This is a genomic window from Blautia acetica, from assembly GCF_038739805.1.
GTDB lineage: Bacteria > Bacillota > Clostridia > Lachnospirales > Lachnospiraceae > Blautia.
In genome coordinates, this window is sequence record NZ_JBBEWO010000008.1 from 1 (window position 1) to 57,671 (window position 57,671).

50 protein-coding genes, 6 tRNA genes and 1 rRNA gene (1 of these 57 running past the window's edge) are annotated in these 57,671 nt (G+C 43.4%); 54 read left to right on the forward strand and 3 right to left on the reverse strand.

Annotated elements, in window-relative coordinates; all coding sequences use genetic code 11:
• The 10 genes from WBS51_RS07095 to WBS51_RS07140 all read left to right on the forward strand — a co-directional run.
• Positions 1 to 120, forward strand: a 23S ribosomal RNA gene (locus tag WBS51_RS07095); the annotation flags it as partial.
• Between the two features lie 87 nt (positions 121 to 207).
• Positions 208 to 280: transfer RNA gene (locus WBS51_RS07100), tRNA-Asn, on the forward strand.
• 13 nt (positions 281 to 293) lie between these two features.
• Positions 294 to 365, forward strand: a tRNA-Glu gene (locus WBS51_RS07105).
• A gap of 27 nt (positions 366 to 392) precedes the next feature.
• Positions 393 to 465: transfer RNA gene (locus tag WBS51_RS07110), tRNA-Thr, on the forward strand.
• Positions 466 to 469: 4 nt separating this feature from the next.
• Positions 470 to 543 (forward strand) — tRNA-Ile (locus WBS51_RS07115).
• 34 nt (positions 544 to 577) lie between these two features.
• Positions 578 to 651: transfer RNA gene (locus WBS51_RS07120), tRNA-Asp, on the forward strand.
• Positions 652 to 679: 28 nt separating this feature from the next.
• Positions 680 to 766 (forward strand) — tRNA-Leu (locus WBS51_RS07125).
• 73 nt (positions 767 to 839) lie between these two features.
• On the forward strand, positions 840 to 1,055 hold the full coding sequence (locus WBS51_RS07130; RefSeq protein ID WP_291681628.1) for an acyltransferase family protein: 216 nt from the start codon (positions 840 to 842) through the stop codon (positions 1,053 to 1,055).
• The gene (locus tag WBS51_RS07135) at positions 1,024 to 1,776 is read left to right on the forward strand and encodes an acyltransferase family protein (protein ID WP_291681626.1); all 753 of its coding nucleotides are present in this window, start codon (positions 1,024 to 1,026) and stop codon (positions 1,774 to 1,776) included. Before WBS51_RS07130 ends, WBS51_RS07135 begins: the two co-directional genes overlap by 32 nt.
• Before the next feature lie 432 nt (positions 1,777 to 2,208).
• A complete protein-coding gene (locus WBS51_RS07140) occupies positions 2,209 to 2,670 on the forward strand; it encodes an SGNH/GDSL hydrolase family protein (RefSeq protein WP_342694059.1) in 462 nt (153 codons plus the stop codon).
• A gap of 71 nt (positions 2,671 to 2,741) precedes the next feature.
• Here WBS51_RS07140 and WBS51_RS07145 read toward each other — a convergent pair whose 3' ends face one another.
• Positions 2,742 to 3,530: a sulfite exporter TauE/SafE family protein gene (locus WBS51_RS07145; RefSeq protein WP_173747988.1), complete on the reverse strand. Its 789-nt coding sequence runs from the start codon at positions 3,528 to 3,530 to the stop codon at positions 2,742 to 2,744.
• Between the two features lie 118 nt (positions 3,531 to 3,648).
• On the opposite strand from WBS51_RS07145, the gene WBS51_RS07150 reads away from it, so the two are divergent.
• The 10 genes from WBS51_RS07150 to hflX all read left to right on the forward strand — a co-directional run bounded on the left by WBS51_RS07150 (position 3,649) and on the right by hflX (position 14,403).
• Positions 3,649 to 4,527: a LysR family transcriptional regulator gene (locus WBS51_RS07150; protein ID WP_173747985.1), complete on the forward strand. Its 879-nt coding sequence runs from the start codon at positions 3,649 to 3,651 to the stop codon at positions 4,525 to 4,527.
• Positions 4,528 to 4,781: 254 nt separating this feature from the next.
• Positions 4,782 to 6,203 carry a transcription termination factor Rho gene (gene rho, locus WBS51_RS07155; protein WP_173747983.1) on the forward strand — a complete coding sequence of 474 codons (1,422 nt, stop codon included), beginning with the start codon at positions 4,782 to 4,784 and terminating at the stop codon, positions 6,201 to 6,203.
• Positions 6,204 to 6,321: 118 nt separating this feature from the next.
• A complete protein-coding gene (gene rpmE / locus WBS51_RS07160) occupies positions 6,322 to 6,525 on the forward strand; it encodes a 50S ribosomal protein L31 (RefSeq protein ID WP_003022634.1) in 204 nt (67 codons plus the stop codon).
• 57 nt (positions 6,526 to 6,582) lie between these two features.
• Complete coding sequence (locus WBS51_RS07165) at positions 6,583 to 7,560, forward strand: DUF1385 domain-containing protein (protein ID WP_291681617.1); 978 nt, start codon at positions 6,583 to 6,585, stop codon at positions 7,558 to 7,560.
• 1 nt (position 7,561) lies between these two features.
• The gene (prmC, locus tag WBS51_RS07170) at positions 7,562 to 8,419 is read left to right on the forward strand and encodes a peptide chain release factor N(5)-glutamine methyltransferase (RefSeq protein WP_291681615.1); all 858 of its coding nucleotides are present in this window, start codon (positions 7,562 to 7,564) and stop codon (positions 8,417 to 8,419) included.
• On the forward strand, positions 8,412 to 9,482 hold the full coding sequence (gene prfA, locus WBS51_RS07175) for a peptide chain release factor 1 (protein WP_173747977.1): 1,071 nt from the start codon (positions 8,412 to 8,414) through the stop codon (positions 9,480 to 9,482). The genes prmC and prfA overlap by 8 nt, the downstream gene beginning before the upstream one ends.
• A gap of 40 nt (positions 9,483 to 9,522) precedes the next feature.
• Positions 9,523 to 10,446, forward strand: coding sequence for a nucleotidyltransferase family protein (locus WBS51_RS07180; protein WP_173747975.1), 924 nt, complete (start codon positions 9,523 to 9,525; stop codon positions 10,444 to 10,446).
• 74 nt (positions 10,447 to 10,520) lie between these two features.
• On the forward strand, positions 10,521 to 11,867 hold the full coding sequence (gene glmM / locus WBS51_RS07185; RefSeq protein WP_173747973.1) for a phosphoglucosamine mutase: 1,347 nt from the start codon (positions 10,521 to 10,523) through the stop codon (positions 11,865 to 11,867).
• 18 nt (positions 11,868 to 11,885) lie between these two features.
• Positions 11,886 to 12,917, forward strand: coding sequence for a tetratricopeptide repeat protein (locus tag WBS51_RS07190; RefSeq protein WP_291681611.1), 1,032 nt, complete (start codon positions 11,886 to 11,888; stop codon positions 12,915 to 12,917).
• Between the two features lie 235 nt (positions 12,918 to 13,152).
• Positions 13,153 to 14,403 (forward strand): GTPase HflX, encoded by a 1,251-nt coding sequence (gene hflX / locus WBS51_RS07195; RefSeq protein WP_173747971.1) that lies wholly within the window; start codon positions 13,153 to 13,155, stop codon positions 14,401 to 14,403.
• A gap of 91 nt (positions 14,404 to 14,494) precedes the next feature.
• Here the strand turns inward: hflX and WBS51_RS07200 are convergent, their stop codons facing one another.
• A complete protein-coding gene (locus WBS51_RS07200; protein WP_173747969.1) occupies positions 14,495 to 15,721 on the reverse strand; it encodes an argininosuccinate synthase in 1,227 nt (408 codons plus the stop codon).
• Between the two features lie 384 nt (positions 15,722 to 16,105).
• Between WBS51_RS07200 and argC the strand changes: the two genes are divergently transcribed.
• From argC to holA, 11 genes are all read left to right on the forward strand, one after another.
• Positions 16,106 to 17,146 (forward strand): N-acetyl-gamma-glutamyl-phosphate reductase, encoded by a 1,041-nt coding sequence (gene argC, locus WBS51_RS07205; protein ID WP_291681607.1) that lies wholly within the window; start codon positions 16,106 to 16,108, stop codon positions 17,144 to 17,146.
• 37 nt (positions 17,147 to 17,183) lie between these two features.
• Complete coding sequence (gene argJ, locus WBS51_RS07210; protein WP_173747965.1) at positions 17,184 to 18,407, forward strand: bifunctional glutamate N-acetyltransferase/amino-acid acetyltransferase ArgJ; 1,224 nt, start codon at positions 17,184 to 17,186, stop codon at positions 18,405 to 18,407.
• Between the two features lie 40 nt (positions 18,408 to 18,447).
• The gene (argB, locus tag WBS51_RS07215; protein ID WP_173747963.1) at positions 18,448 to 19,341 is read left to right on the forward strand and encodes an acetylglutamate kinase; all 894 of its coding nucleotides are present in this window, start codon (positions 18,448 to 18,450) and stop codon (positions 19,339 to 19,341) included.
• Positions 19,331 to 20,518, forward strand: a complete 1,188-nt coding sequence (locus WBS51_RS07220) for an aspartate aminotransferase family protein (RefSeq protein WP_173748020.1) — start codon at positions 19,331 to 19,333, stop codon at positions 20,516 to 20,518. Before argB ends, WBS51_RS07220 begins: the two co-directional genes overlap by 11 nt.
• Before the next feature lie 71 nt (positions 20,519 to 20,589).
• Entirely contained in the window at positions 20,590 to 21,024 is a 435-nt protein-coding gene (locus WBS51_RS07225; protein WP_173747961.1) for a DMT family transporter, read from the forward strand.
• A gap of 280 nt (positions 21,025 to 21,304) precedes the next feature.
• A complete protein-coding gene (locus tag WBS51_RS07230) occupies positions 21,305 to 21,955 on the forward strand; it encodes a ComEA family DNA-binding protein (RefSeq protein WP_294459679.1) in 651 nt (216 codons plus the stop codon).
• A gap of 10 nt (positions 21,956 to 21,965) precedes the next feature.
• Positions 21,966 to 22,655 carry a response regulator transcription factor gene (locus WBS51_RS07235; protein WP_294459677.1) on the forward strand — a complete coding sequence of 230 codons (690 nt, stop codon included), beginning with the start codon at positions 21,966 to 21,968 and terminating at the stop codon, positions 22,653 to 22,655.
• Positions 22,656 to 22,664: 9 nt separating this feature from the next.
• Positions 22,665 to 24,092: a sensor histidine kinase gene (locus WBS51_RS07240; protein ID WP_294459675.1), complete on the forward strand. Its 1,428-nt coding sequence runs from the start codon at positions 22,665 to 22,667 to the stop codon at positions 24,090 to 24,092.
• Between the two features lie 21 nt (positions 24,093 to 24,113).
• Complete coding sequence (locus tag WBS51_RS07245; RefSeq protein ID WP_226853487.1) at positions 24,114 to 25,055, forward strand: GerMN domain-containing protein; 942 nt, start codon at positions 24,114 to 24,116, stop codon at positions 25,053 to 25,055.
• A complete protein-coding gene (locus WBS51_RS07250) occupies positions 25,048 to 27,270 on the forward strand; it encodes a DNA internalization-related competence protein ComEC/Rec2 (RefSeq protein WP_173747951.1) in 2,223 nt (740 codons plus the stop codon). Before WBS51_RS07245 ends, WBS51_RS07250 begins: the two co-directional genes overlap by 8 nt.
• Before the next feature lie 65 nt (positions 27,271 to 27,335).
• On the forward strand, positions 27,336 to 28,316 hold the full coding sequence (gene holA / locus WBS51_RS07255) for a DNA polymerase III subunit delta (RefSeq protein ID WP_173747949.1): 981 nt from the start codon (positions 27,336 to 27,338) through the stop codon (positions 28,314 to 28,316).
• Between the two features lie 80 nt (positions 28,317 to 28,396).
• Here the strand turns inward: holA and rpsT are convergent, their stop codons facing one another.
• Positions 28,397 to 28,660, reverse strand: coding sequence for a 30S ribosomal protein S20 (rpsT, locus tag WBS51_RS07260; RefSeq protein WP_173747947.1), 264 nt, complete (start codon positions 28,658 to 28,660; stop codon positions 28,397 to 28,399).
• Between the two features lie 226 nt (positions 28,661 to 28,886).
• Between rpsT and gpr the strand changes: the two genes are divergently transcribed.
• The 23 genes from gpr to WBS51_RS07375 form a co-directional block, all read left to right on the forward strand.
• Positions 28,887 to 29,798, forward strand: coding sequence for a GPR endopeptidase (gene gpr, locus WBS51_RS07265; RefSeq protein WP_294459668.1), 912 nt, complete (start codon positions 28,887 to 28,889; stop codon positions 29,796 to 29,798).
• A 40-nt stretch (positions 29,799 to 29,838) separates the two neighbouring features.
• Positions 29,839 to 31,080, forward strand: coding sequence for a stage II sporulation protein P (spoIIP, locus tag WBS51_RS07270; protein WP_294459665.1), 1,242 nt, complete (start codon positions 29,839 to 29,841; stop codon positions 31,078 to 31,080).
• Positions 31,081 to 31,184: 104 nt separating this feature from the next.
• Positions 31,185 to 31,901, forward strand: coding sequence for an IspD/TarI family cytidylyltransferase (locus tag WBS51_RS07275; RefSeq protein WP_173747941.1), 717 nt, complete (start codon positions 31,185 to 31,187; stop codon positions 31,899 to 31,901).
• Positions 31,902 to 31,913: 12 nt separating this feature from the next.
• Positions 31,914 to 32,963 (forward strand): NAD-dependent epimerase/dehydratase family protein, encoded by a 1,050-nt coding sequence (locus WBS51_RS07280; RefSeq protein WP_173747939.1) that lies wholly within the window; start codon positions 31,914 to 31,916, stop codon positions 32,961 to 32,963.
• A 119-nt stretch (positions 32,964 to 33,082) separates the two neighbouring features.
• Positions 33,083 to 33,949 (forward strand): LicD family protein, encoded by an 867-nt coding sequence (locus WBS51_RS07285; RefSeq protein ID WP_173747937.1) that lies wholly within the window; start codon positions 33,083 to 33,085, stop codon positions 33,947 to 33,949.
• Positions 33,946 to 35,211 (forward strand): lipopolysaccharide biosynthesis protein, encoded by a 1,266-nt coding sequence (locus WBS51_RS07290; protein ID WP_173747935.1) that lies wholly within the window; start codon positions 33,946 to 33,948, stop codon positions 35,209 to 35,211. Before WBS51_RS07285 ends, WBS51_RS07290 begins: the two co-directional genes overlap by 4 nt.
• 10 nt (positions 35,212 to 35,221) lie before the next feature.
• Positions 35,222 to 36,376, forward strand: coding sequence for a glycosyltransferase family 4 protein (locus tag WBS51_RS07295; protein ID WP_173747933.1), 1,155 nt, complete (start codon positions 35,222 to 35,224; stop codon positions 36,374 to 36,376).
• Positions 36,373 to 37,077, forward strand: a complete 705-nt coding sequence (locus WBS51_RS07300; protein ID WP_173747931.1) for a glycosyltransferase family 2 protein — start codon at positions 36,373 to 36,375, stop codon at positions 37,075 to 37,077. The genes WBS51_RS07295 and WBS51_RS07300 overlap by 4 nt, the downstream gene beginning before the upstream one ends.
• A complete protein-coding gene (locus WBS51_RS07305; RefSeq protein WP_173747929.1) occupies positions 37,074 to 37,442 on the forward strand; it encodes a DUF2304 domain-containing protein in 369 nt (122 codons plus the stop codon). The genes WBS51_RS07300 and WBS51_RS07305 overlap by 4 nt, the downstream gene beginning before the upstream one ends.
• Positions 37,439 to 39,355, forward strand: coding sequence for a DUF2142 domain-containing protein (locus WBS51_RS07310; RefSeq protein ID WP_173747927.1), 1,917 nt, complete (start codon positions 37,439 to 37,441; stop codon positions 39,353 to 39,355). The genes WBS51_RS07305 and WBS51_RS07310 overlap by 4 nt, the downstream gene beginning before the upstream one ends.
• 28 nt (positions 39,356 to 39,383) lie before the next feature.
• Entirely contained in the window at positions 39,384 to 41,351 is a 1,968-nt protein-coding gene (locus tag WBS51_RS07315) for a DUF7657 domain-containing protein (protein WP_291681491.1), read from the forward strand.
• Positions 41,352 to 41,448: 97 nt separating this feature from the next.
• Positions 41,449 to 43,458 (forward strand): LTA synthase family protein, encoded by a 2,010-nt coding sequence (locus WBS51_RS07320; protein WP_294459650.1) that lies wholly within the window; start codon positions 41,449 to 41,451, stop codon positions 43,456 to 43,458.
• A 64-nt stretch (positions 43,459 to 43,522) separates the two neighbouring features.
• Positions 43,523 to 45,337, forward strand: coding sequence for a translation elongation factor 4 (gene lepA, locus WBS51_RS07325; protein WP_173747921.1), 1,815 nt, complete (start codon positions 43,523 to 43,525; stop codon positions 45,335 to 45,337).
• Between the two features lie 19 nt (positions 45,338 to 45,356).
• A complete protein-coding gene (gene hemW, locus WBS51_RS07330) occupies positions 45,357 to 46,499 on the forward strand; it encodes a radical SAM family heme chaperone HemW (protein WP_291681487.1) in 1,143 nt (380 codons plus the stop codon).
• Positions 46,500 to 46,612: 113 nt separating this feature from the next.
• A complete protein-coding gene (locus WBS51_RS07335) occupies positions 46,613 to 47,032 on the forward strand; it encodes a CBS domain-containing protein (protein WP_173747917.1) in 420 nt (139 codons plus the stop codon).
• Between the two features lie 249 nt (positions 47,033 to 47,281).
• Positions 47,282 to 50,122 (forward strand): excinuclease ABC subunit UvrA, encoded by a 2,841-nt coding sequence (uvrA, locus tag WBS51_RS07340; protein ID WP_294459647.1) that lies wholly within the window; start codon positions 47,282 to 47,284, stop codon positions 50,120 to 50,122.
• Between the two features lie 88 nt (positions 50,123 to 50,210).
• Positions 50,211 to 51,206: a rod shape-determining protein gene (gene mreB, locus WBS51_RS07345; RefSeq protein ID WP_291681484.1), complete on the forward strand. Its 996-nt coding sequence runs from the start codon at positions 50,211 to 50,213 to the stop codon at positions 51,204 to 51,206.
• A gap of 34 nt (positions 51,207 to 51,240) precedes the next feature.
• Positions 51,241 to 53,469 (forward strand): SF1B family DNA helicase RecD2, encoded by a 2,229-nt coding sequence (gene recD2, locus WBS51_RS07350; RefSeq protein WP_173747912.1) that lies wholly within the window; start codon positions 51,241 to 51,243, stop codon positions 53,467 to 53,469.
• On the forward strand, positions 53,466 to 54,179 hold the full coding sequence (locus tag WBS51_RS07355; protein ID WP_226853476.1) for a ComF family protein: 714 nt from the start codon (positions 53,466 to 53,468) through the stop codon (positions 54,177 to 54,179). The genes recD2 and WBS51_RS07355 overlap by 4 nt, the downstream gene beginning before the upstream one ends.
• 91 nt (positions 54,180 to 54,270) lie before the next feature.
• Complete coding sequence (locus tag WBS51_RS07360; RefSeq protein ID WP_173747911.1) at positions 54,271 to 54,702, forward strand: hypothetical protein; 432 nt, start codon at positions 54,271 to 54,273, stop codon at positions 54,700 to 54,702.
• Positions 54,699 to 55,733, forward strand: coding sequence for a hypothetical protein (locus WBS51_RS07365; RefSeq protein WP_294459640.1), 1,035 nt, complete (start codon positions 54,699 to 54,701; stop codon positions 55,731 to 55,733). Before WBS51_RS07360 ends, WBS51_RS07365 begins: the two co-directional genes overlap by 4 nt.
• 69 nt (positions 55,734 to 55,802) lie before the next feature.
• On the forward strand, positions 55,803 to 56,702 hold the full coding sequence (gene cdaA, locus WBS51_RS07370; RefSeq protein WP_173747907.1) for a diadenylate cyclase CdaA: 900 nt from the start codon (positions 55,803 to 55,805) through the stop codon (positions 56,700 to 56,702).
• A protein-coding gene (locus WBS51_RS07375) for a CdaR family protein (RefSeq protein ID WP_302702790.1) crosses the window boundary here: on the forward strand, positions 56,695 to 57,671 show its 5' portion. The gene runs 292 nt beyond the window's last position; 977 of the gene's 1,269 nt are visible here — the first part of the coding sequence; it begins with the start codon at positions 56,695 to 56,697; the stop codon falls past the right edge of the window. Before cdaA ends, WBS51_RS07375 begins: the two co-directional genes overlap by 8 nt.

The following is a 57,671-nucleotide window of genomic DNA, read 5'->3' on the forward strand; positions in this document are numbered from 1 at the left end:
ATGAGATATCCCATTCGGAAGAAGTAAGACCCCTTGAAGACGACGAGGTAGATAGGGCAGAGGTGGAAGTGCAGCAATGTATGGAGCTGACTGCTACTAATCGGTCGAGGGCTTGACCTGAAAGCTTAGGGAACTAAGCGAAACGGTAAGTTGGAATTGGTTTGGTTTTGTGTATGCGGTTTTGAAGGTATAGTGTAAAATGAATATTCCTCCTTAGCTCAGTCGGTAGAGCATGCGGCTGTTAACCGCAGTGTCGTTGGTTCGAGTCCAACAGGGGGAGTTTTTTAATATCTGGCTCCTTGGTCAAGCGGTTAAGACATCGCCCTTTCACGGCGGTAACACGGGTTCGATTCCCGTAGGAGTCATTTAGCTGTTTAGCTTCACAATGAGATGCCGATGTGGCTCAATTGGCAGAGCAGCTGATTTGTAATCAGCAGGTTATCGGTTCGAGTCCGATCATCGGCTTTTTGGACCTTTAGCTCAGTTGGTTAGAGCAACCGGCTCATAACCGGTCGGTCCTGGGTTCGAGTCCCCGAAGGTCCATTCAGTTAAAGGTATCAGATAAAATTACATACATGGCCCAGTGGCTCAGTTGGTTAGAGCGCCGCCCTGTCACGGCGGAGGTCGAGAGTTCGAGTCTCTTCTGGGTCGTTCAAAATGTGAAAGCATTTTGAGAAATGCCGCAGTGGCGGAACAGGCAGACGCACAGGACTTAAAATCCTGCGGGACTTATACTCCCGTACCGGTTCGATTCCGGTCTGCGGCATTAATTAAAAGTTGTAAGATATTGTATATGCAATGTCTTACAACTTTTTTTGCGAAAAAAGGAGTAAATACAAATGAAAAAGGAAAAAGTGAATGATAAGTCACAAAACAGGTATATTGCAGGAATAGATGGACTCAGAGCAATTGCAGTTTTAATGGTATTTGCATATCATTTAAAACTTCCCATAGCAAAGGGGGGCATTATCGGAGTAACTATTTTTTTCGTGATATCAGGCTTTTCTGATTACCCATATTTTATTGACGGAATTAGAGAATACAGATACAGTTAATCTTAAGAATTTTTGGATTCGAAGAATCAGAAGATTATTTCCTGCGATTCTAACAATGGTGACGTGTTTAATATTTGCAAGTGCACTGTTTGACAGGGCTTTATTTACAAAGGCATGTTCTGACTTGCCGTCTACACTTTTGGGATATAATAATTGGTGGCAGATTTATAATCATGTTTCATATTTTGAAAATGCAGGTGCACCGTCACCGCTTACACATTTTTGGTCTTTAGCCATTGAAGCGCAATTTTATCTTGTATATCCTGTTTTATTTAAATGCATTAGTAAGCATAAAAATAGAAAAAAAGTGCTGACTGGCATTACCATAGCAGGTGCAATTGTTTCCTTGTTGTTATTAGGCTTTTTATTTAACCCATCTAAAGATCCGAGCAGATGTTACTACGGAACAGATACTCGAGCTTTTTCTCTCCGTTTTGGTGCCGTGTTGGCCTTACTGGTAGAAAAAAGTCAAATATCAGAAGAAAAATCTAAAGGAATGAGAGATTTTGCAGGTATTCTTTCTGTGCTGGTTCTTATTTATATGATGAGTGCTGTTGATGGATACAGCAGCTTTTTATACAGAGGAGGACAGGGAATGGTTTCCCTGCTGGCTGTCCTGGTAATTTACTCTCTTTTAAATCCCTGCAGTATTTTAAATAAGGTGTTGGGATTTCCAATCTTAAGATGGATTGGTGAGCGTTCTTATGGCATTTTCCGGTGATTTTATTACTTAGCAATGGTAAAAAAAGCAGTTGGTGGTTAATGCTGATTGAGGTTTTATTCACCTTTCTTTTTGCAGCATTATCTTATCATTATATTGAAACCCCTATACGATATGGAACAATCAGAAAGAACATTGCAATTATAAGAAGGAGAGTCAGAACAAAAGGGGAACGTAAAAACCAAGTCAGAGTTTTGAAACGCTGTCTTCTTATTGGTCTGGGTGTGTGTCATAGAAACCGGAATGATACTGTGTATTGCATTTGTACCAAAAGAAAAGGTGCTAAGTCATATTGACAGTTTGGAATCCCAAGCAGAGAAAGCTGAAAAATCCAAGGAAGAACATGCTTCGGTACAGAAAGAAACAAAAGAGCAGAAAGAGGAAACTGTTATATCAGATGAGGAAATTCTGAAAAATTTGAATTTGTTACTGATGGGGGATTCAATTGCAATGGGGGCAACAGATGAATTTTATGAAGTATTCCCCAATAGTATCAGTGATACGGCCGTTAGTCGATATACAACAGAAAGTTTTGATTTGTATGATTCCTATGTAAATGAAAAAGGCTGGAATGGAGATGGTGTTATTTTTGCACTTGGAACGAATGGACTGCTTTACAATTCTCTTGATACATTAAGAGAAAAAATTGGTCCCGAAAGGCCCTTTTTTGTTATTACAGCGAGAGCACCTTATACGAGCTGGGAACAGTCTAATAATGCGGAAATATATGAGTTTGTTAAATCTACGGATTATACCTATCTTATTGACTGGTATAAGGAAAGCGAAGGTCATTCAGAATATTTTGTTGAGGACGAGACGCATTTAACTTCTGAAGGGGCACAGACCTATATAAATTGTATAAAAAAAGCAGTTCTGGAAGTTTTCAAAAAATAGAAATAGGAACTATCACTTTAAATATAGAAACATTTCTGAGTTTTGTTTAAAGTGATAGTTCCTAAAATTTTTTATCCCACAAATTTAATAATATTGTAGATATTGATAAAGATAATTAAAACCATTAATCCGATAAACAATTTGTCCACGGTTTTGTCGTCGATTTTTTTATTGACTTTCCTCCCGCAGGCGCCTCCGGCAATACCGCCGACTACCATGAATACCAGTGTGATAAGCTGGAAATCGGGGACGCTTTTGGTTACCAGCGAAGACAGCAGGCTGGCTATCTGGGAAAAGAAAATAATATACAGGGAGTTTTCTGCTGCAACCTTGGTGGTCATGGAGAAGAAGAAGAACAGGACTACCAGATTGATAGGACCTCCGCCGATTCCTAAGAAGGAGGAAAGTATACCCAGGAAAACACCGATACCGATACAGGCAACAGGATTGCTTATATGGCAGGTTTTGATACGCGCCTTGTAAATGGTGTAAATCAGAGTTCCCAGGGTAACAGCCAACAGACAGGCGGCTTGTACAGCGCCTACTTTGTTTTTGTCAGGACTGAGAGAGGAAATAAGGGAAAACATGGATTTTCCCAGAAGTCCTCCTGCAGCTGCTCCCAATGCAAGGGGCAGACCGGTTTTCTGTTCTACATGAGATTCTCCGCTGCATTTGTTCTTGATAACGGAATATGTAGTCATGGAAAGTACAGTACAGCCGGACAGAAAACTGATGGTAGCCACATCCATAATGCCAAAGGCATCTAACACGGGTTTTATAATTACACCGCCGCCAATACCGCAAATAGCCCCGATAACTGAGGCTGAGAAGCAGATTAGAAAAATTAATAATAGTACCATTACAATACCTCACTTTTATATAGTCATATCTATTCTAGCCTTTTAGTGGATATATAACAATTCTTATGTTATTATAATATATATAATAAAAAACTTATGTATTGTGCGGGAGATAACAATGACACTTAGACATTTGCGTATTTTTTCAGAAGTATGTCGGCAGGAGAGCATTACGCTTGCTGCCGAGAGCATGAATATGGCACAGCCGGCGGTGAGTTATGCCATTCGGGAATTGGAAAGCTATTATGGAACAAAATTGTTTGAACGTATGAATAGAAGGCTGTATATCACGGAGTCAGGGGAACAGCTGCTTTTGTACGCAGATTCCATTCTTTCCCAGTTTGATGAGGCCAGGGATGTGCTGCGGGATGTACACGCAGTCACGCGGGTCCGAATTGGGACGAATGTATCTTTTGGTATCAGTGCATTTCCAAAGATATTTTCAGAATTTTCCCGGAGATATCCTCAGATTCCTCTTTATACCAAGGTAGAGAATTCCCGGCAGATAGAAGAACATCTCATGAGGAATGAACTGGATTTCGGAATTATGGATTATCCGCTCAATCCCCGCTTCTTTGTTTGCAGTCCCATAGGAAAGGACAGTATGACGGCAGTATGTGCACAGGATTATCCTGTAAAAGAGAGTATAACAATGGAAGAGCTGTGTGAACATCCGTTGCTGCTGAGGGAAAAGGGCAGCGGGTCCAGAAATATGGCAGAGGGATTTATGGAAAAGTATAAAAGAAAGCAGAACATTGTTATGGAGAGTATTAGTGTACAGAGTCTGATAGAAGCCTGCAGCAGTAAAATGGGAATTCTGATGATTTCCAGGTCTATTGTAGAACCTTTTATGGAGAACCACAGGTTGAAAGAAATAAAAATTCAGGGGACACAGCCGGCAAGAGAGTATTATTTTGTTCATCACAAAAGTAAATTTTTAACAAGAAGCATGAAAGATTTTCAGGAATATATGACAGCACAGTCGGGGCAGTCATAGGGAAAATGTACAAAAATAAGTAGATGGGGAAAGAAAGCCAACAAATACTTTGCAAAAAAGGAAAAGTGTGTTATGATAAGCTATATATCAAAGATATGCAGTTACAAAGTCAAAAGCAAACACAAATTCATGTCAATTCAGACGGATTTTCCTGTTTAGTGTAAAAGGTAAAATAAGGTTTCATTTATAGTACAATCAGTAAACGATTGATTTTGTTCCAGAATAATAAATTGAATTTCAGAAAGGAATATAAAATGAGAGAAAAGTATGATTCCCTGTCTCTGGGAGCATTAAAAGAAATTGCAAAGGCAAGAGGTTTAAAAGGCATTTCCACGCTGAAAAAAAGTGAACTGGTAGAGCGGATGGTTCAGGAAGACGAAAAGGACAGGAAAGCAGCAGAACAGAAAAAACAGGAGGAAACCGGAGCAGAAACCACAGTAGAGAGAAAGGCGGAGTCCAGAACAGAGGTAAGAGAGGAAAGGAAACCTGCAGTAAGAGAAGATGGACAGGATAATCGAAATAACAGAGCGCCCATGGAGCAGTCTGAACTGGACAGCGGCATTACGGTAAAGGGAATTCTGGAGGTACTGCCGGACGGATACGGATTTATCCGGAGCGACAATTATCTTCCGGGGGATAATGACGTGTATGTTTCCCCGTCCCAGATTCGCAGATTCAATCTGAAAACAGGCGATATTTTAAGAGGAAACACAAGGGTGAAAAGTCAGAACGAGAAGTTTTCCGCTCTTTTGTATGTGACCCACATCAACGGAATTAAGGCAAATGAAATGCAGCGTATGAATTTTGAGGATATGACCCCGATTTTCCCAAATGAGAGGCTGCATCTGGAACGTCCGGGCGGAAGTATGGCTATGCGCATTACAGACCTTGTAAGTCCTATCGGAAAGGGACAGAGGGGAATGATTGTATCTCCGCCCAAAGCAGGTAAGACAACCCTTTTAAAGGACGCGGCAAAATCCATTCTTCGGAACAATCCGGAAATGCACCTGATTATTCTGCTGATTGATGAGCGTCCGGAAGAGGTTACAGATATAAAGGAGGCCATCAAAGGCAAAAACGTGGAAATTATTTATTCTACTTTTGATGAACTGCCGGAGCATCACAAGCGTGTGTCTGAAATGACCATTGAGCGTGCAAAACGTCTGGTAGAACACAAAAAAGACGTTACGATTTTCATCGACAGTATTACAAGACTGGCAAGGGCATATAACCTGACAGTTCCCCCAAGCGGACGTACCCTTTCCGGTGGTCTTGACCCGGCTGCCCTGCATATGCCCAAGCGTTTCTTCGGTGCGGCCAGAAACATGAGAGAGGGCGGAAGTCTGACCATTCTGGCAACTGCACTGGTGGATACAGGAAGCAAGATGGATGACGTTGTGTACGAAGAATTTAAGGGGACCGGTAATATGGAACTGGTGCTGGACAGAAAACTCCAGGAAAAGAGGGTTTTCCCGGCTATCGACATTGCAAAATCCGGAACAAGAAGGGAAGACCTGCTTTTGAACAGGGAAGAACAGGAAGCCGTGGACATTATGCGGAAAGCCTTAAACGGCATGAAGTCAGACGAAGCTACGGAAAATATTCTGAATATGTTTGCCAGAACAAGGGACAATGCAGAATTTGTACAGATGGTGAAAAAGCAGAGGATTCTTTAAAGAAAACCCTAATAAGCCTTGCATTTGGTGTCAGAATATGCTATAATGCAAAAGCTGTTTGAATTTGAAAACGCAATAAAACAATATAAATAATCAAAATATATAAGAGGTGAAAAAAATGAGAGAAGGAATCCATCCAAATTATCAGGAATGTACAGTAACTTGCAACTGTGGAAATACATTTAAGACAGGTTCTACTAAATCTGAACTCCGTGTAGAAGTTTGCTCTAAATGTCATCCTTTCTATACAGGACAGCAGAAAGCTGCACAGGCTCGTGGACGTATTGATAAGTTCAACAAGAAATACGGCATGAATAAATAAGAGGTAGAAGAGGCTGAGGTTTGAGGACTTCGGCCTCTTATTGCGTTTGGAGGAAACATGAAATCATCAAACATTGGCGGACAGGCTGTCATGGAAGGCATTATGATGCGGCACGGAGACGTGTATTCTGTTGCGGTGCGGAAGCCGGATAAAGAGATAGAAGTCAAGATTGAAGACTATAAGAGTATAATAAAAAGCCGGAAAATCCTGAAGCTTCCCATCATACGCGGTGTGTTTAACTTTATAGATTCTCTGGTGGTAGGAACGAAATGTCTTATGTATTCTGCCACTTTTTTTGAAGAAGAGGAAGAATTGGAGAAAAGAAAAGCGCTGACAGGGGAGGAGCGGGAAAAGCAGGAAGCCAAAAAGGAAAAGGAAGACAAGGTGCTGATGACGGCAACGGTTATTTTTTCAGTGGTATTGTCCGTAGGGCTTTTTATGGTGCTTCCTTACCTGCTGGCCAGCCTTTTACACAAGGTAGGAGCCAGTGAACATATGGTGACCGTAGCGGAAGCCATTGTGCGTATTGTACTGTTTCTGGGGTATATGCTGCTGATTTCCAGGATGCAGGATATTCAGAGGGTGTTTATGTATCACGGGGCAGAGCATAAGTGTATCAACTGTGTGGAGCATGGAAAACCGCTGACTGTGGAAAATGTTATGGCAAGTTCCCGTTTCCATAAGAGGTGCGGAACCAGTTTTCTGTTCTTTGTCATTATTATCAGTGTTATTTTCTTTTTAGGATTTTTTGCCATGGTTCCCATAAAGACCATGTGGCTGAGGATTACCGTGCGTATTTTGCTGGTGCCGGTGATTGCAGGGGTTTCTTATGAATTTATTAAGCTGGCGGGAAACAGCGACCATCCGGCGGTGGCATTTCTTTCCAAACCGGGTATGGCCTTGCAGAAGCTGACGACAAAAGAACCGACACCGGATATGGCAGAGGTGGCCATTCAGGCTGTAGAGGCTGTGTTTGACTGGAGAGCGTATCTGAAGGAGAACTTCCCGGACGTACAGACAGGCGGGGAAGATTGATATGGCAGGATATAAGGCATTACTGGAAGATGGAAAGCAGTATTTGAAAGAAAGACAGATAGAAGATGGAAATCTGGACGCATGGCTCTTACTGGAGCATGTGTGCGGTATTTCCAGAAGCTGGTACTTTGTCCACGAAGACGAGGAAGTGCCGAAAGAACAGGCAGAGCAGTATCAAAAGCTGCTTGTACAGCGGGGAGAGAGAATTCCTTTGCAGCAGTTGACTCACGAGGCATATTTTTACGGCATGAAGTTTTATGTGAATGAGCATGTGCTGATTCCCAGACAGGATACGGAGATTCTGATAGAGGAAGTGTTAAAAGAAGCTGGCGGGAAGAAGGGACTGTGCATTCTGGATATGTGTACGGGAAGCGGCTGTATCCTGCTGAGTCTGCTGACCCATCTGAAAGAGGCAGAGGGAACAGGGGCAGATTTGTCAAAGGAAGCCCTGAAAGTGGCTGAAAGAAACGGCAAAGACCTGGGAATATCAGCGCAATGGATAAACAGCGATCTGTTTGAGCTGGTTTCGGGGAAATATGATATTCTGGTGTCGAATCCCCCTTATATCCAGACAGAAGTCATTGAAGGGCTGATGGAAGAAGTGAAATTTCATGAACCCAGAATGGCACTGGACGGCCGGGAGGACGGTCTGTATTTTTACCGCAGAATTACCCGGCAGGCAGGAAATTATTTGAATCCCCAGGGGATTCTGGCCTTTGAAATCGGTTATGACCAGGGGGAAGCTGTGGCGCAGCTGATGAAGGAACAGGGATATACGGAAGTGAAAGTGATACAAGACCTGGCAGGACTTGACCGGGTTGTAATTGGAAAGAAAAATCAGGAGGAAAATCATGTTTGATAAATTAGAGGACATCTTAGTCCGCCTTGAGGAAATATTAAATGAACTGAACGAGCCCACTGTGGCCAATGACGCAGCCAGATTTCAGAAGCTGATGAAGGAGCAGAGTGAACTGCAGCCTATTGCAGACGCATATAATGAATATAAACGCTGCAAGGAGACTGTGGAAGACAGTCTGATGCTTCTGGATGAGGAATCTGACGAAGACATGCGGGAAATGCTGAAAGAAGAACTGTCAGATGCCAAGAAGAGGATTGAGGAACTGGAAAAGGAATTGAAAATTCTTCTTCTGCCAAAAGACCCTAATGATGAGAAGAACGTTATTGTGGAAATTCGTGCAGGTGCAGGCGGAGACGAAGCGGCTCTGTTTGCAGCAGAAATTTACAGAATGTATGTGAAATACGCAGAATCCCAGAATTGGAAGACGGAGATGATGAGTCTCAACGAAAATGGAATCGGCGGATTTAAAGAAGTTACTTTTATGATTAACGGAAAAGGTGCGTATTCCAGACTGAAATACGAAAGTGGTGTACATCGTGTACAGCGTGTTCCGGAAACAGAAAGCGGCGGACGGATTCATACATCCACTATTACGGTAGCCATTATGCCGGAAGCAGAGGAAATTGACTTTGAACTGGACTTAAATGACTGTAAATTTGACGTGTTCCGTGCATCCGGAAACGGTGGACAGTGCGTCAATACTACGGACTCTGCGGTACGTCTGACACATATCCCTACGGGAATCGTGATTTCCTGTCAGGACGAGAAATCTCAGCTTAAGAACAAGGATAAGGCTTTAAAGGTATTGCGTTCCAGGCTGTATGATATGGAACTGCAGAAACGTCATGATGCAGAGGCAGAGGCCAGAAGAAGCCAGGTGGGTACGGGAGACCGTTCCGAAAAAATCAGAACCTACAATTTCCCCCAGGGACGTGTGACAGACCACAGAATTAAGCTGACCCTGCACAGACTGGACAGTATTTTGAACGGGGATTTGGAGGAAATTATTGATTCGCTGATTGCTGCAGATCAAACGGCTCGCTTAAGTGGGCTGGAGCAGTAACAGATAGAGAGAATTTTTCAAAGTAAGGAGAAGTACAATTATGAAGAAAACAGCATTAGTAATTATGGCTGCAGGAATCGGAAGCCGCTTCGGAAAGGGAATTAAACAGCTTGCACAGGTAGGACCAAGCGGAGAAATTATTATGGATTACTCCATTCATGATGCCCTGGAAGCCGGATTCAACAAGGTGGTTTTTATTATCCGCAAGGATATTGAAGAAGAGTTCCGCAGTATTATCGGGAACAGAATCGAGAAAATCACAGAGGTAGAATATGTGTACCAGGATATCAACGATTTGCCGGAAGGCTATACCTGCCCTGCGGACCGTACCAAGCCATGGGGAACCGGACACGCAGTACTGGCAGCCAAAAAGGTCATTACTGAGCCGTTTATTGTTATTAATGCGGATGACTATTACGGAAAAGAAGCGTTTGTGAAAATTCACGACTATCTGGTAGAAGAAAAAACGGCAGCAGAAAAGATGGATATCTGTATGGCAGGCTTTATTCTGGAAAATACCTTAAGTGATAACGGCGGTGTGACAAGAGGGGTCTGCACTTTAGATGAAAACAAAAAACTGGTAGGTATTACAGAAACCTACAATATTCAGAAAACACCGGCAGGTCCTGCGGCTGTAGACGAAGAAACAGGAGCAAAGACACCACTGGATTCCCAGACTCTGGTTTCCATGAATATGTGGGGACTGACACCGGAATTTTTAGAAGTTCTGGAAAAAGGTTTTGTGGACTTTTTAGCAGAAGTGAAACCAGGCGAAATCAAGAAAGAATACTTGCTTCCGGCAGTGGTTGATCAGTTGATTCAGGAAAATAAAGCAGAGGTAGCGGTTCTGAAGACACATGACACCTGGTTTGGCGTAACGTATCAGGAAGACAAAGAAAAAGTAATGGAATCCTTTAAAGAACTGGTGAAAAAAGGGGTATATAAAGAAGAACTCTTTTCATAATCGGAATTTTGTGTTATCTTAGTAAATGACAAAAAGATAAAAAAAATGAATGATTGTGTAAAAAGGAGCGAGTTATGGGTAAATATTTTGGAACGGACGGCTTTCGTGGCGAGGCAAATGTGAATTTGACCGTGGAACATGCTTTTAAAGTGGGAAGATTTCTGGGCTGGTATTTCGGCAAAGAACATAAAGCGCAGATTGTAATCGGAAAAGATACCAGAAGAAGCAGCTATATGTTTGAATACTCTCTGGTGGCCGGATTGACGGCATCAGGGGCAGATGTATACCTTCTTCATGTAACCACAACCCCTAGCGTGTCCTATGTGGTGCGCACGGAGAATTTTGACTGCGGTATTATGATTTCTGCCAGTCACAATCCTTTCTATGACAATGGCATTAAGATTATCAACGGAAACGGACAGAAGATGGACGCCTCTGTGGAAGCCCAGATTGAGGCCTATATTGATGGAGAAATGGAAGAACTGCCTCTGGCAAAAAGGGAGAACATCGGACGCACCGTAGACTTCTCAGCGGGAAGAAACCGTTATATTGGCTATCTGATTTCTATTCCAACCAGAGCGTTTAAAAATATGCGTATTGGTCTGGACTGCTCAAACGGAAGCGCTTCGGCTATTGCCAAAAGTGTGTTTGACGCGCTGGGCGCCAAAACTTATGTAATTCATAACAATCCGAATGGAACCAATATTAATACAAACTGCGGTTCCACACACATCAATGAACTGAAAAAATTTGTAATAGAAAAAGGCCTGGACGTGGGATTTGCCTATGACGGAGATGCAGACCGCTGTATTGCAGTGGACGATAAGGGAGAAGAAGTAAACGGAGATTTGATTCTCTATGTCTGCGGCAAGTATATGAAGGAATGCGGACAGTTAAACAACAATACCATTGTGACAACAGTTATGTCCAATCTGGGTCTGTACAAGGCTTGTGACAGAGAAGGCATCCGCTATGAGAAAACTGCGGTAGGCGACAAGTATGTGTGCGAAAATATGATGGCAAACGGACATTCCATTGGCGGAGAACAGTCCGGGCACATTATCTTTTCCAAACATGCCACAACAGGAGACGGAATCCTGACTTCTCTGAAGCTTATGGAAGTCATTATCGAGAAAAAAGTGCCATTGAGCACACTGACAAGAGAGGTTGTCATTTATCCTCAGGTGCTGAAGAATGTAAGAGTTTATGATAAAAAAACGGCAAGGGAAAATCAGAAGGTGACAGAAGCTGTGGCTGAGGTGGAGAAAGCCCTTGGAGATGAAGGCAGAATTCTGGTAAGGGAAAGCGGCACAGAACCATTGATTCGCGTTATGGTGGAAGCCGCTACCGACGCAGTCTGCAAAGAATATGCAGATAAGGTTGTGGAAGCTATGCGGGCTGAAAATCTCATTGCCGAATAAGGAAACGGGGTTAAACGGGTGAAAAAGAAAATTGTTTTGGCGGCAGTTGTGCTGTGTCTGCTGGCCGGATGTAAAGGCAGTGAACCGACGGAATATGAGACCGGGCTGGAAAATCTGAAAAAACAGGAGTATACTCAGGCTATCGAAAATTTTCAAAATGCCATCTCTGAAGGCGGCCATGGAGTGCAGTCCTGGAGAGGAATCGGCATTGCCTGGACGGAGCAGGGGATTTTTGATAAGGCGCAGGAAGCTTTTACGACTGCTTTGGGATTGACGGAACGTTCGGAAAAAGCCTTAAAGACAGATTTATATTTTTACCTGGCAGATGCCCTGTATCATCAGGGCGAATATCAGAAATGTGTGGAAACCTGTGAGGAACTCTTAAAACTTCAGAAGAAAAAAGACGCTTACTTTTTAAGAGGAAGCGCTTACCTGCACATGGATGAATATAAGAAGGCGCACAGTGATTTTTCCAGAGTGGTGTCGGGTTCAGGTGACTATGAGGACTATCTGGATGTCTATAAGGTTTACAAGTCCTGTGACTTGAATGCAGACGGCAGCGCTTATCTGGAAAGCGCTCTGGAAATTAAGGCGAAATCGGCAGAGGATTTTTATAATGAAGGCAGAGTGTACTATTATCTGGAAGAATATGAGAAAGCCGAGAAAATGCTGAAAAAAGCGTGGAAGGAAGAATATGCGCCTGCATTGGTGTATTTGGGGAAGGTGTATCTGGACGCAGGCGAGCCCCAAAAAGCTTCTGACATATATCAGAAATGTCTGCAGCAGAAGGGACTTGAGGCAGAAGGATATAATGGGCTTGCTTACTGTTCTGTCAAGCAGGAGGATTATACCGGTGCGCTTTCCTACGTAGAGAAGGGCCTGAAAGAAAAGGATAAAGAAGTGCAGCAGGCACTTTTGTTTAATGAGATTGTGATTTATGAAAAGCAGAAAGATTTTGCCACTGCCAAAACAAAAATGCAGGAATATCTGAAACAGTATCCTGCAGATGAAGAAGCAGTGAGAGAAAATTATTTTTTGCAGACAAGATAGAGGGCTGTCGCACTGGCGACAGCCCTTTTGTCAAAGATATAGGTATCAGAACCACGGGTTGGTTTTACTACATTTTCTAAGAGATAATATACTAGAAAAAGTATAGAAAAAACAGTGGAAAGATCATAGATTTTCTGTACGAATTATATAATAATCACAGAAAAGAGGGTGGGGGCTTGCGGGAAAGAAAAGAAGGAAGTATCATAAAGGCAAGAAAACAGGACAGGAGAGTTGTATGGATTTATATGAATTAAAGGAAGAACAGGAACGAGTGATTTTAGTAGGTGTGCAGACCCAGGACGGGGATGACACGGAAGAATCTTTAAAAGAGCTGGAAGAACTGGTAAAAACCGCAGGAGCCGTGACGGTGGGGACAGTGATACAGAGCCGGGAAGCCATTCATCCGGGATATTATGTAGGCACGGGAAAACTGGAAGAAATTCGTATGGCGGCAGACGCTTATGACGCTACAGGCATTGTATGCGATGATGAACTTTCCCCTTCTCAGATGAACAACCTGGAGAGAGAACTGGGACTGAAAATCATGGACAGGACGGTAGTGATTCTGGATATTTTTGCTGCCAGAGCCAATACCAGCGAGGGAAAAATACAGGTGGAACTGGCCCAGCTTCGTTACCGGGCGGCCAGACTTACCGGGATGGGAACTGCCATGTCCAGGCTGGGCGGAGGAATCGGTACCAGAGGTCCGGGAGAGAAAAAGCTGGAAGTGGACAGACGTTTGATTAAGTCTCGCATTTCTCAGCTAAGAAAGGATTTGGAGCAGGTAAAACGGCACCGGGAACTGCTGCGAGAGGGGCGAAAGCGGGAAAATATCCGAACAGCCGCTATTGTAGGGTATACCAACGCAGGAAAGTCTACACTTTTAAATACGCTTACGGACGCCTGTGTATTGGAGGAGGATAAGCTGTTTGCCACTCTGGACCCTACAACCAGAGTGCTGGAACTGCCGGGAAAACAGAAAATTTATCTGACAGATACCGTAGGCTTTATACGGAAACTGCCCCATCATTTAATCGAGGCTTTTAAGAGTACCCTGGAAGAGGCAAAATATGCGGATTTTATTATTCATGTGGTAGATGCTTCCAATCCCCAGATGGAGGAGCAGATGTATGTGGTGTATGAAACTCTTCAGGAACTGGGGGTACAGGATAAGAAGATTGTCACCCTTTTTAACAAACAGGACAGATTGTCGGACGCAGGAATTTTTCGGGACTTTAGGGCAGACTATGTGATTAAGACCGCGGTGAAGACTGGACAGGGGCTGGAGGAATTGAAGGCTGTGCTGGAGAAATTGCTTACCGAAGACCAGATTTATATTGAGCGCGTGCTGGATTACCGGGAAGCGGGACAACTCCAGCTTATACGCAAGTACGGACAACTGATTTCAGAGGAGTACACCGATGAGGGCATTGCGGTGAAGGCCAGAGTGCCCCGGGATATTTATGGAAGAATCGGCGGAAAATAAAGAAGAATAAAAAATCTCCCCACCAGAGGGTGCGTGTTCTGGTGGGGAGATTTTTATGCGGAAAATAAATTTCCTTTATCGAAAGTGAGTCTTATTTCTGGTTTTTTTCAGCTTCTGCCATTTTCATAGCCCGAACCTTTAACGGAAGTCCGAATAAGGTGATGAAGCCGTCGGCATCGTGGTGGTCATATAAATCACCGGTAGTAAAGGAGGCCAGAGATTCGTCGTATAAGCTGTAAGGAGAAGTTGTGCCGGCTTTGATGATGTTGCCTTTATACAGTTTGAACTTTACTTCTCCTGTAACGTATTTCTGTGTGGATTCCACAAAGGCCTGAATGGCTTCACGAAGAGGTGTGAACCATTTTCCTTCATATACAATCTGTGCAAACTGGCTGCCCAGCTTTTTCTTCATTTCCATGGTATCACGGTCCAGAATCAGTTCTTCCAACTGGTCATGGGCTTCCATGAGAATAGTTCCGCCCGGTGTCTCATATACGCCGCGGGATTTCATGCCTACCACACGGTTCTCCACAATATCAATAATACCGATACCGTTTTCTCCGCCTAATTTGTTCAGTTCCGTGATGATTTCAGATACCTTCATGGCTTTGCCGTTTAAAGTTTTCGGAACACCTGCTTCAAATGTCATGGTCACTTCTGTTTCTTTGTCCGGTGCTTTCTGCGGAGTCACACCTAAAACCAGCAAATCATCGTAGTTTGGTTCAGCAGCAGGGTCTTCCAGTTCCAGGCCTTCATGACTGATATGCCATAAGTTTCTGTCACGGCTGTAGCTGTGGCTTGCGTCAAAGGGGAGGTCAATTCCGTGAGCTTTGCAGTAAGCAATTTCGTCTTCACGGGACTGCATGGTCCACACATCAGTCATACGCCATGGGGCAATAATTTTTAAATCAGGTGCCAGAGCCTTAATTCCCAGCTCGAAACGAATCTGGTCATTTCCTTTGCCGGTTGCACCGTGACAGATAGCGGAAGCTCCTTCTTTTCTTGCAATTTCTACCAGACGTTTTGCGATGCCGGGACGAGCCATGGAAGTACCAAGAAGGTATTTGTGCTCATACACAGCGCCGGCCTGTACGCAGGGAACAATGTAGTCATCACAGAATTCATCAACAATATCTTCAATATATAATTTGGAAGCGCCGGAAAGTGCAGCGCGTTCTTCCAGTCCGTCTAATTCTGCGCCCTGACCACAGTCGATACAGCAGCAGATAACCTCGTAATCAAAATTTTCCTTTAACCATGGAATTAACGCGGTAGTGTCCAGTCCGCCGGAATATGCCAGAATTACTTTTTCTTTCATAATAAATATCCTCCTTTATCACAGGTTTGCTATGTGAAATTTTTTTGTTTCGCCTTCGTTGGTATTAATATACAACAAAAATTATAATTATGCAATAGGGAAATGCAAAAAAATAAAAAAATTTACTGGGATGAAAAGATATGCATGGCGGTTATAACAGATATTACTCTGGAATATCCTATTTATATAAGGGGTTTTAAAGAGAAGGGTAATCTGGAAAAAACAGAAAATTTCAGAAAAAACACTTGCATATACAAAAATATGGATGTATAATTATTCAAAAATTTATAAAAATATGCAGGGAGAGAAAGCAGTGCAGTCTTTTCTTGCAGAGCAAAAGAATCAGGAGTATGATGAAAAAAACAGGAAATGAGGGATAAGGCTATGATTAAGGTGGGAATTATCGGTGCAACCGGATATGCGGGACAGGAATTGGTCCGGCTTTTAAAGGGGCATGGAAATGCGGAAATCAAATGGTATGGGTCCAGAAGCTACATTGATAAGAAGTATGCCCAGGTTTACCAGAATATGTTTCAGATTGTAGAGGAAACCTGTCTGGACGACAACATGGAGGAATTGGCAGAGCAGGTAGATGTGATTTTTACAGCAACACCCCAGGGGTTGTGTGCTTCCATGGTCAAGGAAGAAATCCTTTCCAAGGTGAAAATAATTGACCTGAGCGCAGATTTCCGTATAAAAGATGTGTCTGTTTATGAAAAATGGTACGGTTTAGAACACAAATCGCCTCAGTTTCTGCCGGAGGCTGTGTACGGGCTGTGTGAGATGAACCGGGACAAGATAAAAAAGGCGAGGCTGGTGGCAAATCCGGGCTGTTATACCACCTGCAGTATCCTTACCTGTTATCCGCTGGTAAAGGAAGGGCTGATTGATGGAAATACCTTGATTATCGACGCCAAATCCGGTACTTCCGGGGCTGGAAGAGGAGCAAAGCTGGACAATCTGTTCTGTGAAGTCAATGAAAATATGAAGGCTTATGCAGTAGCCAGTCACCGTCACACACCGGAAATCGAAGAACAGCTGGGCTATGCCGCAGGAAAAGAAATTACACTGAACTTTACCCCTCATCTGGTTCCCATGAACCGGGGAATTCTGGTGACAGCCTACGCTTCTCTGACAAAACAGGTATCTTATGAAGAGGTAAAGGCCGTATATGACAAATATTATGAAAAAGAGCAATTTGTCCGTGTGCTGGAAAAAGATGTGACACCCCAGACCCGTTGGGTAGAGGGAAGCAATTACACGGATATAAATTTCAAAATTGACCCGAGAACTAACCGGATTATTCTTATGGGCGCTATTGACAATCTGGTAAAAGGGGCGGCCGGACAGGCTGTGCAGAATATGAATCTGCTGTTTGGAGAAAAAGAAAACAGGGGACTGGAACTGGTTCCCATGTTTCCATAAAGCATTTCAGAAAGAGATAGGATGAGGAGGCAGTAAGATGAAGGTAATAGAGAACGGCATTACAGCCCCAAAGGGGTTTTTGGCAGCAGGCCTTGCGGCGGGAATTAAAAAGGGAAACAAAAAGGATATGGCCATGGTGTATAGTCAGAAACCATGTCAGACCGCCGGAACTTTTACCACCAATGTGGTGAAAGCGGCGCCTGTGAAATGGGACAAACATTTGGTGGATAACGCAGCATATACACAAGCCATTGTGTGCAACAGCGGTATTGCCAATGCCTGTACTGGAACAGAAGGGTACAGTTACTGTCAGGAAACAGCAAAAACGGCGGCAGAAGCGCTGCAGATACCGGAAGAGGCAGTTTTGGTGGCATCTACAGGTGTTATCGGACAGCAGCTTCCCATAGATATCTTAAAAGAAGGGGTAAAAAAGCTGGTTCCGGTGCTTTCTGATTCCAGAGAGGCGGGAATTCTGGCAGCCCAGTCTATTATGACTACGGACACTGTGAGGAAGGAATGTGCTGTAGAAATGGAACTTTCGGGCGCAAAGGTGACCATAGGCGGCATGTGCAAGGGTTCCGGCATGATTCACCCCAATATGTGCACCATGCTGGGCTTTGTCACCACAGACGTGCAGATTACCAAAGAACTTCTGCAGGAAGCCTTGAGTGAAATTGTTCAGGATACCTACAATATGATTTCTGTGGACGGGGATACTTCAACCAATGATACCGTGTTGGTGCTGGCAAACGGCATGGCGGAAAATCCTTTGATTAGCGAGAAAAATCAGGATTATGAAACTTTTAAAGAGGCTCTTTTGTATGTAAATACAAGTCTGGCTAAGCAGATTGCAGCAGACGGGGAAGGGGCTACGGCACTGTTTGAAGTGAAGATTACGGGGGCAGAGACAAAGGAGCAGGCAGTGACATTGGCAAAATCTGTCATAACCTCGAATCTGACAAAAGCGGCTGTTTTCGGCCATGATGCCAACTGGGGCAGAATCCTGTGTGCCATGGGGTATTCCGGGGCACAGTTTGACCCCGACAAAGTGGATTTGTTCTTTGAAAGCGCAGCAGGGAAAATTCAGATTTTAAAGGACGGAGTGGCCGTGGATTACAGTGAGGAGGAAGCTACCAGAATTCTTTCGGAAAAACAGGTGACTGCAGCAGCGGACATCAAGCTGGGAAAGGAATCGGCTGTGGCCTGGGGCTGTGATTTGACTTATGATTATGTGAAAATTAACGCGGATTACAGGTCTTAATGGTTTATGGAATAGAAGAAAAAGAAGGGCAGGGAGAAACATGGTAAAGCAGAAATATCTTGACAAAGCAGAGGTGCTGATTGAGGCGCTTCCCTATATTCAGCGGTTTAACCGGAAAATTATTGTGGTGAAATATGGCGGAAGTGCCATGGTGGACGAGGAATTAAAGAAAAGCGTCATTCAGGATGTGGTACTGTTAAAGCTGGTGGGATTTAAACCCATTATTGTCCACGGCGGCGGAAAGGAAATCAGCAAGTGGGTAAGCAAAGTGGGAAAAGAGCCCAGATTTGTCAACGGGCTGCGGGTAACGGACGAGGAAACCATGGAACTGGCAGAAATGGTGCTGGGAAAAGTAAATAAGGAACTGGTAAGCCTGGTGGAATCCCTGGGGGTTCGGGCTGTGGGACTCAGCGGAAAGGACGGAGGACTTCTGCGGGTAGAGAAGAAGTTCTCCCAGGGGCAGGATATCGGATTTGTGGGAAATGTTACGGATGTAAATCCCCAGATTCTTCTGGACCTTCTGGAAAAAGACTTTCTGCCCATTGTGTGTCCCATTGGTATGGATGATAATTATGCGGCTTACAACATCAATGCCGACGATGCAGCCTGTGCCATTGCAAAGGCCATGCATGCGGAAAAACTGGCATTTCTGACGGATATCGAAGGGGTTTACAAAGACCCGGAAGACCCGGAAAGCCTGATTTCCAAGTTGTTTGTAAAAGAGGCAAAGGAACTGATTTTCAACGGAAATGTGGGCGGCGGTATGATTCCCAAGTTGCAAAACTGTATGGATGCCATTGAGGAAGGCGTTTCCAGAGTGCATATTCTGGACGGCAGGATAAAACATTGTCTGCTTCTGGAAATCTTTACGGATAAGGGAATCGGAACCGCTATTCTGAGAAAGGAGGGCATACAGCATTATGATGTGCAGTAAGGAATATATGGAACTGGCAGAGAACAGTATCCTTCATACTTATAATCGTTTTCCCGTGGTGCTGGAAAAGGGAGAAGGCGTGTATCTTTATGACCTGGACGGAAAGAAGTATCTGGACTTTGGCGCGGGAATTGCGGTTTTTGCCCTGGGGTATGGAAATGAGGAGTACAACGAAGCTTTAAAAATCCAGATTGACAAGCTGATACATACCTCAAATCTCTATTACAATACGCCTATGGCGGAGGCGGCTCACAAACTTTTGAAAGCGTCGGGTATGAGTCGGGTGTTTTTTACCAACAGTGGTACAGAAGCCATAGAAGGGGCTATTAAGGCAGCCAGAAAGTATGCCTGGTTAAAGGATAACAGCACGGACCATGAAATTATCGCCATGCGTCATTCCTTCCACGGCAGAAGTCTGGGGGCTTTGTCTGTTACCGGAAACAGTCATTATCAGGAACCCTTTAAGCCTTTAATCGGAGGGGTGAAATTTGCGGATTTTAATGATTTGGACAGCGTAAAAGCAGCAGTGACAGAGAAAACCTGTGCAATTATCCTGGAAACCGTCCAGGGAGAAGGCGGCATTTATCCCGCAGAGGAAGGCTTTTTAAAGGGTGTGAAAAAACTCTGTGAGGAAAAGGATATTCTGCTGATTTTAGATGAAATTCAGTGCGGCATGGGACGGACGGGCAGCATGTTTGCCTGGCAGGCGTACGGCACAGAGCCGGATATTATGACCTGCGCCAAAGCCCTGGGCTGCGGTGTGCCGGTAGGGGCTTTTGTGCTGGGTGAAAAAGCCGCGGAAAAATCTTTGGAGCCGGGAGACCACGGAACCACTTACGGTGGAAATCCTCTGGCCTGTGCGGCGGTAAGCAAGGTGTTTGATTTATTTGAAAAACAGGATATTCTGCACCATGTACAGGAAATTTCCGGTTATTTGGAGAAAAAGCTGGATGGCCTTGTGGATAAGTATGAATTTTTGAGTGAACGGCGTGGAAAAGGTCTGATGCAGGGACTGGAGGTTGCCGGAAGGCCTGTGGGAGAGATTGTTTCAAAAGCGCTGGAAAATGGTTTGATTGTAATTTCAGCGGGAAATCATGTGCTGCGGTTTGTGCCGCCGCTTATTGTTACCCGGGAACATATTGATGAGATGATAGAAAAGCTGGAAAAGAGTTTTTAAAGATATAGGTATAAAAGTGGTTTCTCTGGAAATTCTATGTAACAGGACAGAAGAAACGGAGGAACACAAGCATGTGGGGCATTTTAGTTGCTTTGCTTTCCGGTGCGCTGATGAGCGTGCAGGGAGTTTTTAATACGGAACTGACCAAACAGACCAGCCTTTGGGTATCCACAGGCTGGGTACAGATTTCAGCCTTTTTAATCTGTGTGTGTGCCTGGCTTTTTACCGGACGGGAGGAAGCGGGTGCACTTTTGCGGGTAGACCACAAATACCTTCTGCTGGGAGGGGTTATCGGCGCTTTTATTACTGTGACGGTGATTCAGAGTATGTCATCTCTTGGGCCTGCCCGGGCGGCTATGCTCATTGTGGTGGCTCAGCTTGCGGTCGCTTATGTGATTGAGCTTCTGGGCCTTTTCGGAGTGGAAAAGGTGGATTTTGAGTGGCGCAGGCTTATCGGCATGGCTGTGGCTATTGTGGGAATCATAATTTTTAAATGGGAAAAATAGACAAAAACAGCCGTGGTTTTGCGGCTGTTTTTTGGATTGCAGGAACAGACGGGAAGTGCTATACTACAGATACATATCAAAATCATGTTCGGCGTTTCAGCCAAAGATTTCCAGATATTTATAAAAGACTGTAAAAGGCAAAAGTGTGTTATTTTACAAAGAAGTTCCGATTTATATATTGTAAAGAGTTTTCAAATTCGTTACAATAGAACTATCTGTACACATGTTTGCATTTTGCAGACGGATTGCGTCAGAAATGCAGAAAGCAGAGGTGTATAGAATGAAGAAAAAGAGCGTACTTTTTGGAATGTTTTTGTTGATATGCTGCCTGTGGATATCTTCCTGCAAGCAGGAAGAGGTTGTGATAGAGCAGCCTTCTCTGGAAAAATCAGAAAAAGAAGAGACGGATAAGGCAGACGGGGAGGGAGAGAAATCTTCACAGGAGAGTGAACCGGAGGCAGAAACTATCTGGGTAGACGTAAGCGGGGCAGTGAACCGTCCCGGTGTTTACGAACTGCAGAAAGAAGCCAGGGTGTTTGAGGCAGTAAAGGCAGCAGGTGGTTTTTCCAAAGAGGCCGATACCGGATGGCTGAATCAGGCGGCTTTGCTGGTTGACGGGGAGAAAATTCAAGTATATACTTTGGAAGAAACCAGTCAGATGAAGGAACAGGGGATTGTACAGGAAAAGCAGCAAAAAGAGACGGCAGATTCTCCGGTGCAGAGTACCGGGGGAAACGGCAGGGTGAATATTAACACGGCTGATGTGACCGGGCTTCAGGAAATTCCGGGTATTGGTCAGGTGAGAGCCCAGGCCATTGCGGACTACAGAGAAGAAAACGGAAAGTTCCAAAGCATTGAGGAAATTCAGGAGGTTCCCGGTATTAAGGGAAAGACTTTTGAAAAGATACAGAACTATATCACAATAGAATAAGGAGAGCGAAATGAGTAAGCGAGTATTGGTAGTAGATGATGAAAAACTGATTGTAAAAGGAATAAGATTCAGCCTGGAGCAGGAAGGCATGGAGGTGGACTGTGCCTATGATGGAGAAGAGGCCCTGGAAAAGGCAAAGATCGGAGATTACGATATGATTCTTCTGGATATTATGCTTCCGAAGCTGACCGGGCTTGAGGTCTGCCAGCAGATTCGTGAATTTTCTTCCGTGCCGATTATTATGCTTACTGCAAAGGGAGAAGATATGGATAAGATTCTGGGGCTGGAGTACGGTGCAGATGATTATATTACAAAGCCTTTTAATATCCTGGAGGTAAAAGCCCGCATTAAAGCCATTATGAGGAGAACCAGAAAGGAAGAAAAGAAAGAAAGTTTCGGCAAAACGCTGGTTAGCGGGGACTTAAAACTGGATTGTGAAGGCAGAAGAGTCTTTATTGCAGGTAGGGAAATCAATCTGACTGCAAAGGAATTTGATGTTCTGGAGCTTTTGGCAAAAAATCCCAATAAGGTATACAGCCGTGAAAATCTGCTGAATCTGGTATGGGGCTATGAGTATCCGGGAGATGTGCGCACCGTGGATGTACATATCCGGCGCCTTAGAGAGAAGATTGAAGCGGTTCCCAGTGACCCGAAATATGTGCATACAAAATGGGGAATCGGATATTATTTTCAGGGATAGGGAAAACAGATGAAAGTAAAGGTGAAACTGACATTTTTTAAAAGTCTCAGATTCCGCATTATGGTTTTGTTGGTGATTATTGGTATTGTGCCCTGCCTGCTCACGGAGATGGTGATTGTACGCAGTTATGAAAGCCGGGCTGTGGAACTGCGGAAAATCAATGTAAAGAACCAGTGCGATATTCTGGGAAATCAGTTGATGGAGGAAGGATATCTGGAACAGCAGCAGTCAGAAACAATCAATAAGGAGCTGTCCCTGGTTTCTACTATCTATAACGGCAGGATTCTGATTATCAATGAGAGCGGAAGGATTGTGAAGGATACCTACGGTATTGATGAAGGAAAATATGTGCTGTCCGAAGAAGTTATTAAGTGCTTTGAAGGAGAAGACACCAGCAGCTATGATAAGAAAAATTCGTATATTGAACAGACCATTCCATTGACGGACCCAAAGAGCAAGCACATTGAAGGTGTAATGCTGGTAAGCACCTCTACCGGAGAGATTGTGGACAGTATTGCGTTTTTGGAGCACAGGGGAAGTCTGCTGATGCTGGCTATTTGTCTGCTTGTGGTGGTACTGGGCTTTGTGTTGTCAAAGGTTCTGGTGAAGCCCTTTGCCAGAGTGGGAAAGGCTATTGAAGAACTGACAGACGGTTATCTGGATGAAGAGATTTCTGTGCCGGATTACACGGAAACACAGATGATAAGCAGTGTGTTTAATAAAATGCTGAAGCGTATGAAGGTATTGGATGATTCCAGGCAGGAGTTTGTAGCCAACGTATCCCATGAACTGAAAACACCTATGACGTCCATTAAAGTGCTGGCTGATTCGCTTGCAGGGCAGGAAAATGTGCCAGTGGAACTGTATCAGGAATTTATGCAGGATATTGCTGTGGAAATTGACAGAGAAAATCAGATTATTACAGACCTGCTGTCTCTGGTGAAAATGGATAAAAAGGCTTCAGAGCTGAATGTTGAGAAGGTGAATATCAATGAAATGATGGAAAACATTCTCAAGAGGCTGAAGCCCATTGCAGACAAGAAAAATGTGGAACTGGTGCTGGAAAGCTATCGTCCTATTGTGGCAGAAATCGACGAGGTGAAGATGAGCCTGGCACTTACTAATCTGGTGGAAAACGGAATTAAATACAACATACAGGACGGCTGGGTACATGTGATTTTGAATGCAGATCACAAATACTTTTATGTATCTGTAGCAGATTCGGGAATCGGAATTCCCCAGGAATCCCTTGACCGTATTTTTGAGCGTTTCTACCGGGTGGATAAGTCTCATTCCAGAGAAATAGGGGGAACGGGACTGGGTCTGGCCATTACAAGAAATGCCATTGTCATGCACCGAGGCGCCATTAAGGTCAAGAGTGAAGAACATAAGGGGACTACTTTTTCTGTAAGGATTCCTCTGAACTATATTGCATAAGGAGGGCATGAAGTGAAAAAAATGATGAAGACTGTTTTGCTTCTTCTGACAGCAGGAATTTTGCTGAATTTGTCCGGATGCAAAGAAGAGGAAAAGCAGGAAAGTAAGACAGAATACCATATGTATTATCTTTCCCTTACGGAAACTGCTTTGGAAGAAACGGACTATGTGCCTTCCCAGCGGACTTCGGAGGCTATGGTAAATGAAATTGTAGGGATGCTGGGAAAAGAGCCAGAGAATGAAGAATATCTTTCTCTGCTGCCCAAAGGAGTAACGATAGAAACCTGTACTTATGAGGGACAGACCGTAACGCTGACCTTTAATGAAGAGTATAAAAAGATGAAAAACACCAGAGAAATTCTGGCGAGAGCAGGAATTGTCAAGGCGCTGACCCAGATTCCCGGAGTCAGTTATGTGGAATTTTATCAGGGGCAAGAGGCTATGACAGACGCAGATGGACAGAATATCGGCAAAATGGACGCCTCCACTTTTGTGGAAAATGAAGGGGAAAATATCAATTCTTATGTACAAAATGATTTAAATCTTTATTTTGCCAGCAAAGACGGAGAAAATCTGGTAAAGGAAAGAGTTTCTGTGTATTATAGCAGCAATGTTCCCATTGAAAGGGAAGTGGTGGAGAGGCTTTTGAAGGGACCGAACAGTTCTGAACTGCAGCCTACACTGTCACCGAATACGAAGATTCTGGGTGTATCCATTGCAGAGGGAATCTGTTATGTAAATCTGGATAAGAGTTTTCTCAGTGATACTATGAATGTACAGGAAAAGCTGCCTATATATTCTATTGTCAATTCCCTTACAGATGCATGTAACCTGCGGGGCGTGCAGATATCTGTGGAAGGAGAAACGAAGGTGACTTTCCGGGAAAGTATGAAGCTGGATGAGATATATCATGCGGATTACAGCCTGATAGACAGTGAAGAGGCAGAAGAAAATCATGAGTAAACGACCTTTATGTGCGGCTGCGGTTTTCTGGGCAGTTCTGTTGTACCTTTTGGGAGGGGCAGGGATAAAATATTTTACCTATGCCCCGCCTGAGCTGCCTTCCGGGGCTTTTGCCGGGAAGGCAGCCGTTACAGGAGAGGTATACAGAGCGGATGTCCATACCCGCAGTACAAGTCTATATTTGAGAAAAGCAAATCTGATTTTAAATTCTAAAAAATATCCCATAGATGGAATTAAAGCAACCGTTACAACGGAACATATGAAAGAAACAGCGAAACCGGGAAGTGAAGTTTTGCTGCAGGGAGAACTACAGGAAATTCCCCTGCCTTCAAATCCAGGGCAGTTTCATGAGCGGGCCTATTATTATCCCAGAAAGATAAAATGGTATCAGAAAGTTTCTTATATACAGGTGATACAGCCGGAGAAAAACAGGTTTTTATGTTTGCAGGAGAAAATCAAACAGAAACTGCAGAATGGAATTTACCATGTAATGACAAAAGAACAGGCGGGTATTATGGAGGCCATGCTTTTAGGAGAGAAGGCGCAGATAGATACAGAACAGCAGTTTTTATTTCAGCTTATGGGGTGTTCTCATATTCTGTCGGTTTCAGGAACCCATCTTTCCGTTATAGGCGGTGTGTTCTTCTGGCTGCTGAGAAAACTCAGAATTCCCTACAAGGCCGCAGGAGGGATTACTGTGGCCGCCATGTTTTTTTACGGCAGTCTTACGGGGAACGGGGCGGCTGTACTGCGGGCTGTCGTGATGTTTGCAGTTTCCATGGGGGCGTTTTGGGTCAGGCGTACTTACGATTTCCTTTCTGCTATGGCGCTGGCCTCTATGCTGCTTCTGGCAGAAAGTCCGCTGTATCTCTATGACAGCAGTTTTCTCCTGTCCTTTGGAGCAATTTTGGGACTGGGGGCGGTATATCCGGTCTTATTTCCCGGAAAAAAAGCGGGGAGAAGAAGAGAAAGCAGGGCAGAAAAGCTGTATCATGGAATTTTAGCGGGAATACAGTCAGGGATATCCGTGTGGCTGGTGCTGCTGCCTGTCACCATGTATTTTTTCTATGAAATTCCATTATGGGGAATTTTTATGAATCTGCTGATTTTACCTACAGCGGGCATTTTACTGGCTTCGGGGATTTTAGGCTGTGTTTTGGGAGTCTGGTTTCCAGTTTTGGGAAAAATTGCAGCCTTTCCCGCAGCAGGAATTTTGGAACTGTATCTGCAGACAGGGAAGATTACAGCCGGACTTCCGGGGGCTTTGTGGATAACCGGCCAGCCAAAGCTGTGGAAATGTGCCCTGTATTATGTTTTACTGGTTCTGGTACTCTGGCTGAGAAAAAGGGGACTTCATTTCAGCTTACTTTTGGCAGGAGCCATGACCGTGTTACTTGTGCGGCTCCCTCAAAATGCAGTAGAGGTGACTTTTTTGGATGTGGGACAGGGAGACTGTGCCTGTATTCAGACGGGCATAAGAAGCGGATATCTGGTGGACGGGGGCAGCAGCAGTGTGTCCGGAGTGGGGAAATACCGGATTCTTCCGTTTCTGAAAGCCTCCGGAATTTCTCGGATAAAGGGTGTTTTTGTTTCCCATATGGATGCGGATCATATAAATGGTATTCAGGAATTATTGGAAACTATAGCAAAAGGCGAAACCATGGTAAGGGTAGAACGGCTCTTTCTGTCTGCATGCAGGGAAACTGAAGAGCAGAGGCTGGAACTGGAAAAATTGGGGAAGGCAGCCGGGTGCGAAATTATTTATGCGGAAAAAGGGACAAAACTGCAGGAGGACAAAATGGAGATGGATTGTCTGTCCCCTTCAGGAGAAAATTGGGAAGAATGGGAAAGCAACGAGGCCTCACAGGTGTGGAAATTTCAAAAAGAGAAGTTTGTACTCCTGTTTACCGGAGATACGCAGGAGAGGGGAGAAGAAAGTCTTTTCAAGGAAACCGGAAACTGCCAGGTGTTAAAAGTGGCTCATCATGGCTCGAAAAATTCCACTCCGGAAGTGTTTTTGCAGGAAGTTCAGCCGGAAATTGCTATTATTTCCTGCGGGGCGGGAAACCGCTATGGACATCCTCATAAGGAATTGGTGGAAAGACTGAAAAGATATACCGGAAAAATTTATAATACGGCAGAGTGCGGTGCTGTGCGTTTGCAGGTGAAAAAGGAGAAAATCAAGATTTCCTGTTACAGAACCGGGGATTCATGATATAATGAGCGTTAGCGAGCGGGAACAATGGGAGTGTCCGTTTGGCGAAAATAGAGGAGAATGTAATGAAAAGTTTACAGGAAGATATCAAAAATCAGGATTTTAAGCATGTGTATTTATTTTGTGGAGAAGAGGATTATCTGAAACAGCAGTATAAGAAAAAGATGCAGCAAGCACTCCTGCCGGATGGAGATACTATGAATTTTGCCTATTTTGAGGGAAGAAAGACGGAACCGGGAGAAGTCATAAGTCTGGCGGACACGATGCCTTTTTTTTCGGACAGGAGGGTGCTTCTTCTGGAAGATACGGGGTTTTTTAAAAATCAGTGCCAGGGCTTGCCAGAGTATCTGGGAGAATTACCGGACTATCTCTGTATGATTTTCGTGGAGAGCGAAGTGGATAAGAGAAGCCGCATGTATAAAGCGGTGAAAAAGCAGGGAAGAGTGGTGGAATTTACCACTCAGGACAGCAATACTCTCATGCGCTGGGTACTGGGAATGATGAAAAAAGAGGGAAAACAGATTACCCAGAGAGATATGGAGTTGTTTCTGCAGAAGACAGGCACGGATATGGGAAATATAGAAAGAGAGTTAGAAAAGTTGCTCTGTTATACCATGGGACGAGATGTGATTACAAAAGCCGACATTGAGGCGGTTTGTACCACACAGATTACCAACCATATTTTTGATATGCTCCGGGCGGTTACGGACAAAAATCAAAAGAAAGCTTTGGATTTATATTATGATTTGCTGGCTTTAAAAGAGCCGCCTATGAGAATTCTCTTTCTTCTGGCCCGGCAATTTAATCTGATTCTGCAGGTGAAAGAACTGGTGAAAGAAGGATATGACCAAGGGCAGATAGGGAAAAAAGCCGGATTGCAGCCTTTCGTAGTACGCAATTATATGACTTATGCGCGAAAATACAGTGAAGAAGATTTGCGAAGTGCAGTGGAGGAATGTGTCAGTACGGAAACAAAGGTTAAGACAGGGTATATGACGGACAGTATGAGCGTGGAACTTTTGCTGGTGAAGTTCAGCAGTAAGTAGAAGCAGAGGAAACAAAAACCGCCTGGCTGATGACGGCCAGCCAGGCGGTAAAATTTCTATTCAAAATCTATCAGCAATAATTATGCAAGTGTGTTTACAGCTTTAGATAAGCGGGAAACTTTTCTTGCAGCTGTATTTTTGTGATAAACACCTTTAGTAGCTGCTTTATCAATAGTAGAAATTGCGTTCTGTAATGCTGCAACTGCTGCTTCTTTATCTTTTGCTTCAATCGCTACTTCTACTTTCTTAATAGAAGTTTTAACAGCTGATTTGATAGATTTGTTTCTCTCAGCTTTTTTTCTGTTTACTAATACTCTTTTCTTTGCAGATTTAATGTTAGCCAAAGCGTACACCTCCAAATATGATTTACTGGTTTATAATTTATCTTTTTATCGGAGAAAGACACGGAACTCTCCGATATAACATGCTTTTTCATTCTAGTTGATTTAGAGAAAAATGTCAATACATAAAATCCTTTAAAATGCAAAAAATATAGGTGTCCTGAGTTTTTTTCGGGAAAACAGAAAAGGACGGCAGAAAGTCTGAAGAAGGGCAGAAAGGAAAAAGAGCATGGCATTGGGAAGAATCCGTACAGATTTGGCACTGGAGGCAAAAGAAAAATTTGAGGAAGAACATGCAGAAGTCAGAGGAGTAGTGGTAAAAGAAGATTACAATGAAGAAAAAGACATAAGGACTACAACGGTCATCATTGAGACGGAGAACGGGGCGAAAACCATGGGAAGACCCCAGGGTGTCTATATTACATTAGAAGCCCCCAATATGTCTGTGCCGGATGAGGATTACCACAGGGAAATTTCAAAAGAACTGGCAGAACATATGAAGGGACTGCTCCCTGAAAAACAGGAACTGAATATTCTGGTGGTGGGGCTGGGAAACAGAGATATTACGCCGGACGCGCTGGGGCCGGATGTGGTATCCAATCTGCATATTACCAGACATATTATCAGGGAATATGGCGTGCAGGGCACAGGGGAGGAGAAACTCCACAGTATCAGCGGTCTGGTTCCGGGAGTCATGGGGCAGACGGGTATGGAAACTCTGGAAATTGTGCGAGGTGTAGCGGAGGAGACAAGACCGGACGTTATTATTGCTATCGACGCTTTGGCGGCCAGAAGCATTAAACGGCTGAACCGAACCATTCAGATAACGGATACAGGAATCAGTCCCGGTTCCGGCGTGGGAAATCACAGAACCGGATTGAATCAGGAGACTTTGGGAATACGCGTAATTGGAATCGGGGTTCCTACGGTAGTGGATGGAGCAACCATTGTCAGGGATTCTATGGCGCATTTGCTGGATACCCTGGAAGAAGCGGAGAAGAAGGAATTTTTGGAGGAAATGATTGCGCCGTCCCTGCACAGTATGTTTATGACCCCGAAAGATGTGGACGAAACCATAAAACGCCTGGCCTTTACTATTTCCGAAGGATTAAATATAGCATTTGCCAAACCCGAGGAATAATTAAAAAGGATTGTCTCATATATAGATATGAGGTGATAGGGTGAAGAAAAGAAAAGCAGAAACGGTGGTGACCGCCGGGATATGGGTGGGAATGGCTGCGCTGGCCGTTTATATTGTTATAAAAGGGCTGGCTTTGGAAAAGAGTACTTTAGAGCATATGCTGTATCAGGTACAGCAGCAGGCAATAGAAATGTATCTTCCAGGCGTGACACGGGAATATGGGGAGACCATGACAGGTTGGCTTTGGGAGAAGATAGAATCCCGGCTGCTGCCAGCCTCGGCAGATATACAGCGGGAAGGGCAGGAAGAGACAGACCAGGCAACAAGTTCTAAGATTATGGAGGAGAACACAGAATTTCTGGAGGCAAAGCTGTTAGAAGAAAATCAGGAAGCAGGGCCTCCGGAATCGGGATATGAAAATACAGGAGGTGTGGATGCCCAGAGCACCCAGGCAGAGCAGGCAAGTACAGCAGGAGGAGTTGCGGAAAATCAGATAAAACAGCCGGTTACAGATATCCCACTGGAAAAATTTCAGGATTTTGAGTTTGTTATGAGTAATTTCTATACAGTGGATAAAACAACCAGTATGAGCAGTGAGCAGTTAGACGCTCCCGCACTGGTACAGATGGATATGCGGATGAAGACAGACAACAGTCAGCCGCAGATATTGATTTACCATAGCCATTCCCAGGAAGAATTTATTGATTCCATTCCGGGAGATGCCTCTACCACCATTGTAGGAGTGGGGGAGTATCTGGCTTCTCTTCTGCGGGATACTTATGGCTATCAGGTTATTCATGTGACAGATACCTTTGATATTGTAGACGGAAAGCTGGACCGTAATCAGGCATATACTTATGCGCAGGAGAGAGTGGAAGCTATTCTGGAGGAAAATCCCAGTGTGGAAGTGGTCATTGACCTGCACAGGGATGGAGTTCCGGATGATAAACGGCTGGTTACGAATATTAATGGAAAAGAAACGGCAAAAATTATGTTTTTTAACGGATTGAGCAGAACGAATCAAAACGGGGAGATTTCTTATCTTCCAAACCCCTACATCAAAGAAAATCTGGCTTTTTCTCTGCAGATGATGTTGGAATCTAAGAAATACTATCCGGATTTGGCCAGAACGATTTATCTGAGAGGATACCGCTACAATCTGCATTTAAGACCGAAAACTCTTTTGGTGGAATGTGGAGCGCAGACCAATACAGTGCAGGAGGAAATGAATGCCATGGAGCCTCTTGCTGATATTTTAAATAAAGTTTTGACAGGAAGTTAAAGGATAGCTTGAAATTCTTTAATTTTTTTCGTACAATGTTATATAAATGTTAAAGAAAGTTTAAATGAATCCTACATGGAGAGGTACAAAGGAAGGAAAGCGAAATGGCAAATGTGGCATTGATTATTGCAGGCGGCTCCGGGGCTCGTATGCACCAGAGTATACCAAAGCAGTTTTTGTCTGTAAATGAACGTCCGGTGATTCTTTATACACTGGAAGCATTTCAGAAACATGCGGATATTGATGCAATTGCGGTAGTGTGTATCAATGGCTGGGAGCAGGTTTTGTGGGCTTATGCAAAGCAGTTTAATATTACAAAGTTAAAATATGTGATACCGGGAGGGGAGAACGGTCAGAGTTCTATCCGAAACGGCGTTTTTGAACTGGAAAAACAGTTCCAAAAAGATGATATTGTACTCATTCACGATTCTATACGTCCTATGGTTTCTGCGGATGTGATTTCAGATTGTATCGTAAAGACAAAACAATATGGCTGTGCCATTGCCACGATTCCCTGTGCGGAGGCTATGCTGCAGACCGAAGACGGCATGTGTTCTACCGGAAGCTATCCCAGGGATAATCTGAAACGGACACAGACACCCCAGGGATTTCCGCTTGGAAAAATTTGTGATTTACACAGAAGAGCCCTGGAAAGGGGGATTACCAATTCGGTAGCATCTTGTACCCTGATGATAGAGATGGGAGAACAGGTGTATTTTTCTCTGGGCTCTGAAAAGAACATTAAACTGACTACCGTGGAGGATTTGGATATTTTCAAAGCACTTCTTCTGGCAAAGAGAGCAGACTGGCTTAAGGATTGAGAGGAGAAGCGGATGAAATTGTATAGCAGCAGGGTGTATACGGAGGATTTGGAAAAAGCAGTTTCCGGTGTCAGAGAAATAGAAAAACTGCGAGGAAAATCTCTATTGATTACAGGAGCCGGCGGACTTATCGGTTCCTATCTGGTGGATATGCTGCTTACGGCTAATCGTATGCAGGATTTGCATGTCACCATATATGCAGTTGGGCGAAGCCGCGAAAGACTGGAAGCCCGTTTTGCAGATGTGAAAACAGAAGCTCTGGTTTATGTAGAGCAGGATGTGGAGAAGCCCATGAAGCAAAAGTTTCCTGTGGATTATTTGATTCATGCAGCCAGCAATGCCTATCCGGCTGCTTTTTTGAAGGATCCGGTGGGAACGGTTATGGGAAATATTGCAGGGACGAAGAATCTTCTGGACTACGGGAAGGAACAGGGGGCAGAGCGCCTTCTGTTTGTGTCTTCCGGAGAAGTGTACGGCCAAGGGGACAGCAGTCTGGAAGCTTATAAAGAAGAATACAGCGGTTATGTGGACAATCTGTCCTGGCGTTCCTGTTATCCGGCAGGTAAGCGGGCGGCAGAGACTTTGTGCTGTGCCTATACTGCCCAGTATGGATTGGAGACGGTTATTGTGCGGCCAAGTCATGTATATGGACCTAATATTACAGAAAGGGACAATCGTGCAACCGTACAGTTTATGGAAAATGCCATGGAAGGAAAGGACATTGTTTTAAACAGCGCTGGCAGTCAAATGCGTTCGTATACTTATGTGGCGGACTGCGGAGCCGCTGTTTTATCTGTCCTGTTGTCTGGAATATGCGGAGCGGCCTACAATATTGCCAACAGGCAGTCCAGACTGACCATTGCGGAATTTGCCCGGAAAACAGCCAGACAGACAGGCCGTCAGGTCATTTTCAAAAATCCCGATGATGTACAGATGGCACAGCGTACGCCCATAACCAGACAGGTGCTGGACAGTACGAAACTGGAAGGTTTGGGCTTTACGCCGGCTTTTGATATTGAAACCGGAATTGCCCACACACTGCAGATAATGAAAGAAATGTGAGTGAAACAGTGCACGAGTTCTGGAAAAACAGAAACTTCTGTGTTATCCTGGACTGTACGCAGCAAAAGAAAAGGGAATTTGTAATACACGTAGATTAGATTTTTTAGAATGGGGAAAATATGTTATATAAAGAATACGAGCCTGAGGTACTGAAAAAACTGCAGCGGGCAGAGGTGGAAATACTGAAAGATTTTGACGCGCTGTGCCAAAAACACAACATTGATTATTTTGTTTGTGGGGGAACGGCTATCGGCGGTGTCCGCCATCAGGGGTTTATTCCCTGGGATGATGACATTGACCTGGGAATGACAAGAGAACATTATGAACATTTTCTGGAAGTAGCAGAACAGGAATACGGAGAACGTTATAAAATTATGAATGCAGATACCAATCCGGATTTTCCCGTGACACTGACGAAATGGTACAGGACCGGTACCGTTTTCAGAAATGAAGAAATGATTGATTTGGGATTGCATATCGGCATTGCCATTGATATTTTCTGCTTTGATAATGTAGCGGATGAACTGCCGAAGTTCCGGCGTCAGGCTATGCGGGCATGGACATGGGGAAAACTGATGGTGCTGCGGCAGGTAGGAGAACCTAATATTTATGTAGAGGGCTGGAAGGCAAAACTTACCCTGCTGGTGGCAAAACTGGCACACTGGGGATTAAAAGCGCTGCATTTTTCTCCGAAGTTTCTCTATGGAAGAGCAATGAAAGCAGCAACACAGTATAAAGATGTACATACGAAAAGGGTAGCATATCTCTTTGACCCCACTCCGTATACCAGCGTCATCGATAAAAGGGACATTTATCCCACAGCAAGACGTAAATTTGAAACTATTGAACTGAATTTTCCATGTCATGTGGAAAAATATCTGGAGAGACGCTACGGTAGCAATTATATGGAACTGCCGCCGGAAGATAAGCGCCATAACCATGCGCCGGAAGAACTGGACTTTGGCAGGGAGTTTGCTGACTTATGATTGAAAAATTTTTTATGCCTTCCAATCACAATATGAAGAAGACGTATATCTGGACGGTTTTGGCAGGTTCGGTATATGCCGGAAGTTCTTTTCTGATGTCCATGTTTACTTCCAAGTATATCGGAGTGGCACAGGCTGGTATACTGGCTTTGGCTCTGACAATCGGAAATCAGCTGGTGACAATCGGACTTTATAATATCCGAACCTTTCAGGTATCGGATGTGACAGAAAAATACACCTTCAGCGATTATTGTGTGTTAAGAGTGCTGACGGTTTCCGCCATGCTCCTGGTGGGGGTGATTTGGGTTTTGAAGGATTCTCATCAGGGCGTGAAGTTGGCAGCCATTGGATTTGCCATTTTATTCAGAGCCATTGAGGCAGTATCGGATTTGCTGGAGGGAAGATATCAGCAGAAAGGAAGATATGATGTAGCCTGTAAGGGCGTATTTGTAAAAGTTTTGTCTTATCTGGCAGCATTTCTAGTTACGCTGTTTCTTACAAAAAATATTGCGGCTGCCCTGGGAGCACTTGCCGTGACTTATCTGATTATGTTGTGCGTCATTGACAGCCGGCTGATTGGCAGATTTGGAGGGATTTCTTTTCAGACCACCTGGATGAGACAGAAGGGACTGCTTTTAGAGGGACTTCCGTTGTTTGTCAATGCCTTTTTAAATGCCTATATTATCAACGCGTCTAAGTATGCTCTGGATAAATATTATGATTCGGAAACTCTTGGGATTTTCAATGTACTGTATATGATGGCGTTTGTAGTGAATATGTTTGCCTCTTTTGTGTTGAAGCCTATTATTTCTGTGCTGGCAGAAAAATATGTGAAAAGAGATATCTCCGGTTTTGTAAAGCTGGTACTCAGACAGGTTGCAGTGATTCTGACAGTGACGCTGGTATGTATCGGAGGCGCCTGGCTCCTGGGAGTGCCGGTATTGGGATTTTTGTTTGGCGTGGATTTGACGCATTATAAAGGGGCACTTTGTGTGGTATTAATCAGCGGCGGCTTTACGGCGCTTTATCAGCTTTTGCAGTATGGAATTATCATTATGCGGCATCAGTACAGTACTTTTGTGTGCTGTGGGCTTACCGTGGTGCTGACCTATGTGCTTACACCGATTTTGACAAAGCGGTATGCAGTCATGGGGGCATCGGCCAGTTATACAATTTCTATAGGATTTATGTCGGCTATGTTTCTGGGATTTTTTGTCTATCATTTGCAGAGAGACAAAAAGAAAATAGAGGACAGAGGATAAGAGGAACATTATGAGACGAATATGTATTTTTGCCTCTCACTATTTTCCCTATCTGGGAGGAATTGAGAGATATACCTATAACCTTTCAAAGGCTCTGATGGCTATGGGAGATGAGGTTTTGATTGTTACAAACAATGATGTAAAGGAAAAGAGTTTTGAAGTTATGGACGGTATCGGTGTTCTGCGTCTGCCCTGCTATAATCTTATGAGCGGCAGATATCCGGTGACAAAGCCGAATAAAGAGTTTTGGGAAGCATGGAAAAAACTGTGGGGAAAAGAATTTGATTTGGTTCTGATAAATGCCCGGTTTTATCCACACACACTTTTAGGAGCCTGGTTTGCTAAAAGGAGAGGTATCCGCTGTTTAATTTTAGACCATGGAACCAGCCACATGACAGTAGGAAAAAAATTTCCTGATTTGGTTTTTGCGGCTGTAGAGCATGTGATAACCTGGGGAGACAGGCGGCTTTGCAGGGAGTATTTCGGCGTTTCAAAAGCCTGTTGCAAATGGCTTCGGCATTTTCATATTCAGGCAGAAGGTGTGCTGTATAATGCGGTAAATGCAGAAAATATTACAAGAATTGCCCAAAATCCTACAGAAGATTTCAGGAAAAAATACGGTCTGGAGGCAGATACGGCTTTGATTGTTTACACGGGACGGCTGCTGAAGGAAAAAGGGATTTTTAAATTGATAAAAGCTGTGGAGCAAATGGAAACTTCCAGGGAGGTCTGTCTTTTTATTGCGGGGGACGGGGAAGAAATGGAAGGGGTAAAAGCCTGTGAAAGCCATAGAATCAAGCCGCTTGGAAGGTTGGATTTTAAAAATATAGCCTCTCTTTTAGGTCAGGCAGAGATTTACTGCCTTCCCACGGAATATCCCGAGGGTTTTCCTACTTCCGTGTTGGAGGCAGCAGCGGCGGGCTGCTATGTGATAACTACCAACCGGGGCGGTTCTGGGGAACTGCTGGTGGACAGAAGCTATGGAACCATTCTGGAACAGGTTACCGTAGAAGGCTTAAAAGAAGAGTTGGAGCGTGTACTGGCAAATGAGGAGGAACGCAAGCGTGCAGCGGCAAAAGCACAGAAAAGAGTACATCAGCTTTTTACCTGGGAGAAGACTGCACATAAGGTTCATCAGCTGGCAGAAGAAGGAGTACTGGAATGAAAAAACGGAAACTGATAATTATTCCTGCTTATAACGAAAGTGCCTGTATAGAAAAAACGGTAAAGGACATTCAGAAGTATGCACCGGAATTTGATTATATTGTAATTAATGACTGTTCTACAGATAATACAAGGGAAATTTGTGAACAGCATGGATTTCACCTGATAAATCTGCCTGTGAATCTGGGAATTGGGGGTGCTGTGCAGACCGGATATCTGTATGGATACAGAAATGGTTATGATATGGCTGTGCAGGTGGATGGAGATGGACAACATAACCCTGCTTTCTTAAATGAAATGGCAGAAACCCTGGAGAAGGAAAAACTGGATATGGTGATTGGCTCCCGGTTTATTGAGAAAAAAGGCTTTCAATCCTCGAGTATGAGAAGAGTAGGGATTCGCTACTTCAGCGCCTTGATTAAAATTTTAACAGGGGTGCGGATTACGGACCCTACTTCAGGACTGCGGCTGGTGAATCGGAAGGTTATGAAAGAATTTGCGCACAATTATCCCAAGGATTATCCGGAGCCGGAAAGTGTTGTTGCGATTCTGGAGAGAAACTGTAAGGTGAAGGAAATCCCTGTGGTTATGCGGAAGCGCATGGGTGGAGTATCGTCTATTTCCATGAAGAAATCTGTGTATTATATGATAAAGGTTTCCCTGGCCATTGCCATTGAGAAAATCAGAGGAGGGAAAGGATGAATATTCGCATTCAGATTTTAATTGTTGTAATTACCCTTCTGGCTATGTTTTATGTGATAAATAAAATCAGAAATAAGGGAATTGAACTGAAATACAGTCTGGTATGGCTGGCTTTGGGGACAGGGATTATTATTTTTACCTGCTTTCCGAAACTTACTACATGGCTGGCCCATGTACTGGGAATCAGCCAGCCGATGAATATGCTGTTCTTTGCAGGATTTTGCTTTATGCTGCCTATTATTTTTTCGCTGTCAGTATCTGTGTCCAGGCTGTCAAACAAGGTGAAGAGACTGACACAGGAGATGGCGCTGCTGGAGGAGCAGAAAAGAAAAGCAGAAGAAGAGAGTGAGGAACTGCAGAAATGAAGAAAAAGAAAAAACAGACAGCGGGGAGAAAGTGGATTCTCCAATTATTCTTGCTCTTAGGAATCAGCCTGCTGGCAGGAGTGCTTTTTGAAGGGCTGTATGAGATGAATACTTACAGGCGCTCTCTGAAAGGCGGACACCAGGCCGAGAAGGAACAGATTGAAAAACAGTATATCAAATTATCCGAACCTGAGGCAGGAGTAAACGAAAATGGAGCGGAAGAAGGCTTCTACAGAATAAAGATTATTTTTCCTGAACGTTATATAAATAAATTTCAGTATTCTTATACCGCAAGAGAGGACTTTGTCCCTATTATAAAAATTCATACAAAGGATATTTATAAAAATTCGGAAGTAAGGGAAATCCGGGATGTATGCAGAAAGAATCTGGAAGAATCCGTGGTGAATCTGAAAGATTATGTTACAGAGATAGAAATAAAAGTACCTCAGGGAGTACGTCTGTATAATTTTACCATAGAAAACAGCTGGAATTGGAACTGGTATAGAACTGCGTATGCGTTTGTTTTTGTTTTACTGGTTCTGTCAGCCTTTTGTTGGAGAAAACAGATTGGAAAGAAGCCGGAATACGGTTTTCTTGTATATGGTATCGGCCTTGGGCTTTTGCTGATAGCCCTGCAGCCGCCGGAGTGTGTAAGCTGGGATGAACATATACATTTTAACAAGACGTTTCATTGGTTTGAAGAGGGACAAGTGCCGCAAAGCGTAGCAGAAGCCTATATCACCCAGTATCCGGAAACCATAGACGGCTCTGCTTTTTTATCAGAAGAGGAAAAGCAGCTGCAGATAGAGTATCTCAATGAGAATACGGATATACAGGCACAGGACTACGAAAAAGCCGCAAATCCTTTAAATGCCATAGGTGAACTTCATATGGCGCTTGCTGTAAAAGCAGCAGAGGCTCTTGGCCTGCCTTTTTATGTGCAGTTTTTGCTGGGTAAGGCCGCAAATCTGCTTCTATATGTGCTGGTAATGTTTTTGGCTATTAAAATTGTACCTGTAGGAAAAATGTTTCTGACGGCAATAGCTCTGATGCCTACAGCGCTTTTGCAGGCGGTTTCCTATACTTATGATGTCTCTGTGATTGCGTTTGTAACACTGGGGTTTGTGCTGATAATAGAGGAATTTTTCTATATAGACAGAAAGCTGACCTGGCAAAAGCAAATTCTGATTGCTTTCGTCTTTATTTTAGGAAGCTGTCCGAAACCAGTCTATATTCCGATTCTAGCGTTGTTGTTGGCATTGCCTGAAGAAAAGTTTCGGACAAAATGGGAAATGGTATTGTGTAAAGGCATTGCAGTGATTATTTGCGTGGCTATGATTATGACACTGTTGCTGCCTGCGGCAAGTGGAAGTGTGGAAGGAGATTCCAGAGGTGGGGCAACCGATGTGGGAAAACAGCTGGCTCTGGTTATGCAGCACCCACTCGGTTATCTGGCCGTGTTCTGGAAAAACTTTTATGGAAGTCTGAATTCCTATATATTCGGAGGTGATGCGGTGGCCAATCTGGCCTATGCAGGCAAGCATCAGCTCCATGCTATGGCAGCAGTATTCTGTTTTGCCGTGGCGTTTACAGAGAAGAAAAAGCGCTTTGTTTTTTCTAAAAAAACCGCTGTTGCATACAGAGTAATTCTGGCTTTTGTGCTGGCTATGATTATAGGTCTGCTCTGGTCTGCGCTCTATGTATCTTTTACACCGGTAGGAAGCACAGAGATTGCCGGCGTGCAGGCAAGGTACTATATTCCGCTGCTCTTTCCACTGTATCTGCTGTTTTATACAGATAAAATGGAAGGGAAATGGAAAGATACATCTTATACAACGGCTGTATTCTGGATCATACTATTTATCGCTCACGGAGCTTTTTATACGCCGTATTTTCTGAAATATTGTCAGTAAGTGAGACGATTCAGCTAAGGAGAAATTTATGGAAAATAGCAAAAAGAGAAGTACAGGAATAGGAGAAATTCTGTATCGCTTTCGATATCTGATTATTGTAGTTGTTTTTGCAGTCAGTGGATTTTTGGAATTAAGCGGTTCTTCCATATCTATGTGGGAGGATTTTATAGGAATACAATCTCAAAGCGGAGACGGAGACTTGTTTGGACAAGCAAGAATGATTCGGAGCGATGAATGGGCTGTGAACACACCTATGGCATTTTCACAGTATTTTGCAAAGGACGGGAGCTTTCCCTACTTTTCAGAGACTCTAAGAGGCGCGAAAACAGACGCGTTTATTGTGTATGGACAACCGGTTCTGAGCTGGGAAGTGATTTTTCGGCCCTTTCAGTGGGGATATCTGCTGTTTGCACCAGCCAGAGGCCTTTCCTTTTTCTGGTGCGGGCGGTTTCTTGCGTTACTTATGATTTCTTTTGAACTTGGTATGTATCTTTTTAACAGAAGAAAATCTTATGCTGTGGCATATTCTGCACTTCTCAGTCTGTCGCCTGTTGTGCAGTGGTGGTTTGCCATTAACGGACTGGTAGAGATGTTGGTGTTTGGGCAGGCAGTTTTGCTGATTGTGTCTGCTTATTTTAACCAGAGGCAGTATTGGAAAAAGATACTTCTGGCTTTGGGACTGGCTTGGTGCGGAGGTTGCTATATTCTGGTATTTTATCCGCCATGGCAGATTCCGCTGGGATATGTATTCCTGTTTTTACTTATAGGAATCACAGCAAAAGAATATAAAAAAGACTTGTGGTGTTGGAAGAAAGATATTCCTGTTATTTTAGGCGCTCTGCTGATTCTGGGAATTGCAATGGGAGCCATTGTCTGCAAATCATGGAATACCATACAGACCGTGATGAATACTGCTTATCCCGGAACAAGGAGTTTTGCGGGAGGAGGAGCACTCAGAAAACTTTTTAACTGGGCACAGGGGATTTTGTATCCTTTTATGGAGCCTGCTTTTGGCGGAACAAATGTGTGTGAAGAGGCCAGTGTGATTTCCTTTTTTCCATTGGGAATCCTTGTGGGATTATGGGTTCTTATAAAGGAAAAGAAAAGGGATGCCATGCTGATTTCTCTTTTGACAGGAACAGTCTTTTTGACTGCTTATTGTGTTTTGCCATGGCCGGAGATTCTGGCAAAAGCAACTCTGCTTAGTAATTGTCAGCCAGACAGAGTTGTTTTGGCAGTGGGCTTTATCAGTCTGATATTGCTTTTGTATGCGTCTGTAATTTCAGAAAAGGCGCCGGGAAAAGCAGCTGTGGGAATTGTTGGAGTTTTCTTTGCCGGAGGAACGATGGTATTTCTATATAAAAGTCTGCCGGAACTGTATGTGGCAAAGAGGCAGGTAGCAGCAGTCTGTGTAATTCTTACAGTTTCCCTAATTCTTGTGGGAATACTGTGGTACAAATGGAAAAGCACAGTTTTTGCCTGGGGCTGTATCGTTCTGGCGGTTTTAAACGGAGCGTTTGTCAATCCTATTCACAAAGGCGTAGATGTTATTTATACCAATCCATTAGTACAGGCAGTTGCTGCCGAGGCAGACAGTGATGATAAACAAGGGCTTTGGATAGTGGAGAATATAGGATTCCCCTGTATTAACATTCCGATTATGACAGGGGCGCCAACCATAAACTGCACCAATACCTATCCGGTACTGGAACGCTGGAAAAAGCTGGATTCGACAGGAATCTATGAGGATACTTACAACAGGTATGTACATATTTTCATGCAGCTGAAAGAAGACGGAGAAACTGTTTTTGAGAATCCCCAGACTGCTCCGGACCATTTAAATATTACATTGCCTGCAAAAGAACTGAAAACTTTGAATGTGAAGCATATTTTAACGAATCGTGATTTAAGCGAATTTGAATCAGACAATGTGAAGTTTAAACTGAAAAATCAGGTGGGGAATTACAGAATTTATGATGTGATAACGCAAGAATGAGGCTTTCGCAGGAAGGGCATGATTCCAAATGTTTTTCCTGCAAAAGCCTCCTTGTGTATAGATACGGAAATTTTGAAATTATGAGGAATTTACAAGCATGAAAAAGATAAATGCAAACACAAAAGTAAGAAATGGAAAAATACTGGAAAGTGGGAAAAGGCTGTATGAATACATGTTTAAGGAAAGTAGCAGGCTGAGGAGTACAGGTACAGCAGCAGCCTTTTTGATGTACATATGTTTCTGGGTGTTCCTGGAGAAGGGACTGAATGCCGAGACGGAAAAACTGCGCGGTTTGTTTTGCCTGGATGGAGTTCTGCTTTTGGGACTTTTGGGAAAAATAAGAGTATCAGATAAGGTGAGAGAATGTCTGTCTGTTGTCTTATTTTTAGCAGCTCCGGCATTTGCTTTGGGTGCCATAGAGACACTGCACGATAATTCCGTGGCACAGATGAAATTTTTATTTGTATTTCTGAATTATTTTTTAATCTTGACAGTTTTTGTGATTTTATATTTTTTCATTAATCGCTTTGCATGGACAATAGCTGTGGGAACCGGAATTTTTACATTTTACGGACTTTTATACAGTTTTGTAAAAGAGTTCCGGGGAAACGGACTTCGGGCTGCAGATGTTTATGCAATTCAGACTGCCGCAAATGTGGCAGGAGGATATACACTGGATTTTACGGAAAAGAGAGTAGCGGTTATTCTTTGGGCAATCCTGCTCATTATTGCAGCCTTTTATCTTTCTTATGAAAATCACAGAAGAGACCGCATAGCAACTGGAGCAGTTAGCCTTTGCTTTGTTCTGGTTTTATCTTTTTTGATATCCAATGAAACTTTTTTGGAAACTTATTCTGTAAAACCTTATTTGTGGGAACTGGAGGCTAGCGAGAAAGACCATGGGGCCTTGTTGGATTTTGCAGCAGGACTTCCTTTTCTGAAAGTGCAGAAGCCTGACGGATATCAGCAGAAAGCGGCTGCGGATTTGGAATTGGAAAAAGGGTCTTTGGGAGGGACGAGTCTAAAAGTGGAAAAAACCGAAAATGTTGAGAATCCCCATATCATTGCTATTATGAATGAATCCTTTTCCGATTTCAGAAAGCTGGGAGCGATACAAACCAGTAGAGAGATTATGCCAAACTGGGATGCAAGGCAGGAAAATGTCATAAAGGGATTTGCCAGCGTACCTGTTTTCGGGGGTTGGACAGCGAACTCGGAATTTGAGTTTTTAACAGGCTTTTCCAATGCGTTTTTTCCAAGCGGAACCATTCCTTATCAGAATTATGTCAAACAGGGAACTCCCAGCCTCAATAGTCAGTTAAAGGATGAGGGTTACACCTCGGTGTTTATACATCCTATGGACAGTAGTGGATGGAATCGGAAAAATGTATATCAGTTTTTGGATTTTGATGCGTCCCTCTATCTAGAGAATATGAAAAATCCGGAAACACTGCGGAATCTGGTTTCTGACAGAGGAGATTACAGCATACTGATAGAAGAATTTGAGAAACGTAAGGAGGAAGGACCGGTCTTTCTTTTCAATGTGACCATGCAGAATCACGGTGGATACACAGGCGCAGGTATGCCGAATCCTATACAGATTACAAGTCCCGGAGAAAATTTTGTATGGGCAGAGGAATATTTAACTCTTATAGAAGAATCTGACAGGGCATTGGAAGAATTGCTACAGTATTTTGAACAGGAGGAAGAACCTGTGGTAGTCTGTATGTTCGGCGACCATTATCCTAAGATAGAGGAAGAGCTGTATGAGGCTTTGTCAGAGACTGCCACAGGAAATCCGGCGGAAAAAACAGCTCTGGAATATCAGGTTCCTTTTATGATTTACGCAAATTATGATATTACAGAGAAAGAATATGAAAATATCAGTCTGAACTATTTGTCCTCTTTGCTATGTGAAGCGGCAGGCATTCCGCTGACAGATTATCAGAAATACCTGGAAAACCTTTACGAAAGCTACCCGATTGTCAATGTTTACGGTGTGAAAAACAGTCAGGGAGAATGGTTCACCTGGGACGAAGCCCTGCAATTTGAAGAAATTCAGGAATATGAGAAAATCCAGTACAGAAATTTGTTTGATAACCACTGAGTATCATGATATACTCAGACTGTATGTTTGAGATATAGGAGAAAAGAGCATAGGAGGAATTTATATGCCATCAATAGACCAGAGCAAAATTCGTAATTTTTGTATTATTGCCCATATTGACCATGGAAAATCTACCCTGGCAGACAGGATTATTGAAAAGACAGGGCTTCTGACAAACCGGGAAATGCAGGCCCAGGTTCTGGACAATATGGATTTGGAGAGAGAAAGAGGAATTACCATTAAGTCCCAGGCTGTGCGTATTGTATACAAAGCCAAGGACGGAGAAGAATACATTTTCAATCTGATTGATACACCGGGACACGTGGATTTTAACTATGAGGTATCCAGGAGCCTGGCAGCCTGTGACGGAGCCATTCTGGTAGTGGACGCAGCCCAGGGGATTGAGGCTCAGACCCTTGCCAATGTTTATCTGGCCCTGGACCATGACTTGGATGTATTTCCCGTTATTAACAAAATTGACTTGCCCAGTGCGGAACCAGAACGTGTTATGAATGAAATTGAAGACGTTATCGGCATTGAAGCACAGGACGCACCTTTGATTTCAGCCAAGACAGGCTTGAATGTGGAAGAGGTTTTAGAACAGATTGTAACGAAAATTCCAGCGCCGTCAGGAAGTCCTGAAAATCCGCTGCAGGCATTGATTTTTGATTCTATTTATGATTCCTACAAAGGTGTTATTGTGTTCTGCCGTATCAAAGAAGGAACTGTGAAAAAAGGTACTAAAATCCGTATGATGGCAACCGGAGCTGTGGAAGAGGTTGTGGAAGTAGGGTATTTCGGAGCTGGACAGTTTATTCCATGCGAAGAACTTTCCGCAGGTATGGTAGGATACATTACAGCCAGCATTAAAAACGTAACGGATACACGGGTAGGCGATACCATCACAGATTTTGACCGTCCCTGTGCAGAACCTCTGCCGGGATACAAAAAAGTGAATCCCATGGTATTCTGTGGTGTTTATCCGGCAGACGGAGCGAAATATCAGGATTTGCGTGACGCCCTGGAAAAATTGCAGCTAAACGATGCGTCGCTGTTTTTTGAACCTGAGACCTCTATCGCCCTGGGATTTGGATTCCGCTGCGGCTTTTTGGGACTGTTACATTTGGAAATTATTCAGGAGAGACTGGAAAGAGAATATAATCTGGACTTGGTGACAACGGCTCCTGGCGTTGTGTATAAAGTGCATAAGACCAACGGAGAAGTTATTGACTTGACCAACCCGTCCAATCTTCCCGACCCGTCAGAAATCGAATACATGGAAGAGCCTATGGTAAAGGCGGAAATTATGGTAACTACAGAGTTCATTGGACCGATTATGGATTTGTGTCAGGAGAGAAGAGGGCAGTATCAGGGCATGGAATACATGGAAACCACCAGAGCGCTGCTGCATTATCACCTGCCTTTAAATGAAATTATTTATGATTTTTTTGACGCTTTGAAATCTCGTTCCAGAGGTTATGCATCCTTTGATTATGAAATGCTGGGATATGAGCAGAGCAATCTGGTAAAACTGGATATTCTGGTAAACAAAGAAGAAGTAGACGCATTGTCCTTTATTGTATTTGCAGATTCTGCTTATGAAAGAGGCAGAAAAATGTGTGAAAAGCTGAAAGAGGAAATCCCGAGACAGCTCTTTGAAATCCCCATTCAGGCGGCTGTGGGAAGTAAAATTATTGCCAGAGAAACGGTAAAAGCCATGCGAAAAGATGTACTGGCAAAATGTTACGGCGGCGATATTTCCCGTAAGAGAAAACTTCTGGAAAAACAGAAGGAAGGAAAGAAACGTATGCGCCAGATTGGAAACGTAGAAATTCCGCAGAAGGCCTTTATGAGTGTGCTGAAGCTGGACGATAAATAAGAAATCGGGGAAGGTATTTATGAAGAAAGAGTTAGGGTTGTATGTGCATATTCCTTTTTGTGTAAAAAAATGCGGTTACTGTGACTTTTTATCCTGGTGCGGAACATCAGAGGAAAAGGAAACCTATGTGCAGGCCTTGTTAAAGGAAATCGAAAGCTACCGGGAATTTGCCAGAGGCTATCGGGTATCTACCGTCTTTGTGGGAGGCGGAACCCCTTCTGTGCTGGAAGCCGGACAGATGGAAGGAGTTCTTGGAAACATTCAGGAAGTTTTTGAATTGGAAAAGAAACCGGAAATTACATTGGAGATGAATCCGGGAACAGTAACGGAAGAAAAGCTGCAGTGTTACAAAGAAAATGGTGTAAACCGTCTCAGTATAGGGTTGCAGTCTGTGAAGAATGAAAAACTGGAGGTCCTTGGGCGAATCCATTCCTACGAAGAATTTCTGGAAAGCTATGAACTGGCTCGAAAGGCAGGATTTACCAACATTAGTGTGGACCTGATTTCTTCTATACCGGGGCAGAAACTGGAGGAGTGGAAAGAAGAACTGGCTGCGTTGTCTGCTTTGTCTCCGGAGCATATTTCCGTATACCAGCTTATTATAGAAGCGGAAACTCCTTTCTATGAAAAATATGCAGAACATGAGGAACTTCTTCCCGATGAAGAGGAAAGCCGGGAAATTTATCTGTGGACCGGAAGCTTCTTAAAGGAACAGGGCTATGAGCAATACGAAATTTCCAATTACGCAAAACCGGGGAAAGAATCCCGCCACAATCTGAAATACTGGGAACGGGGCGACTATCTGGGGCTGGGACTTGGAGCAGCATCTATGGTGCGAAATATTCGCATGAGTAATACAAAAGATATGAAAACGTACCTGGAACGCTGTGGACAACCCAAAACCATGCGGGAGGACGTGCAGTTTCTGGAGGAAGCCCGGCAGATGGAAGAATTTATGTTTCTGGGGCTCAGAAAGACAAGAGGCGTATCCAGAAAAGAATTTCGCCGCATTTTCGGTCAGGAAATGGATATGGTTTATGAAAAGGCTCTGCACAAATGTCTGGAAAACGGGATGTTGAAGGAACATAAGGACAGGGTGTATCTTTCAGAAGAAGGTGTTCTTTTAAGCAATGCAGTCCTGTCAGAATTTCTCTTTGACTGACAAATTAACATGTAATACAACTTTATAGAATTTTAATAAAGTTTAATGCTTTTGTTCTGGATTTCTCTGTGGCAGTGTGGCAGAATAAAGGGAGAAAACAGGGGAGGAACACCATGAATATTTTATTTTTTCTTACCCCCAAAGTAGATGTAGCTTATATTTATGATACTTTCAGCTTGAGACAGGTGCTTGAAAAAATGGAATACCATAAATATTCCTGCATACCCGTTATTAACGAAAAAGGCAAATATGTGGGGACGATTACAGAAGGCGATTTATTGTGGGGATTAAAAAAACGCGGAGATTTGAATTTGAAAGGTGCAGAGGAAGTGCCGATTACTTCTTTTAAGAGAAGGGCAGACTATACGCCGGTGCGGGTGGATTCGGACATGGAGGATTTGCTGGATAAGGCCATGCGTCAGAATTTTGTACCGGTAATCGATGACCAGAAAAATTTTATTGGAATTGTGACGAGAAGAGATATTATGCAGTATATCTGTTCTTCAGGAACGAAAGAGCAGCAAAAAGTATAAAATAGAAAGCTGTCGTATTAACAGCAGTCAGGAAGAGGTATTTCCGTTCCCGACCTGCCCTTAATGCGGCAGTTTCTTTTCATATGCGGGATTAAAAAGTACACAGTTTTTCGCTGTTTTCTGTCCGGATTTTTGTGAATTAAAAAACAGAACAAATGTTTGTAAAAGACCTCGAAATATGATATAGTTATTTTACGAATAAAACGGATGGAAGCAGATAAAGATAAATATTATTGGAGAGAAAAGACTATGGCAGTTAAAATGCAGGCAAGACAATTTATTAAAATAAGAGGCGCGAATGAAAACAATCTGAAGAATCTGGACGTGGATATTCCCAGAAATGAGTTGGTAGTGCTTACCGGCCTCAGTGGTTCCGGTAAAAGTTCTCTGGCCTTTGATACTATTTATGCAGAGGGACAGAGACGTTATATGGAATCACTTTCTTCTTATGCCCGACAGTTCCTGGGGCAGATGGAGAAGCCGGATGTGGAGAGTATTGAGGGACTTTCTCCTGCCATTTCCATTGACCAGAAATCTACCAACCGAAATCCTCGTTCTACCGTGGGGACGGTTACGGAAATCTACGATTATTTTCGACTTCTCTACGCCCGTGTGGGGATTCCTCATTGCCCCAAGTGCGGGCGGGAAATTCGGAAACAGACTGTAGACCAGATGGTAGATCATATTATGGGGCTGCCGGAAAGAACGAAAATTCAACTTCTGGCGCCTGTGGTAAGAGGGCGAAAAGGAACCCATGCCAAACTTTTGGAGCAGGCTGGAAAAAGTGGTTATGTGCGTGTACAGATTGACGGAAATCTGTACGAACTCAGCGAAGAAATCAAGCTGGATAAAAATATCAAGCATAATATAGAGATTGTAGTGGACCGTCTGATTGTAAAGGAAGGCATTGAAAAAAGGCTGACGGATTCCATAGAAACTGTTTTGAATCTGGCAGAGGGAAGGCTTGTAGTGGATACCATGGATGGAAAACAGATAAATTTCAGCCAGAGTTTCGCATGTCCGGATTGTGGTATCAGTATTGATGAAATAGAGCCCAGAAGTTTTTCTTTTAATAATCCCTTTGGTGCGTGTCCCTCCTGTTTTGGCTTGGGATACCGTATGGAATTTGATGTGGATTTAATGATACCGGACAGGAGTCTCAGCATTTCCCAGGGGGCAATTGCGGTTATGGGGTGGCAGTCCTGCACGGACAAAGGCAGTTTTACAAGGGCCATTTTAGACGCGCTGGCAAAAGAATATGGTTTTGATTTGGATACGCCTTTTGAAGATTATCCTCAGCATATCCAGGATGTGCTGATTCACGGAACCAATGGAAAAGAGGTGAAAGTATATTATAAAGGCCAGAGAGGAGAAGGCATTTATGATGTGGCTTTCGAGGGAATTGTAAAGAATGTGGAGCGGCGTTACCGTGAGACCGGTTCCGATACGATGAAGCAGGAATATGAAAGCTTTATGCGGATTACGCCATGTCCTTCCTGTAAGGGACAGCGTCTGAAACCGGAAGCCCTGGCTGTGACTGTGGGAGATAAAAATATTCATGAGGTTACTTCTATGTCCATCGAATGCCTGCAGGAATTCCTCAATCATCTGGAACTGACCCCTACCCAACAGATAATCGGAGAGCAGGTGCTGAAAGAAATCCGGGCCAGAGTCGGATTTCTGGTGAATGTAGGACTGGATTATCTGACACTGGCAAGAGCCACAGGAACTCTTTCCGGCGGAGAAGCTCAGAGAATCCGTCTGGCTACCCAGATAGGTTCCGGCCTTGTGGGAGTGGCGTATATTCTTGATGAGCCCAGTATTGGTCTGCACCAGAGGGACAATGATAAACTGCTGGCTACATTAAAGCATTTAAGAGATTTGGGAAATACACTGATTGTGGTAGAGCATGATGAGGATACCATGCGGGCGGCTGACTGCGTGGTGGATATCGGACCGGGAGCAGGCGAACACGGCGGACAACTGGTAGCCATGGGAACGGCTGAGGAAATCATGCAAAATCCTAAATCCATTACCGGACAGTATTTAAGCGGGAAACTGCAGATACCGGTGCCTTCTGTGCGGAGAAAACCCGCAGGGTTTTTAACGATTCGGAAAGCAGCGGAAAATAATCTGAAAAATATTGATGTGAAGATACCTCTGGGGATTATGACCTGTGTGACCGGAGTTTCCGGTTCCGGTAAAAGTTCCCTGGTAAATGAAATTTTATATAAAAGTCTGGCAAGAAAACTGAATAGAGCCAGAATTATTCCGGGCAAACATAAGTGTATTGAGGGCGTAGAACAGTTAGATAAGGTCATTGATATAGACCAGTCTCCGATTGGAAGGACTCCGAGGTCTAATCCAGCCACTTATACCGGAGTTTTTGACCAGATTCGTGATTTGTTTGCTGCTACCGCCGATGCTAAGGCCAGAGGATATAAAAAGGGAAGGTTTAGTTTTAACGTGAAAGGCGGACGATGCGAGGCCTGCAGTGGTGATGGTATTCTGAAAATAGAAATGCATTTTTTGCCGGACGTATATGTACCCTGTGAGGTATGCCATGGGAAACGATACAATCGGGAAACTCTGGAAGTAAAATATAAGGGAAAAAGCATTTATGATGTACTGAATATGACAGTGGAAGAAGCGCTGGAATTTTTTGACCATGTGCCTTCCATTAAGAGAAAAATACAGACACTTTATGATGTAGGGCTTTCTTATATTCGTTTGGGTCAGCCCTCTACCGAGCTTTCCGGGGGAGAAGCGCAGAGAATTAAACTGGCGTCTGAACTGAGCAAGAGAAGCACAGGAAAGACCATTTATATTTTGGATGAGCCGACGACAGGGCTGCATTTTGCAGATGTTCACAAGCTGATAGAGATTCTGCAGCGTCTTTCTGAGGGCGGCAATACGGTTGTTGTCATAGAGCACAATTTAGATGTAATAAAGACAGCGGATTACATTATTGATATCGGGCCGGAAGGCGGAGATAAGGGAGGAACTGTGATTGCTAAGGGAACTCCCGAAGAAGTTGCAGCCAATCCGTTTTCCTATACGGGTCAATATGTGTCAAAATATTTGAGATGATTGCCCCTTTTCAATAAAGGGGAAGTTGTATATAATGAAAAAGAAACCGGGATTTGACGGTTAGATGGTTTAGGAAAGGGGCAGTAAAATGGCAGCATCAGATATTGGAATTGACCTTGGAACAGCCAGTATCCTTGTTTATGCCAAGGGTAAAGGAATTGTTTTAAAGGAACCTTCCGTGGTTGCATATGATAAGGAGAATAATAAAATAAGAGCGGTGGGAGAAGAAGCTCGTCAGATGATAGGAAGGACACCGGGGAATATTGTGGCGGTTCGTCCGCTGCGCCAAGGTGTGATATCGGATTACGAGGTTACGGAAAAAATGCTGAAATATTTCATTTCCAAAGCCATCGGAAAGAGAGCATTTCGAAAACCGCGTATCAGTATCTGTGCACCCAGCGGTATTACCGAGGTGGAAAAAAAGGCAGTGGAAGAGGCTACTTATCAGGCAGGGGCCAGAGAAGTGTCCATTATTGAGGAGCCAATTGCGGCAGCGATTGGCGCCGGCATTGATATTACCAGACCTTTCGGCAATATGATTGTGGATATTGGCGGAGGAACCACAGATGTGGCGGTGATTTCTTTGGGCGGCACGGTGGTTTCTACATCTATAAAAGTGGCAGGAGACGATTTTGATGAGGCAATTACCAGATATGTGCGGAAAAAACACAATCTTATGATTGGTGAGCGCACTGCAGAAGATATTAAAATTCGGATAGGAACTGTGTATGCCTCACCTCAGACAAAAAATATGGAAGTAAAAGGAAGAGATACTATTACCGGACTTCCGAAAAGCGTGACGCTGACTTCCGAAGAAATCAGAGAAGCTTTGAAAGATGCATCTGCACAGATTATGGAAACCATACACAGTATTTTGGAAAAAACACCGCCGGAATTGGCAGCTGACGTGGCTGAGAGAGGGATTGTGCTTACCGGAGGCGGTGCACTTCTGGGCGGTCTGGAAGAACTGATAGAAGAGGAAACAGGCATCAACACAGTAGTGGCTGAAGAGCCGGCGCTGGCGGTAGCAATTGGTACTGGTCAGTATATGGAGTTGATGAGCAAAATGAACGGCAGGCTGTAAGAAGCAGAAAGTCGGGAAAACAGAGGGAAAAAACGTGGAAGAGACTATAGAAGGCTATGTAGACCATATTATATACCGTAATCAGGACAATGGATATACAGTTGCCTGCTTAATCGTAGACGGAGAAGAATTGACCTGTGTAGGTATATTTCAGTATTTGAATGAGGGGGAGAATATTCGGGCAAAAGGGAAATATACGGAACATCCTTCTTATGGACAGCAGTTTTCTGTGTATGCTTATGAAGCGGTGGTTCCCCAGGATTCCCAGGCCATGGAACGATATCTCGGCTCAGGAGCCATAAAAGGTGTGGGGGCGGCTTTGGCTGCCAGGATTGTGAGAAAATTCGGAGATGATACGCTCAGAATTATAGATGAAGAACCGGAACGGCTTTCAGAAGTAAAAGGAATCAGTGATAGGAAGGCCAGGGAAATTGCACAGCAGGTAGAAGAAAAATCGGATATGCGAAAAGCCATGATGTTTTTGCAGCATTACGGCATATCGCAGACTTTGGGAGCAAAGATATATCAGCAGTATAAACAGGATATGTATCGTATTTTGAAAGAAAATCCTTATAAGATGGCAGAGGATATTACGGGTGTGGGATTTAAAATGGCAGATGAAATTGCAGCCCGTATTGGAATTCATACAGATTCGGACTATCGTATCAGAAGCGGTCTTCTGTACATATTACTTCAGTCCACAGCAGAAGGACATATATACCTTCCACAGCGACTTCTTCTAGAGAGAGCAGAACAGCTGCTGGGCGTAAAGGCCGAATATATGGAAAAACATATTGCAGACCTTTCCATTGACAGAAAAATCGTTATAAAAGAGATTGAAACAGCCAGAGGAAAAGCGAAAATGGTGTATGCGAGCCAGTATTATCAGACGGAATTGCATACAGCCCAGATGCTTCATGAACTGAATCTGAAAGATACGGCGGACGAGCGGGTGATTCAGGATAAAATCAGAAGAATTCAGAAAAGTGAGAATATAGAATTAGATGAAAAGCAGCAGATGGCAGTGGTGGAAGCGGTAAAGAATGGTCTTTTGATTGTCACAGGAGGGCCAGGAACAGGAAAAACTACAACCATTAATGCGATTATCCGGTATTTTGAAATGGAGGGACTGGATATTGCTTTGGCAGCGCCTACGGGAAGAGCGGCTAAGCGTATGACTGAAGCTACCGGTTATGAGGCTAAAACGATTCACCGACTTCTGGAACTGACGGGTATGCCGGAGGAATCTTCCGGAGGAGTTCATTTTGAGAGAAATGCACAGAATCCTCTGGAAGCAGACGTTATTATTATTGATGAAATGTCAATGGTAGATATATTCCTTATGCATGCGTTGCTTTCGGCGGTAGTAGCAGGCACCAGACTGATTCTGGTGGGAGATGTCAATCAGCTGCCAAGTGTAGGGCCTGGAAGCGTTTTGAAAGATATTATTGCCTCCGGGAAGTTTGCAGTGGTAGAACTGGTAAAAATCTTCCGTCAGGCTTCTCAGAGCGATATTGTGGTGAATGCACATAAGATTAACCAAGGTGTACCGGTAACGCTGGACAATAAAAGCATGGACTTCTTTTTTCTGAAAAGATATGATGCAAATGTAATTATCAGTGTTGTGATTACGCTCATACAGAAAAAACTTCCCAAGTTTGTCCAGGCAGAGCCTTATGATATCCAGGTGCTGACACCCATGCGAAAGGGGCTGCTGGGGGTTGAGCGACTGAACGTTATTCTGCAGCAGTATCTGAATCCGCCGGAGACCGGGAAAAAAGAGAAGGAACACCGAAATGGCCTTTTCCGTGAAGGGGATAAGGTTATGCAGATTAAAAACAATTATCAGATTGAATGGGAAGTAAGAGGTCTTTATGGGATTCCGGTGGAAAAGGGTGTGGGTGTTTTCAACGGAGACACAGGAATTCTGAGAGAAATTAATACTTTTGCAGAAACCGTTACCGTGGAATTTGACGAGCGAAAATTTGTAGAATATTCTTTTAAGCAGTTGGACGAGTTGGAACTGGCCTATGCTATTACCATACATAAGGCTCAGGGAAGTGAGTACCCGGCTGTGGTGATTCCTCTTCTGCATGGCCCCAGAATGTTGATGAACAGGAATCTGCTTTATACGGCAGTGACCCGTGCCAGAAAATGTGTGACGCTGGTGGGAGATGAGAAAACCTTTATTGAGATGGAAAATAACCAGATGGAACAAAGCAGATATACCACGCTGGATTTGCGTATAAAGGAGAGTTATTGATTAGAAAAGCAGGAAAGTTATTTTTAGATATGCTGTACCCAAGGCGCTGCCCGGTCTGTCATGATATCGCAGTGCCAGGGGGAAGTAGAATCTGCAACGTTTGCAGGGAAAAGTTAAAGCCCATTACCGGGCCGAGATGTTTCCGGTGTTCCAAGCCTTTAAAGAGAGAGGAACAGGAATATTGTAAAGACTGCAGAAAAACACGTCTTTTTGACCAGGGGATTGGAATTTTTCCTTATGGCTCAGTTCTTCAGGAATCATTGTTTAAACTGAAATACGGAAAGCGCCAGGAATATGGAAGCTTTTATGGACAAATCGCAGCAGTTTATTCCCGTGAAATTATCAGAAATTGGGGTGTGGAGATTATCATTCCCATTCCGCTGCACCGAAAGAGAATGGAAAAAAGAGGATATAATCAGGCAGAACTTATAGCAGAAGCATTGGGGAAAACCTTATGTATTCCAGTGGACAGCCGTCTCATGAAACGAAAAGTGAATACCAGACCACAAAAAGAACTGGATTACAGAGAGAGAAAGCAGAATATGAAAAATGCCTTTTTTCTTAAAGGAGAAAACAGATACAGAAGAATTCTGCTGGTAGACGACATATACACTACAGGAAGCACAATAGAAGCAGCAGCAGAACTTTTGAAAAGAAATGGGGCAGAAAACGTGTTTTTTCTCACCATAGCTATGGGAGCAGATACTTGAAAGGTCTTGATTCGATTATCAGGAATATGCTATAATACAGTATGTATGATTATAAGTTTTTCAAAAAGAGAAATTTGGAAAGAGGTATTTTATGCTGAATAACCAAAAAATCAAAAAAATGCATAAACTGGCACTTTATGAGTCAGGAGAAGGAAAAAAGCACCTTGCCATAAGTAATTATTATAGAAGTGATTATATAGGATTGGCCTTGATTAAAAACTTCTTTCTGACAACCATAGCCTATGGTCTGCTGCTGTTGATTTATTTTGGATACAGAAGCGAGTATTTGATGGAGAATATTCATAAAATGAATCTGGCGCTTATGGCGTTACAGATTATCGGACTGTATATTATTATGGTAGTGGGATACAGTATTTTGACGTATATTTATTGTTCTGTGAAATATGCAAAGGCCCAGAAGGGAATCCAGGAATATTACAAGGGACTTACCCAGATGAAAAAAGCCTATGACAGAGAAGAAAGGCGAAATGGAAGAATTACAGGGAGGAGAACAAAAGCATGACAGTATTATTGGAGTTGAAGCAGAAAATAAAAGACTTTTACAGTGAGCATGATGTATTGCTTCTTTCTGTATTTAAATTTTTACTGGCATTTTTGTTGTTTAGCAGTATTAATTCCAGTCTTGGATTTATGGAAAAGCTGGACAATATTTTTGTGGTGTTGATTTTGGCAATTATCTGTGCAGTACTGCCGATTAACGTAATGACGGTGATAGGCTTTGTATTGATTATTATGCACTGTTATTCCGTAGGAATTGAGGTGGCAGGCTTTGCAGTACTTTTGATTGTACTTTTGATGATTTTGTTCCTGCGTTTTACCTCTGAGGATAGTCTGGCGCTGGTATTGACTCCGGCGGCATTCCATTTTCATATTCCGGCGGCTGTGCCCATTGGCGGAGGGCTTTTAAAAGGACCGACCTGTGCGATTCCTTCCGTGTGCGGTGTGATTTTGTATTTCTTTATGCAGATAGTAAAGGACAAGAGCACAGTTTTGCAGGGGAAAGAAACAGAGGCTGTTCAGAAGCTGCAGATTCTGCTGGATGGTTTAATGAAAAATCAGGAAATGTGGCTGAATGTGCTGGCTTTTACTGTAGTTCTGATGCTGGTGTATACGATTTCCAGATGTTCTTTTGACTATTCCTGGAGAGTGGCTGATGGAGTAGGAGCTATAGTTTATATTGTGATTATGATATTAGGAGGCATGTTCCTTAATGTGAATGTCCATATGGGAAGTGTGATTTTGTCCGCAGTGTTGTCCCTTATCGTGGGATTTGTACTGGAATTTGCAGTTTTGGGTGTGGACTATTCTAGGAGTGAAAAAACACAGTTTGAAGATGATGAATACGTATATTATGTAAAAGCTGTCCCGAAATCTTATGTGGCACAGAAAGAAAAAAGCATAAAAACCATATCATCTGATTATGACAGAAAACCGGAGAAAGAGCCGGATGATGATGCAATTCCAGTAGAGAGAGTTGACGAGGAAAACTTTGACTTTGAAAAACAGCTGGAGGAATCTCTGAAAGACTTATAAAACCCGGTTATCTGCCTCTGAAACAGAGTAGGATATGAAAACTTGCTGAAGAAAGGGGAGATGAAGAAAATGGGCAGAATTTTTGATTTTCTGAAAAATTATTTTGGGGCGTTTTCGTCCTTTTCTACCATAAAATGGATTGATGTTGTAGAAATACTGCTGATTGCCGTATTTGTCTATCAATTCATGTTGTGGATTAGAAATACCAGAGCCTATTCTCTTTTAAAGGGAATTTTAATTGTATTGATATTTACTTTTGCGGCGTATCTCTTGCAGATGAATACCATTTTGTGGTTGGTGTACAATGCAGGCGGGTATGCGATTACAGCGATTCTGGTTATCTTTCAGCCGGAGCTCAGAAAGGCGTTGGAAGAGCTGGGGCATAAGAAAATAGTCAGTACCCTGATTCCTTTCGAAAGCAATAAAAAGGAAGAACCGGGTCGGTTCAGCGACAGAACCGTGAATGAGATTGTGCGAGCCAGTTTTGAAATGGGAGCGGTAAAAACAGGTGCTCTTATTGTAATTGAAGAGGATACTATTTTAAATGAATTTATCAGAACCGGAATCAATCTGGATTCTTTAATAAGCAGTCAGCTATTGATTAATATTTTTGAACATAATACTCCTCTTCACGATGGCGCCGTCATTATGCGGGGAGACCGAATCGTGGCGGCTACCTGTTATTTACCTCTGTCAGACAATCTGGAACTGAATAAAAATTTGGGTACAAGACATAGGGCTGGTGTGGGAATCAGTGAAGTCAGCGATTCTCTCACCATTATTGTATCAGAAGAAACCGGAAGGGTCTCTGTGGCCAATCGCGGAAGACTTCAGGTAGGAGTTACAAAAGAGGAATTAAAGGAGATTCTGAAAACAGAGCAGAACAATAATGTGAAGCAGGAAAAACTAAAACATAAAAGAAAGTTTTGGAAGGGACTGATGAAGAATGAAAAAAAGTCTGATGAATAAATTTACGCTGAAAATTCTTTCCCTGGCAATTGCTGTTCTTATCTGGCTTATAGTCAGAAATGTTCAGGATCCTGTGATTGTGCAGACTTTTTATGATATTCCGGTAACTTTGGTAAATGAATCATATTTGTCAAACAATATGAAAATTCCTTTATTGATAGACGGTGATGATACGGTAAAGGTAAGAATAAAAGCAGAGGAAAGTGTTATCAAGGAACTGAAAAAAGAGGATATTGTGGCTCAGGCAGATATGACACAGATATACATGGATGCAACGCCGAAAATGGTGCCGGTAGAAGTTACCTGCAAAGGAATTGCAGATGACAATATTACGGTGACACCAAGAAATATTCAGGTAGACATTGAAAACCAGACCAGCGTGGAAAAAACCATTGCTGTCAATACAGGGGATACAACACCGGATAAAGATTATGAAGTGGGAAGCCTTCAGGCTAATCCTGAAAAAGTGACGATTTCAGGACCGGAATCTATTATAAATAAAATTGATAAAGTTGTGGCAAAAATAGATGTTACAGGTATGAAAGAAAGCAATGTGGAGTTGGATTCTGAACTGAAAATTTATGATAAGAATCAGGACGAGCTTTCAGAAAAACAGTTGTCTTATTTGAATCTGGCAGGTGTTCAGGACAACAAGATAAAAATTCAGGCACAGTTCTGGAAAGTGCAGAAGAATGTAAAAATTGGGTCAGAGTACAGCGGTTCCCCCCAATATGGTTATGAGGTGGATTCCGTTAGTGTTGTACCGGAAACCCTTAGTCTGGCCGGAACAGATGAAGCGCTACAGAAGCTGGCAGTAGAGGGAAATACACTGACTATACCGGCAAGTTACATTGATGTTTCCGGAAAGGATTCAGACTTTGATGTGAAAGTGGATATCAGCGAACTGCTTCCTGAAAATATGAAGCTGGCGAGAGATATTAACAGCACGGTGATTGCAACTGTAAAGAT

Coding starts and splice junctions, on each gene's coding strand:
- WBS51_RS07130 (WP_291681628.1), top strand. CDS start 840: ATGAAAAAGGAAAAAGTGAATGATAAGTCACAAAACAGGTATATTGCA.
- WBS51_RS07140 (WP_342694059.1), top strand. CDS start 2,209: ATGGGGGATTCAATTGCAATGGGGGCAACAGATGAATTTTATGAAGTA.
- WBS51_RS07145 (WP_173747988.1), bottom strand. CDS start 3,530: ATGGTACTATTATTAATTTTTCTAATCTGCTTCTCAGCCTCAGTTATC.
- WBS51_RS07150 (WP_173747985.1), top strand. CDS start 3,649: ATGACACTTAGACATTTGCGTATTTTTTCAGAAGTATGTCGGCAGGAG.
- rho (WP_173747983.1), top strand. CDS start 4,782: ATGAGAGAAAAGTATGATTCCCTGTCTCTGGGAGCATTAAAAGAAATT.
- rpmE (WP_003022634.1), top strand. CDS start 6,322: ATGAGAGAAGGAATCCATCCAAATTATCAGGAATGTACAGTAACTTGC.
- WBS51_RS07165 (WP_291681617.1), top strand. CDS start 6,583: ATGAAATCATCAAACATTGGCGGACAGGCTGTCATGGAAGGCATTATG.
- prmC (WP_291681615.1), top strand. CDS start 7,562: ATGGCAGGATATAAGGCATTACTGGAAGATGGAAAGCAGTATTTGAAA.
- prfA (WP_173747977.1), top strand. CDS start 8,412: ATGTTTGATAAATTAGAGGACATCTTAGTCCGCCTTGAGGAAATATTA.
- WBS51_RS07180 (WP_173747975.1), top strand. CDS start 9,523: ATGAAGAAAACAGCATTAGTAATTATGGCTGCAGGAATCGGAAGCCGC.
- glmM (WP_173747973.1), top strand. CDS start 10,521: ATGGGTAAATATTTTGGAACGGACGGCTTTCGTGGCGAGGCAAATGTG.
- hflX (WP_173747971.1), top strand. CDS start 13,153: ATGGATTTATATGAATTAAAGGAAGAACAGGAACGAGTGATTTTAGTA.
- WBS51_RS07200 (WP_173747969.1), bottom strand. CDS start 15,721: ATGAAAGAAAAAGTAATTCTGGCATATTCCGGCGGACTGGACACTACC.
- argC (WP_291681607.1), top strand. CDS start 16,106: ATGATTAAGGTGGGAATTATCGGTGCAACCGGATATGCGGGACAGGAA.
- argJ (WP_173747965.1), top strand. CDS start 17,184: ATGAAGGTAATAGAGAACGGCATTACAGCCCCAAAGGGGTTTTTGGCA.
- argB (WP_173747963.1), top strand. CDS start 18,448: ATGGTAAAGCAGAAATATCTTGACAAAGCAGAGGTGCTGATTGAGGCG.
- WBS51_RS07220 (WP_173748020.1), top strand. CDS start 19,331: ATGTGCAGTAAGGAATATATGGAACTGGCAGAGAACAGTATCCTTCAT.
- WBS51_RS07225 (WP_173747961.1), top strand. CDS start 20,590: ATGTGGGGCATTTTAGTTGCTTTGCTTTCCGGTGCGCTGATGAGCGTG.
- WBS51_RS07230 (WP_294459679.1), top strand. CDS start 21,305: ATGAAGAAAAAGAGCGTACTTTTTGGAATGTTTTTGTTGATATGCTGC.
- WBS51_RS07235 (WP_294459677.1), top strand. CDS start 21,966: ATGAGTAAGCGAGTATTGGTAGTAGATGATGAAAAACTGATTGTAAAA.
- WBS51_RS07240 (WP_294459675.1), top strand. CDS start 22,665: ATGAAAGTAAAGGTGAAACTGACATTTTTTAAAAGTCTCAGATTCCGC.
- WBS51_RS07245 (WP_226853487.1), top strand. CDS start 24,114: ATGATGAAGACTGTTTTGCTTCTTCTGACAGCAGGAATTTTGCTGAAT.
- WBS51_RS07250 (WP_173747951.1), top strand. CDS start 25,048: ATGAGTAAACGACCTTTATGTGCGGCTGCGGTTTTCTGGGCAGTTCTG.
- holA (WP_173747949.1), top strand. CDS start 27,336: ATGAAAAGTTTACAGGAAGATATCAAAAATCAGGATTTTAAGCATGTG.
- gpr (WP_294459668.1), top strand. CDS start 28,887: ATGGCATTGGGAAGAATCCGTACAGATTTGGCACTGGAGGCAAAAGAA.
- WBS51_RS07275 (WP_173747941.1), top strand. CDS start 31,185: ATGGCAAATGTGGCATTGATTATTGCAGGCGGCTCCGGGGCTCGTATG.
- WBS51_RS07280 (WP_173747939.1), top strand. CDS start 31,914: ATGAAATTGTATAGCAGCAGGGTGTATACGGAGGATTTGGAAAAAGCA.
- WBS51_RS07285 (WP_173747937.1), top strand. CDS start 33,083: ATGTTATATAAAGAATACGAGCCTGAGGTACTGAAAAAACTGCAGCGG.
- WBS51_RS07290 (WP_173747935.1), top strand. CDS start 33,946: ATGATTGAAAAATTTTTTATGCCTTCCAATCACAATATGAAGAAGACG.
- WBS51_RS07295 (WP_173747933.1), top strand. CDS start 35,222: ATGAGACGAATATGTATTTTTGCCTCTCACTATTTTCCCTATCTGGGA.
- WBS51_RS07300 (WP_173747931.1), top strand. CDS start 36,373: ATGAAAAAACGGAAACTGATAATTATTCCTGCTTATAACGAAAGTGCC.
- WBS51_RS07305 (WP_173747929.1), top strand. CDS start 37,074: ATGAATATTCGCATTCAGATTTTAATTGTTGTAATTACCCTTCTGGCT.
- WBS51_RS07310 (WP_173747927.1), top strand. CDS start 37,439: ATGAAGAAAAAGAAAAAACAGACAGCGGGGAGAAAGTGGATTCTCCAA.
- WBS51_RS07315 (WP_291681491.1), top strand. CDS start 39,384: ATGGAAAATAGCAAAAAGAGAAGTACAGGAATAGGAGAAATTCTGTAT.
- WBS51_RS07320 (WP_294459650.1), top strand. CDS start 41,449: ATGAAAAAGATAAATGCAAACACAAAAGTAAGAAATGGAAAAATACTG.
- lepA (WP_173747921.1), top strand. CDS start 43,523: ATGCCATCAATAGACCAGAGCAAAATTCGTAATTTTTGTATTATTGCC.
- hemW (WP_291681487.1), top strand. CDS start 45,357: ATGAAGAAAGAGTTAGGGTTGTATGTGCATATTCCTTTTTGTGTAAAA.
- WBS51_RS07335 (WP_173747917.1), top strand. CDS start 46,613: ATGAATATTTTATTTTTTCTTACCCCCAAAGTAGATGTAGCTTATATT.
- uvrA (WP_294459647.1), top strand. CDS start 47,282: ATGGCAGTTAAAATGCAGGCAAGACAATTTATTAAAATAAGAGGCGCG.
- mreB (WP_291681484.1), top strand. CDS start 50,211: ATGGCAGCATCAGATATTGGAATTGACCTTGGAACAGCCAGTATCCTT.
- WBS51_RS07360 (WP_173747911.1), top strand. CDS start 54,271: ATGCTGAATAACCAAAAAATCAAAAAAATGCATAAACTGGCACTTTAT.
- WBS51_RS07365 (WP_294459640.1), top strand. CDS start 54,699: ATGACAGTATTATTGGAGTTGAAGCAGAAAATAAAAGACTTTTACAGT.
- cdaA (WP_173747907.1), top strand. CDS start 55,803: ATGGGCAGAATTTTTGATTTTCTGAAAAATTATTTTGGGGCGTTTTCG.